This is a genomic window from Enterococcus sp. C53, from assembly GCF_040887425.1.
In the GTDB taxonomy this organism is placed as follows: Bacteria; Bacillota; Bacilli; order Lactobacillales; family Enterococcaceae; genus Enterococcus_B; species Enterococcus_B hirae.
Genome location: NZ_JBFOFT010000008.1, coordinates 115344 through 158895, shown reverse-complemented (window position 1 = coordinate 158895; position 43552 = coordinate 115344). Strand labels below are relative to the sequence as shown.

35 protein-coding genes and 2 tRNA genes are annotated in these 43552 nt (G+C 37.4%); 25 read left to right on the top strand and 12 right to left on the bottom strand.

The features are described from left to right. Positions 1–17 precede the first annotated feature (17 nt). The 7 genes from AB3I42_RS11015 (at position 18) to gor (ending at position 7206) form a co-directional block, all read left to right on the top strand. Positions 18–91: transfer RNA gene (locus AB3I42_RS11015), tRNA-Pro, on the top strand. A gap of 59 nt (positions 92–150) precedes the next feature. Continuing rightward, a tRNA-Arg gene (locus AB3I42_RS11010) sits at positions 151–224 on the top strand. 130 nt (positions 225–354) lie between these two features. After that, positions 355–825, top strand: coding sequence for a CtsR family transcriptional regulator (locus tag AB3I42_RS11005; RefSeq protein WP_010737205.1), 471 nt, complete (start codon positions 355–357; stop codon positions 823–825). 6 nt (positions 826–831) lie between these two features. Then, complete coding sequence (locus AB3I42_RS11000; RefSeq protein WP_368022494.1) at positions 832–3312, top strand: ATP-dependent Clp protease ATP-binding subunit; 2481 nt, start codon at positions 832–834, stop codon at positions 3310–3312. A gap of 192 nt (positions 3313–3504) precedes the next feature. Next, a complete protein-coding gene (locus AB3I42_RS10995; RefSeq protein ID WP_104325190.1) occupies positions 3505–4428 on the top strand; it encodes a peptidase U32 family protein in 924 nt (307 codons plus the stop codon). Positions 4429–4446: 18 nt separating this feature from the next. Beyond that, positions 4447–5688, top strand: coding sequence for a U32 family peptidase (locus AB3I42_RS10990; protein WP_010720714.1), 1242 nt, complete (start codon positions 4447–4449; stop codon positions 5686–5688). Positions 5689–5859: 171 nt separating this feature from the next. Then, entirely contained in the window at positions 5860–7206 is a 1347-nt protein-coding gene (gene gor / locus AB3I42_RS10985) for a glutathione-disulfide reductase (protein WP_368022493.1), read from the top strand. Positions 7207–7315: 109 nt separating this feature from the next. On the opposite strand, the gene AB3I42_RS10980 is transcribed toward gor, so the two are convergent. Further along, positions 7316–8764 carry a helix-turn-helix domain-containing protein gene (locus AB3I42_RS10980; protein WP_223603382.1) on the bottom strand — a complete coding sequence of 483 codons (1449 nt, stop codon included), beginning with the start codon at positions 8762–8764 and terminating at the stop codon, positions 7316–7318. Between the two features lie 356 nt (positions 8765–9120). Between AB3I42_RS10980 and AB3I42_RS10975 the strand changes: the two genes are divergently transcribed. From AB3I42_RS10975 to AB3I42_RS10955, 5 genes are all read left to right on the top strand, one after another. Next, positions 9121–10164 (top strand): helix-turn-helix domain-containing protein, encoded by a 1044-nt coding sequence (locus AB3I42_RS10975; RefSeq protein ID WP_258924788.1) that lies wholly within the window; start codon positions 9121–9123, stop codon positions 10162–10164. A 29-nt stretch (positions 10165–10193) separates the two neighbouring features. Continuing rightward, a complete protein-coding gene (locus AB3I42_RS10970; RefSeq protein ID WP_368022492.1) occupies positions 10194–12908 on the top strand; it encodes a lysozyme family protein in 2715 nt (904 codons plus the stop codon). Positions 12909–13010: 102 nt separating this feature from the next. Next, positions 13011–13895: a hypothetical protein gene (locus AB3I42_RS10965; RefSeq protein WP_181914239.1), complete on the top strand. Its 885-nt coding sequence runs from the start codon at positions 13011–13013 to the stop codon at positions 13893–13895. A gap of 33 nt (positions 13896–13928) precedes the next feature. Beyond that, positions 13929–14282: a hypothetical protein gene (locus AB3I42_RS10960; protein ID WP_236592719.1), complete on the top strand. Its 354-nt coding sequence runs from the start codon at positions 13929–13931 to the stop codon at positions 14280–14282. A gap of 90 nt (positions 14283–14372) precedes the next feature. Continuing rightward, the gene (locus AB3I42_RS10955; protein WP_236592720.1) at positions 14373–14981 is read left to right on the top strand and encodes a hypothetical protein; all 609 of its coding nucleotides are present in this window, start codon (positions 14373–14375) and stop codon (positions 14979–14981) included. 98 nt (positions 14982–15079) lie between these two features. Here AB3I42_RS10955 and menA read toward each other — a convergent pair whose 3' ends face one another. The 3 genes from menA to pplA all read right to left on the bottom strand — a co-directional run bounded on the left by menA (position 15080) and on the right by pplA (position 18251). Then, entirely contained in the window at positions 15080–16033 is a 954-nt protein-coding gene (menA, locus tag AB3I42_RS10950) for a 1,4-dihydroxy-2-naphthoate polyprenyltransferase (RefSeq protein WP_181914238.1), read from the bottom strand. A 12-nt stretch (positions 16034–16045) separates the two neighbouring features. Further along, entirely contained in the window at positions 16046–17146 is a 1101-nt protein-coding gene (locus tag AB3I42_RS10945; RefSeq protein ID WP_081123408.1) for an FAD:protein FMN transferase, read from the bottom strand. Between the two features lie 175 nt (positions 17147–17321). Then, complete coding sequence (gene pplA / locus AB3I42_RS10940) at positions 17322–18251, bottom strand: extracellular electron transfer flavoprotein PplA (protein ID WP_010720695.1); 930 nt, start codon at positions 18249–18251, stop codon at positions 17322–17324. Between the two features lie 301 nt (positions 18252–18552). On the opposite strand from pplA, the gene AB3I42_RS10935 reads away from it, so the two are divergent. From AB3I42_RS10935 to AB3I42_RS10915, 5 genes are all read left to right on the top strand, one after another. Then, positions 18553–20490: an NAD(P)/FAD-dependent oxidoreductase gene (locus AB3I42_RS10935; protein WP_181914237.1), complete on the top strand. Its 1938-nt coding sequence runs from the start codon at positions 18553–18555 to the stop codon at positions 20488–20490. Between the two features lie 135 nt (positions 20491–20625). After that, positions 20626–21036, top strand: a complete 411-nt coding sequence (locus AB3I42_RS10930) for a NusG domain II-containing protein (RefSeq protein WP_010737224.1) — start codon at positions 20626–20628, stop codon at positions 21034–21036. A gap of 12 nt (positions 21037–21048) precedes the next feature. Beyond that, complete coding sequence (locus tag AB3I42_RS10925) at positions 21049–21615, top strand: Gx transporter family protein (protein WP_010720692.1); 567 nt, start codon at positions 21049–21051, stop codon at positions 21613–21615. A gap of 22 nt (positions 21616–21637) precedes the next feature. Then, positions 21638–22627: a polyprenyl synthetase family protein gene (locus AB3I42_RS10920; protein WP_010737225.1), complete on the top strand. Its 990-nt coding sequence runs from the start codon at positions 21638–21640 to the stop codon at positions 22625–22627. Positions 22628–23376: 749 nt separating this feature from the next. Further along, complete coding sequence (locus AB3I42_RS10915; RefSeq protein WP_010737226.1) at positions 23377–23619, top strand: hypothetical protein; 243 nt, start codon at positions 23377–23379, stop codon at positions 23617–23619. A gap of 537 nt (positions 23620–24156) precedes the next feature. Here AB3I42_RS10915 and birA read toward each other — a convergent pair. The 4 genes from birA to AB3I42_RS10895 all read right to left on the bottom strand — a co-directional run bounded on the left by birA (position 24157) and on the right by AB3I42_RS10895 (position 27913). Further along, positions 24157–25119: a bifunctional biotin--[acetyl-CoA-carboxylase] ligase/biotin operon repressor BirA gene (birA, locus tag AB3I42_RS10910; protein WP_010737228.1), complete on the bottom strand. Its 963-nt coding sequence runs from the start codon at positions 25117–25119 to the stop codon at positions 24157–24159. A 96-nt stretch (positions 25120–25215) separates the two neighbouring features. Beyond that, on the bottom strand, positions 25216–26019 hold the full coding sequence (locus tag AB3I42_RS10905) for an ABC transporter ATP-binding protein (RefSeq protein ID WP_010720688.1): 804 nt from the start codon (positions 26017–26019) through the stop codon (positions 25216–25218). Then, positions 26012–26926, bottom strand: a complete 915-nt coding sequence (locus AB3I42_RS10900) for an ABC transporter permease (RefSeq protein WP_131773308.1) — start codon at positions 26924–26926, stop codon at positions 26012–26014. The genes AB3I42_RS10905 and AB3I42_RS10900 overlap by 8 nt, the downstream gene beginning before the upstream one ends. Before the next feature lie 18 nt (positions 26927–26944). Then, on the bottom strand, positions 26945–27913 hold the full coding sequence (locus AB3I42_RS10895) for an ABC transporter substrate-binding protein (RefSeq protein ID WP_010737230.1): 969 nt from the start codon (positions 27911–27913) through the stop codon (positions 26945–26947). A 497-nt stretch (positions 27914–28410) separates the two neighbouring features. On the opposite strand from AB3I42_RS10895, the gene AB3I42_RS10890 reads away from it, so the two are divergent. From AB3I42_RS10890 to rpoC, 3 genes are all read left to right on the top strand, one after another. Further along, positions 28411–28653 carry a hypothetical protein gene (locus AB3I42_RS10890; RefSeq protein ID WP_010720685.1) on the top strand — a complete coding sequence of 81 codons (243 nt, stop codon included), beginning with the start codon at positions 28411–28413 and terminating at the stop codon, positions 28651–28653. Between the two features lie 5 nt (positions 28654–28658). After that, positions 28659–32276 (top strand): DNA-directed RNA polymerase subunit beta, encoded by a 3618-nt coding sequence (gene rpoB, locus AB3I42_RS10885; protein ID WP_010720684.1) that lies wholly within the window; start codon positions 28659–28661, stop codon positions 32274–32276. 79 nt (positions 32277–32355) lie between these two features. Further along, positions 32356–36009 (top strand): DNA-directed RNA polymerase subunit beta', encoded by a 3654-nt coding sequence (rpoC, locus tag AB3I42_RS10880; protein WP_010720683.1) that lies wholly within the window; start codon positions 32356–32358, stop codon positions 36007–36009. A gap of 212 nt (positions 36010–36221) precedes the next feature. Here rpoC and AB3I42_RS10875 read toward each other — a convergent pair whose 3' ends face one another. Further along, entirely contained in the window at positions 36222–36485 is a 264-nt protein-coding gene (locus AB3I42_RS10875; RefSeq protein ID WP_014834392.1) for a hypothetical protein, read from the bottom strand. A gap of 471 nt (positions 36486–36956) precedes the next feature. On the opposite strand from AB3I42_RS10875, the gene msrA reads away from it, so the two are divergent. Next, entirely contained in the window at positions 36957–37481 is a 525-nt protein-coding gene (msrA, locus tag AB3I42_RS10870) for a peptide-methionine (S)-S-oxide reductase MsrA (RefSeq protein WP_010737231.1), read from the top strand. A gap of 298 nt (positions 37482–37779) precedes the next feature. Here the strand turns inward: msrA and AB3I42_RS10865 are convergent, their stop codons facing one another. Beyond that, the gene (locus AB3I42_RS10865; RefSeq protein WP_034866466.1) at positions 37780–38457 is read right to left on the bottom strand and encodes a prepilin peptidase; all 678 of its coding nucleotides are present in this window, start codon (positions 38455–38457) and stop codon (positions 37780–37782) included. 72 nt (positions 38458–38529) lie between these two features. Here AB3I42_RS10865 and AB3I42_RS10860 point away from each other — a divergent pair, with 72 nt between their 5' ends. The 4 genes from AB3I42_RS10860 to rpsI all read left to right on the top strand — a co-directional run bounded on the left by AB3I42_RS10860 (position 38530) and on the right by rpsI (position 41870). Further along, positions 38530–40071: a gluconokinase gene (locus AB3I42_RS10860; protein ID WP_181914236.1), complete on the top strand. Its 1542-nt coding sequence runs from the start codon at positions 38530–38532 to the stop codon at positions 40069–40071. A gap of 190 nt (positions 40072–40261) precedes the next feature. Beyond that, the gene (locus tag AB3I42_RS10855; RefSeq protein ID WP_010720679.1) at positions 40262–40729 is read left to right on the top strand and encodes a DNA starvation/stationary phase protection protein; all 468 of its coding nucleotides are present in this window, start codon (positions 40262–40264) and stop codon (positions 40727–40729) included. A 304-nt stretch (positions 40730–41033) separates the two neighbouring features. Continuing rightward, a complete protein-coding gene (gene rplM, locus AB3I42_RS10850; RefSeq protein WP_034686358.1) occupies positions 41034–41462 on the top strand; it encodes a 50S ribosomal protein L13 in 429 nt (142 codons plus the stop codon). Positions 41463–41477: 15 nt separating this feature from the next. Beyond that, complete coding sequence (gene rpsI, locus AB3I42_RS10845) at positions 41478–41870, top strand: 30S ribosomal protein S9 (RefSeq protein ID WP_002287505.1); 393 nt, start codon at positions 41478–41480, stop codon at positions 41868–41870. Between the two features lie 438 nt (positions 41871–42308). Here rpsI and AB3I42_RS10840 read toward each other — a convergent pair whose 3' ends face one another. Further along, a complete protein-coding gene (locus AB3I42_RS10840) occupies positions 42309–42404 on the bottom strand; it encodes a type I toxin-antitoxin system Fst family toxin (protein ID WP_113803832.1) in 96 nt (31 codons plus the stop codon). Positions 42405–43023: 619 nt separating this feature from the next. Continuing rightward, positions 43024–43119, bottom strand: a complete 96-nt coding sequence (locus tag AB3I42_RS10835; RefSeq protein WP_014834397.1) for a type I toxin-antitoxin system Fst family toxin — start codon at positions 43117–43119, stop codon at positions 43024–43026. Positions 43120–43552 lie beyond the last annotated feature (433 nt).

Here is a 43552-nt window from a genome sequence, read left to right as displayed (position 1 = left end):
AGTCTTTTTTATATTTTCGGGAAGTAGCTCAGCTTGGTAGAGCACTTGGTTTGGGACCAAGGGGTCGCAGGTTCGAATCCTGTCTTCCCGATTTTTTATTTTTATTGATTTTTATAGAAATGTATTTTATAATTTAAATGAACTGAATATGCGTCCATAGCTCAACTGGATAGAGTGTTTGACTACGGATCAAAAGGTTAGGGGTTCGACTCCTCTTGGGCGCGTTAATACGGAATCCTGCATTCCGTATTTTTTTATATTTTTAATGATTTCTAAGGGAAAAGTCTTTCTTCTTTCTTTCTGATATTAAATTCGCTATAATTAAGGTCAATATTAGTCAAAGGAATGAGTAAGATGGCGCATCAGAATACCTCGGATTTAATTGAATCATATATAAAAAAGTTTTTAGAAAAAAATGAAATGATTGAGATTCGCAGGATTGAACTGGCCGACCTCTTTAATTGTGTACCTTCTCAAATTAATTATGTGATTAATACTCGTTTTACGATTCAGCGAGGTTATTTGGTTGAGAGTAAACGTGGCGGTGGTGGCTACATACGGATTGCCAAAGTAAGAATTTCTGATAAAAGGCATATGTTGGAACAAGTGAATCAGCTATTCAATGAAACGATTAGTGAAAAAAATGCTTTTGCAATCATCCAAAAATTATATGAGGACCAAATTGTTACTAAAAAAGAAGGCAATTTAATGCTGAGCGCAATTGCCAAAAATACACTGAATGTAGAGGGGGGGCTAGAAGATTATGTTCGTGCTCGAATTCTTCGAGCATTTCTTGAACGATTAAGCTATGAAGATGGGAAGTGAAGATGAATGGAAGAACTTTTTACGCAAAGAGCACAATTAGTATTAGAAATTGCACAAGATGAAGCAAAAAAGTTTAAGCATCAGTCTGTTAGTTCTGAGCATATTTTGTTGTCATTGGTTATTGAACCGAATGGAATTGCTGGGAAAGTACTACGTGAAGTTGGATTAACTGAAACAGACATCTACGAAGAGATTGAGCATTTGATTGGCTACGGTACAATGACTTCATATCCTCAAGGAACCTTTTTACCTTATTCGCCACGCATGAAACAAATTTTTGCATTGGCAAATAGTGAAGTAAGAAAAATGGGTGCTCAAAAAGTGGGAACGGAACATATCTTGTTGAGTATGCTAAGAGATGAAAGTATCATGGCTACTCGGATGATGATCAATTTGGGAATCAGTTTAACGAAAGTCCGACAATCTTTGAAACAAAAAATGGGCATAAAAAATGATAGCCGTAATAATAGTATCCGTCGTAAAAACCCACAAGAAAAGCGTCAAATGGTAAAAGGTACTCCAACGTTAGATTCTTTAGCAAGAGATTTGACGAAGTTAGCGAGAGACGGAAAACTTGACCCAGTTGTTGGGCGTTCAAGAGAAGTAAAACGCTTGATTCAAATACTTAGTCGCCGAACTAAAAACAATCCTGTATTAGTAGGGGAACCTGGTGTTGGTAAGACAGCGATTGCTGAAGGTTTAGCCCAAAAAATCGTGATGGGTGAAGTTCCTGAAGAGATGCAAGAAAAACGCTTGATGATGTTAGACATGGGGTCTTTAGTAGCGGGAACAAAATACCGTGGAGAATTTGAAGACCGTATGAAAAAGGTGATTGACGAAATCTATAACGACGGTCAAGTCATTTTATTTATTGATGAGTTGCATACCTTGATTGGTGCCGGTGGTGCAGAAGGGGCAATTGATGCATCTAATATTTTGAAACCTGCTTTAGCTCGTGGAGAATTACAGACGATTGGTGCTACAACGTTAGATGAATATCAAAAGTACATTGAAAAAGATTCTGCCCTTGAACGACGCTTTGCTCGAATTCAAGTAGATGAACCGACACCTGAAGAAGCAGAAGAGATTTTACGTGGTCTTCGTTCAAGATATGAAGAGCATCATGGTGTAGAAATCACTGATGATGCGATAAGAGCTGCGGTTCATCTTTCTGTACGCTATATCACTTCTCGTCAATTACCTGACAAAACAATCGATTTGATTGATGAGTCAGCTGCTAAGGTACGCTTAGATAAAACAGATGATCTTTCGGAATCTACAGTAATTAAGTTGGAAATCGAACAATTAGTCAAAGAAAAAGAACGAGCAATCCAAAAACAAGACTTTGAAATAGCAGCACAATTGCGAAGACAAGAAAAAGCATTACACAAAAAATTAGTAAAACTATTGATACTAGAAGAAAAGCAGGAAAATGGTTATGCTGATCGTGTGACTGAAGAAGATGTAGCCACAGTCGTTTCTGAATGGACAGGTGTTCCATTACAACAACTGGAAAAGAAAGAAAGTCAGCGTTTATTGGAATTAGAAGCACTTTTACATGAACGTGTTGTTGGACAAGATGAAGCAGTCAAAGCAGTATCAAGAGCAATTCGTCGGGCTCGTAGTGGGTTAAAAGATCCAAATCGACCAATTGGCTCCTTTATGTTCTTAGGACCTACAGGAGTTGGTAAAACGGAACTTGCCAAAGCTTTATCGGAAGTGATGTTTGGGGACGAGAATTCCTTGATTCGGGTTGATATGTCTGAATTTATGGAAAAATACAGCACGAGTCGGTTGATTGGGTCACCTCCGGGCTATGTTGGGTATGATGAAGGTGGACAATTAACAGAAAAAATTCGACAAAAGCCCTACTCTGTCATCTTATTAGATGAAGTAGAAAAAGCCCATCCAGATGTATTTAATCTGTTATTACAAGTACTAGACGATGGCCATTTAACAGACTCTAAAGGTCGGAAAGTTGATTTTAGAAATACGATCATGATTATGACTTCCAATATTGGTGCAACCCAAATTCGAGAAGAAAAAAACGTTGGCTTCAATGTCCAAGACATTACCAAAGATCATAAAGCCATGCAAAAGCGTATTTTAGAAGAATTAAAGAAAACATTCCGTCCAGAGTTCTTGAACCGGATAGATGAAACAGTTGTCTTCCATTCATTAAGCAAGGATGAAATCCATTCCATTGTTCAAATTATGAGTCGAGCAATCGTCAAACGTTTGAAAGAACAGGATATCCAAGTGAAGATCACTCCGGCAGCAATAGATGTGATCGGAAAAGCTGGTTTTGATCCTGAATATGGCGCTCGTCCAATACGAAGAGCGTTGCAAAAAGAAATAGAAGATCGTTTAAGTGAAGCATTATTAGGTGGAGAAATCCATTTGGGCGATCAAGTGACAGTGGGAGCCTCCAAAGGAAAAATCACTTTGAATGTACGTCTTCCAAAAAAGTATGTAGTTGAATCATAGGAGTTAAAAAAGAAGTGAGAGAATTTTGTTCCACATAACGATTGAAGGTTATGGGCAAAAGGCTCTCACTTTTTTATTTTTTTTACTTTTTTTCTTGTGAATTTAAATTCAAAAATCCACCAATAAATGTAAGAAGTGTTGGCAACTTTTTTAAGCTATGCTACTATTATGGAGTTGTAGGAGGAGGAAATGATGATCGAAATCATAACTACGGTAGAAACTTTTGAACAAGCAAAAGAATTACTTGAAGCAGGAACAGATACTTTGTATTTTGGCGAGGAACTATTTGGTTTGCGATTACCTGCGTCGTTTACAAGAGAAGAACAACGTCAATTAGTTGAATTGGCGCACACATATGGTAAAAAAGTAAATATTGCGATGAATGGGATTATTCATCCTGAAAAAATGAAAAAAGTACCTGAATATCTACAATTCCTGAAAGAAATTGGGGTAGATCAACTGATAGTAGGTGATACAGGTATCATATATACCATGAAGAAACATCCAGAATGGCGTATTCCCTACATTTTTGATGCAGAAACGTTAGTTACTAGTGCTAGACAAATCAATTTTTGGGCGAAAAGAGGAGCTGTTGGAGCTGTTTTAGCTAGAGAAGTTCCTTTTGAAGAAATGAAAGCCATGGAAGAAAAACTAAATGTTCCGGTAGAAATTCTAGTGTATGGTGCTACTTGCATTCATCAATCAAAACGTCCTTTATTGCAAAATTATTATCATTTTACCAAACAAGAAGAGCGAGTAGATCGTGATCGGGGATTGTTTATTTCAGAACCTAAGAAAGACGACACACATTATTCCATCTATGAAGACACTCATGGGACCCATATTTTTGCCAGCAATGACATCAACCTGTCAAAAGAATTAGGGTTATTGTATCAACATCAGTTCCGTACATGGAAACTTGATGGTTTATTTACCCCAGGAGAAAATTTTGTAAAAATTACCAAAGCATTTGTGGAAGCGAAAGAACAAATCCTTGCAGGTACTTGGAATGAGGAAAGTGCTGAAATATTAAGCAAAAAGATAAGTGAATTACATCCTCAAAATCGTGAATTAGATACTGGCTTCTTCTATATTGATCCTGAAGCCATCAAGTAAGGAGTATGACGAGAAAAAATGACAACAAAAAGAAAATTGAAACGACCCGAAGTCTTAGCTCCAGCTGGGACACTTGAAAAATTAAAGACAGCGATTCATTATGGCGCAGATGCAGTCTATATTGGCGGAAATGCTTATGGACTAAGAAGTCGCGCAGGTAACTTTACCTATGAAGAGATGGCTGAAGGCGTAGCTTTTGCAAAAGCACATAACGCAAAAGTATATGTTGCTGCAAATATGGTGACACATGAAGGAAATGAAGAAGGTGCTGGAGAATTTTTCCGTCAATTACGTGATGTCGGAATTTCTGCCGTAATTGTTTCAGATCCAGCGCTGATTGAAATATGTGCGACAGAAGCACCGGGCTTACCGATCCATTTATCGACACAAGCATCTGCCACTAACTTTGAAACTCTTGAATTTTGGAAAGAAGAAGGATTAGAGCGTGTCGTTTTAGCTCGTGAAGTTTCTATGGAAGAAGTGGCTGAGATTCGTAAAAATACGGATGTGGAAATTGAAGCCTTTATCCATGGTGCGATGTGTATTTCTTATTCTGGCCGTTGTACCTTATCTAATCACATGTCAATGCGTGATGCTAATCGTGGGGGCTGTTCACAATCTTGTCGTTGGAAATATGGATTATTTGATATGCCTTTTGGCCAAGAAAGAAATCATCTGACAGAAAACGGCGAAATAGAAGAAGAATTTTCAATGAGTGCAGTAGATATGTCGATGATCGAGCATATCCCGGAATTGATTGAAAATGGGGTAGATAGCTTTAAGATTGAAGGAAGAATGAAATCAATCCACTATGTCTCTACAGTTTCTAATGTTTATAAAGCTGCAGTCGACAGTTATATGGAAGACCCTGAAAATTATGTCTGCAAGCAAGAGTGGATTGATGAGTTATGGAAAGTGGCACAACGGGAACTTGCTACAGGATTTTATTACAATACACCAACAGAAAATGAACAATTATTTGGGGAACGTCGTAAGATCCCTGTTTATAAATTTGTAGGTGAAGTAATGTCTTATGATGAAAAAACCAAAATTGCAACGATCCGTCAACGAAATCTATTTTCTGTGGGAGATGAGATCGAATTTTATGGTCCAGGATTCACTCATTTTAGCCAAACGGTTGAGGTAATGTACAATGAAGAAGATGAATCCATTGACCGGGCACCAAATCCGATGATGATTTTAACTATGCCAGTGACACAACCTGTAAAACCAGGAGATATGATTCGGAAAAGAAAATAAAAGCATACGCTAATCAATCCAATAAAAATAAAGCATCAAAGTTATATTATCTGTTTAAACGTGTTAAACTTATTTTTTGTAAGGATAAAAACAGTAGAGAAGAAATTTTTCTTGAAAATTTATCCAAAGTAAGAAGAAAAGCAAGCATCTTCTTAAATTAGGAGGCATAGCATGAAAACGTATGATTATATAGTTATCGGTGGTGGTTCTGGAGGGATCGCCTCTGCGAATCGTGCCGGAATGCACGGTGTAAAAGTTTTATTAATTGAAGGAAATGAACTTGGTGGGACTTGTGTGAATGTTGGTTGTGTACCCAAAAAGGTAATGTGGCAAGCCAGCACGATCCTAGAAACAATGGAACGAGATGCTTCAAGTTATGGGATCCAAGCAGATGTAAAAAAAGTAGATTTTAGAGAGTTAGTTGAAAAGCGTGAGAAATATATTGACTTTTTACATGGTGCGTATCAACGTGGCTTGGATAGTAATCAAGTGGATGCAATTAAAGGATATGCTACCTTTATAGACAGTCAAACCGTGGAAGTAAATGGGGAAACCTATCAAGCAACAAAAATTCTGATTGCAACTGGTGGTAAGCCTAGCAAAATGACGATCCCTGGTGGCGAATATGCAATTGATTCAAATGGCTTCTTTGAGATGACAGAATTGCCAAAACGGACAATTGTTTTAGGAGCAGGTTATATTGCCGCAGAACTTTCTGGTGTTTTACACGGGCTAGGTAGTGAGGTAATGTGGGCGTATCGAAAAGAACGTCCATTACGAACTTTTGATAAAATGCTATCTGATAACTTAGTTGAGATGTATCAAGAAGCTGGGATCAAAACTTACGCTGGACATATAGCTAAAGAAATCATCAAAAACGACAATGAGTATACAGTTGTATTTGAAAATGGTGAACGACTCTCTGGTGATTGTGTATTGTTCGCAGGTGGTCGAGTGCCTAATACCGATCAATTAGGATTAGAAAATACCCAAGTAAAATTAGATGAACGTGGTTTTATAAAAGTTGATAAATATCAAAATACCACAGATCCACATATTTTTGCGGTGGGAGATGTGATCGGTAAAATTGATTTGACACCAGTGGCAATTGCTGCAGGTCGACGTTTATCTGAACGGCTATTCAATGGGAAAGAAAATTCTTATCTAGACTATCACTTAGTACCAACAGTTGTATTTACCCATCCACCGATTGCAACGATCGGTGTAACAGAAGATGAAGCATTGGCTACCTATGGAAGTGATCAGATCAAAGTTTATCGTTCACGATTTACACCTATGTATTTTGCATTGAATGACTATCGACAAAAATGTGAGATGAAATTGATTTGCGTAGGAGAAGAAGAAAAAATCATTGGCTTACATGCAATTGGTATTGGTGTCGATGAAATGTTACAAGGCTTTGCTGTTGCAATTAAAATGGGCGCGACAAAAGCAGATTTTGATGATACGGTCGCTATCCATCCAACTGGTGCAGAAGAGTTTGTTACTATGCGATAGAAAGTATAACTATAGTGCGAGTCCAAAGTTAGTTTTTAGACTAACTTTGGACTCGCACTATATTTTTATGCTGTGATACCGATGTTAAACGAGCAATGATGTAACTCCCTTATGCATAAAGAAGTTCTTTTAGGTTGCTCCAAAAAGCAGAAGTGGGAATTTTTGATATTTTTAACATATTAGTCGAGATCTTTGTTTGATTTAGCTCGATATCAGTTAAAATTAGGTCATATTGATTGATTTTCACATAATCAACAGAGAAAATATTTTCTTGATACATATCAATTTTATATAACGACGGAAATTTTTTTAACAGCAGTTGTTTATAGAAAGACAAAATCCGTTCTTCCTGATAAGAAACAATGACGATGGATAAATGTTTTTTATAAGGAAGGAGTGTTGATAATAATTGTGGAGATAATGTAATCAGTTCTAAAAATAATTCTTCATAAAGTAATTGGTTTTCTTTGATTTCAGTCAAACCGGCTTGTTCGATTGAATTTTCATAAGCTGATAATAGTTTTTCTGATTCTTTGATAAATGTTTGTGATAAAAGATCTATGTATGTCGTCTTAAAGGATTGCAATCGTTCATTAAAATGGATAAAGTCATTTAGTCTTTGTATGTCGTTAGGAGATAAGGTAATATCTATGCCCATATAACGATAAAAACTATGAACTAAATTTTGTAATTTCTTTTGCTCCATTAATTCATCATTTTTTGAATTAAAAAAATATAAATGACTATATGAACTTAATAGGTTATGGACATTTGACTTTGTAATACTAAAATTATATTTCTTTTCAATGATCGAACAAAGAACGGTACTTTTTGTCAATAAGTCAAAAAATAATCGTTCACTTTCGGTTTCTTTTTTTAAAGGGTAATCAATTATGTGTCGTTGTCCGATACGAATAATGGACGTATAAAAATAGTAACTATTTAAAATTAACTTATATGTACTTACTGAAGAAAACGTATGGTTTTTATTATGATAACGTTGTAACAAGTCAAATATATAGTCAAAATGTGGTAGTTGCTGCGGGGTATAAATTTCACGAAACATGCTACAAAAAAAATGCCGTATAAAACTTTCGTCACCTGTAATTTGTAACTGAGAAGCAACTTTGATCATGATTGGCCAGTTTCTTTCAGAAAAATATTCATTGATTTTAAAAATAATTCGCCGAATACTGGTTTCACTTAAAAATAATGTTTCAGCGAGTTTTGACAAAACAGGTTCATTAATAAAAATCGTTTTTAAGATTTGAACGTTCGTAGAATGATTTAGTATTTTTTTGATTAAGTCTTCCAGATTCATATCATTAGGCATTTTTAATGTTATGATTTGATACTGATCAATTTTAACGACAACAGGTGAATAGGTGTGGTTAAAAAAAACAATGTCACTTAATAATGTTTTTTTTGTCACATTTAATTGCTTTGTTAGCGTGTTGCACTCAATTGATGACATACCCAGAAGTAATGCTAACTTGACTTGTCTTTCTGAAGTTTTTTCCAGTATATTAAGTTCTTTCATCATCATTTTGGATTTCAAAATCTTAGAAATCGCTTCCTCCCACCTTTCTCTTATGGTATATAAATTATTTTATCATATATTTTTGTTATGTTAGTGTTTTTTTTATAAATTTCTATACTTGTTTTTTATTAACTTTATAGTAAATCGTTAATGGTTATTTGTTACATTGGTTATTATTGTATTTAGTTATTGTTATTTAAAAAATGGAATAGATATATTCTATATGATTGGATTTTTAAATTTTATATTTTAACACAATTCAAATATTTTTGAGAACTTAAATTTCTAAAACTAGAAAAAAACATACGGGAAATTAAAGGAATTGACTGTACGATACTCTTACATGATGTTTAATAGAAGGGAGTTTTGTACTTATGGGGTTACTTGAAAAGCAATTAGAAAGGCAAGTTACCTTACTTTATTTGTTAAATACTAGGTCTTCCAATCTTAACAAACTAGCAAGGAAGCTGACAATTACCGATAAAACACTAATTGCTGATATTGAACACTTCAATGATTCCTATTTTCCTGTTCATATTGAGGTAAATAATCACAAAGAAGTGAGTTTGACGATACCGAACAATGTCAATTTAGATGATATTTTTGTAAAAATACTGAATAATTCAATTAATGTCAAAATACTAAAATACATAGTCATATACGAACCAACACTAACTGAAATTTCTCAATCTTTATTTTTGAGTAAAACAAGTATTCGCAGGATTGTGTCAAAAATAAACAATTATTTTTATACAGAGACCATAAATATTCAGATCGATTTACAAGCAAAATTAATGGTAGTTGGCAATGAAACGGAAATTAGACGTTTATTTGCATGCATGTTTAAAGAGATGTATCGAATACAAGAGTTTGCTTATTTTGATTCTATCTATCAATTAATACGTAGGTGTCTCAAAGCACAAAATAAAACGGCTAGTGCTCCTAAAATTATTTATTCGGTGTATTACATTTTTCTTTCGATCATTCGTATAGGTCACAAACACTTTGTACCGGAAGATGAGTTGGAGAATAAAGAAATGGTTGTCACTGAGCTTTTAACAGTAATTCAAAAAGATACGGTCTTTACAACGTTGATGAGTCAAAAATATAAGTTTAATGTAACTAGAAATAATGTAGCAAATGTCTTAAGTTCCTATTTCGGCTTGCTCTTTACAATAGATACTAATCGCCAGACAATCATGCCTAAGAAAATTGAAACTTTTCTTACTCATTTTTATTATTTACTTAATATTGAAGGATCGGTCAGTAAAAGAACCATCGACTACTTATCTGACTTTATCAATTTTTATAAAGAATTAATGATCTTTAAAGTCAGTTATGCGGATATATTTTATCAAAAAGTGATGCAAAACAATCCTAAGATTTGGCAAGCGTATCATCATTCCGTAAAGTTTTAGGCCTAAAACGCAAAAATGATCAAAAAAAAGTGCGACAGGAATTACGATCTGATTCAAAAAGTCAGAATAACATCCAGGGAACAAAACAGTCGACAGATCAACCAAAAGTGAATATGCAAAAGAAACAGCTAAAAAAAGAACAGTTAAAAAAAGTAGCAGAAGAAACAAAAAAAGGCAATTTGGTTGCTCGTTCTTCTAAGGATAGTACCCCTTACAGCTACACTGCTTACAAAGATCAAAAAGGATTTGCACCTCAAGATTCAGTGAAATCCACCAAAAAAAAATGGTACAATATTTTTGGTAAGGGTAAAAAGACGAAAGTTGTCTATGTAAATCCTACAAAAGGCGTCGGCAAAAAGGGTGGGTTCTTCAAGAAATTTCTAGGTAAAAAAAAATCAGCGTCAAAATTTTTAGATATGGCTCAAAAGCTGTCACCAAAAGGGCAAGCAAAAGAAGCGGCTATGAAAATGCTTGGTGGGCGAGATGAAAAGGGAGATTTAACGATTATCGGGATCCTCATTACGCTGATTTTTTTAGTGATTACAATCAAGGCGCTATTGATCATCGCGATAGTTATCGTTATACTGGCGATCATTCTCGTGGTAATCTCGGTTGTTTTAGCGATTTGGACTTTTATTGTCGCCTTGTTCACATTGAAAACAGAAGATATGGCGATCGCTGAAGCATTTGAGTATATTTCCTATTTGGATGCCTCTAAAAATAGAGATGTTTATAATCGTTACAATCAATTAGTTGAAGAACATGATGAAGTTTATTTTGAAGTGAATGGAATGGTTGCCGATCCGGAACAATTTTCGTTTGCTTCAAATGGGGATAACTATATCTATTACTTAAATGCCAAATATGAAAATTATAATATTAAAAATAGTGCGCTTCCTAATTATCTGAAACGACTAAAAGACCAAACATCCATGAGTCCTCCATTATATATGTCTTTTTATGCCCAGTTTAAAGATAAGTATTCACCAATGGAGGAAGAGCCAGTTAAGATTGCAAAAGTAGAAGATGAACTTCGCGCAATCCATGATGGCACTTTTACATACAAAGTCGAATTTGAAGAAGATAAAGATACAGAAGAAAAAGTTAAAGACAAAGACAAAGAAGAAAAAGACAAAGAAGAAAAAGACAAAGAAGAAAAAGACAAAGAAGAAAAAGACAAAGACAGCGTCACGCTGAATGTCAAAGTACAAACGATTGCTGAATTTCTTGATTTAGATCCTCAAATCGAACTCTATTCAAACAATAAAGTGATAGGAACGATCTCAGCATTCTCACAAGATGAAATCGATAAATATTATCCTGTGTTAGAAATCGATCGTTTTCAGGATAAGATTTTTATGGATAATCCTTTAGGGAAAGTTTCGTATGCTTCTGTTATTGGTAATTATGGTTATCGCGGTCGGGACGATGCCAATATGAATGATGAAATAATCATTGATGCGAAACCACAAACGCCTGTCTATGCCACATCAAACGAGAAGGTAACAGAGATCAGTACGCGTACGGCTCGAGATCTAAATGGGAAAAAGCAAACGACAACAAGTATCAAAACGGAAACAGAGAAATACCAAGCTTATTATATTAATGTGACGCCGATCATACGTGAAGGAGCTTCTTTAGAAAGCGGAGATTTGATTGGTTACACAAGTGACAAATTTGACGGTAATTTATTGATGATCATGAAAGAAAAACGAATCTTCCTCTACCGCAATCCAGAAATCAATCCGACAATTTTTATTGAAAATTTGGTTTATGGAAATCGTACGAAATTAAGTCAGTATGATCGAGAACAATCGCAAGGTGAGCTTATTTATCCACCTGAAAAAGTGGTTCAATGGCGAGAAAAAGTAGTAACAGAAGCAAAAAAACAGAACATTGAATCATTTACCAATGTCATACTATCTATAATCTGGGTAGAAAGTGGTGGGGATGGTGAAACCGTTCCGGATATTATGGGAATTGCTAAAGCACAAAATTTGAATCAAACGATCAACCCAGAAAAGTCAATTGAATTAGGTGTAGCTTATTTTGCAAATTTAATAAGAAAAGCACAAATGTATCAATTAGGTAACTTAGCAGCGATCCAAGTTTACAATTATGGGGAAGACTATTTGGACGAGTTGATCCGTACAGATAGTAAATATACATTTGAGCATAGCAAAGCTTATGCGCAAGAAAGAAGTAATGGGGAAGTTGTTTCTTATAATAAGGGCGTGGCTTTAGATCTTGGCTATAACTGGCGTTACGCATTTGGTGATATGTTCTATGCACGCTTAATTTCTTACAACCTCTCAAACTCTACTGGCAAGTTGGTAGAGGTGGCAACTAAAGAAATCGGTACGTTAAATGGCAATAAATATTGGGAGTGGGCTGGCTATGAGAGCCGAATGGAGTGGTCTGCGATCTTTGTTACTTGGGTAGCAGAACAAGCAGGATATCTCAGTCAAGGTCGTGTACCGAATACTGTAAGACCGTTAGATATGTTCAATTGGTACAAAAAGAATAATAAATTCAAAGCCACTGATATAGGCTATATCCCGCAACCAGGGGATTTGATTTTCTTTGATTGGAAAGGTAATAAAACGGGGAAAGACCAAGTGGGGATCGTCGAATTTACAGGTGGAAATACGATTCAAGTAATTGAAGGTAATTCAGAAAATATGGTTCGAAGAAGAACCTATACACTCGATCATTCAGCAATCTCTGGATATGGGGTGCCTTAATCTTTCGACTAGCTAGTTAATGATTCATTAGTCAATTCGTGAAAAGTAAAGGTGGTGAGTAATTCCTAAAAATAACGAAAAGCTTTATTTTTAGGAAAAAATATGATCAAAAATTTTTTAGAAACCAAAACAGGTAGAAATTTTTTAATAGGGGTAACAGTTTTTTTCGTTGTGGTCTTGGGTTTGACAAGCTATTCATTGTTCTCAAACACAGCCAATCGGGAAGAGACGACTAAAAAAGGTCAGACAGAAGAAACAGCGGAAAGTAAGGAACGATTAGGAGAATACAGTGCCACTACTTATAGTGGTAAATGGTACTCCAATCGAAGTGACGAAATGGTACTAGAATTAAAAACCGACGGGACCTATCGTGCTTCTTCTTGGCTAGCAGCTGGTAAATATTACTTAGTCGATAACGGGTATTTAGTGCTAGAAGATAAAGAAGGAACCATGAAAAAACTCAAATTACAATCACGTATGGGAAGTACAATCTTTTATTTAAAAGAAGATAAAGAAGAAATCTACTTCTATCCAAATGAAGAAGTTAAAGTCAAAATGGAAGAAGAAATCACCGAACAAGCAGAAGCAGCACAACAAGTGATTTCACAAGCTTGGTTAGACGTCTTACAACAAGGCGCATGGGAAAATACGAATACCGATCGAACATTTACATTAGAATTTAAAGACGGTAAGTTAATCCAGAAAAAAACCGAAGAAGACAAAACGGTTAATGAGCTCACTTATGATTATCGTGTTGTCACCGTCAACCCAGATCAAGACGGTGCAGTATTTGTCATCACGAAAATCGACGATAACGGTAGAAAAGAAGAAGTTTCTTTCTCTATTGGAGAAAAAGGCTCGAAATATGCCCTAAGAGGCGACCCTGGTTCATTTAATTGGATTACGATATACGAGAAAGAATACGAAGCGGTATCTCCCACTCAAGATGGGACCACACGTGAAGAAGCAACGAAAAAGAATGTCTGATTCAGATGAAAAATAAGAAGGAGGTGAAAATATATGATGGAACCGGGAACGGAAAGAGAACTAGATTATACCGAAAGACTCTTTAAAAAGATGCCAGGATGGGCTGTTACTGCGACACTTTTTATTGGAAGAATGCTAATACGCGTAGGTCGAGCTGGGAAAAAATTATGGAATAAACGGAAAGAGAATCAACAACGAGCTTTTCTTACTCAACTATGTGAAGGAAAAAACGGTAGTGAAATAGAAAAAATAATAAAAGCAGATCCTAAACTAGCTAAATTAATCGAACCGAAAAAGAGAGGGTTGATTGGGCGAATAATTGATAAAGTGAGAGGTATTACGCCAGAAGCTAGGCAAGATAAATGGAAAGATAAACTACTTCAATAACCACTTCATAAATTTGATAAGAACCTATTAAAACCACTCATGAATGAGAATGAGGTCATTCGCGATAAAGTCCTAAGTGAGAACAGATTCTTGGGTTCGATTGATCCAAATGCAAGAAAAGTTTATCAAGCCACTCTAAAAGATACAACTAATCAGAGAGCTTTCGTTACGCAACTATGTGCAGGGAATCCAGAGGTAGTAAAGGCACTAGAAAAACAAAACTCTCCATTACTTAAATTAAACGGTCCGAAAAAAAGAGGCTGGCTTGGGCGAAAGATTGATGAAGTGAGAGGTATTACGCCAGAAGCTAGGCAAAGAGAATTGCTCCAACAACCACTAAAAAAATTTAATAAGTTAGCATTAGAAGACCTCATAACTAGAGATGATACTAAGGTAATTGAAGATCGAGTCAATAGTCATATCAAATTCAAGAGTTCGATTGATCCAGTTGCAAGAGCAGAGTATAAAACTCATTTAATAGATGCAAAGATACAGGCTCAAAATGCTAAAAAGGGAGTGAGCGCACTTGACGTCGGTAATACCATGTCTCGTAAAGGAGAACTAAGTAAGCTTACTGATCTTACGAAACATGCAATACCACAGGCTAAAAGACTAACTGCACAAAACCAACGAATAATCGGCGGCAATACACTAACGAAAGGTTTACAGGGACAGCTTTTGCAAGCACCTGTAAGGTAAAAGATTAGCATTCTAAGATAACTTAAAATTAACCCATGAAGTCACAGCTTTTCATTGACTTCATGGGTCTTATTTTTATTTGAAAAATCAATGGATCTCTAAACATAAGACAACAGAATACTGCAAAGTAAGCCCAATGCATAACTACTGTTGAACAAGATCATATTTTTGATGGCATAGCTAAAACTGATGGGGTGAGGCAAGGATTGTTTGAATTGTTGCAAGTTACGATAGATCGTTGGTAATGTGAGAAAAGTCAACAAGATTGGCCACTGGTAGACATGGCTCAATAGTCCAATCAAGACGACCAGATAACAAGCATACATCAATAACTGGAACAACAATTGTCCAATGGGACGCCCAATATAAAAAATTAAAGTATAGCGATGATTTTCGATATCTCTTTCTAAGTCCCGTAGGTTATTAGCTAACATGATATTGGCAATCGTAAAAACCAAGGGGAGTGAAGCTAGGATGATCGTTAGGATACTCCAAATGTTTCCTTCTAAACGGAAGGTTCCTGTCTGAAAAGAAAGAATCAGATCAAATACTTTCGTACTGTAAGTATTGATGTAAATGACCATGGCAAAAATTCCCAACCCCATTGTTACACCGCTGAAAATTTCCCCTAAAGGCATTCGTGATAAGGGAATGGGCCCAAAGGTATAAAAAATGCCAATGAAGCAACAAGTAGCGCCCATCAATAATAATAAAATCCCAGTTCTAGCGGTTAGGATTACACCAATCAGTAAGACAAAGAAAATCATTCCTAGGATCATTTTTTGGATCAGTTTTGGTGAGATGCCAGTTCGTCCAATTACGTTTTCTTGGTATTTATAAGTTTTCGAATGGGCTTTTTGGTAGTCCATATAGTTGTTGATTGCTGTAGTTGCTAAATCAAAAACCAACATACCAATAAAAAACAACCCTGTATTAAGCCAATGTATTTCATGAAAAAAAGCGATAGAGAATAAAACCCCTATCGCAAAAGGAAATACACTAGCCACCTTTGTTCGTAGTTCTACTACTTCTAAAAAGATCTTTAGTGTCATAGTTCATACTCCTTATTTCAATTCAGAACGATTGCCCATCGTATATTTAGAATCTTTGTCCAAAACGAAAGTATCTTTGATCGGATCGGTCACGTATACTTTGTTTTCTTTGGTAACAAAAATGGCTTCCGTTCCATCATTCAGTTCACTTTCGACGTATTCCAATCCTTTTTTCACACCCATTGAAAAGACAGCTGTCGACAAGCCATCACCATCAATTGATTTATCTGTGATGATTGTAACACTAGCAATATCATTATCAAAAGGATAACCAGTATCTGGATCAAATAGATGATGATATTTTTTACCATCTACTTCTAAATAACGCTCATAGATGCCAGAAGTCACTAATGTTTTGTTCCGTTCTTTGATCGTCCCTAAAACAGAACCACGTGCTAGATTCGGATCTTGGATACCAACTGTCCAGTCTTGATCTTCACCACGTGGGCTATGACCTAAAACATAGACATTTCCACCTAAGTCAACGATAGCAGTCGTTACACCTTGCTGTTTTAACACTTTGACAACTTCATCTGTGATATAGCCTTTAGCAATGGCTCCAAGATCGATGATCATGCCTTTTTCTTTCAGATAAACAGTTTTGTCTTTATCGTTCAGCTCAATTTTATGGTAATCAACCAGCTTTAATGCTTGATCGATTTCTTCTTGGGCCGGTTTTCTCGCATCGTCAAACCCAATACGCCATAATTGAGTAACAGCACCGATTGCCATGTCAAAACCACCTTGTGAATCTTGACTATATTCATAAGCACGTTTTAGTAACGTGTAGATATCATCAGAAACCTTTACTGGCTTGATACCCGCTTGTTGGTTCACTGCGTCGATTTCGGAACCCTCCTGATTGATCGTGATTTTATCACCTAGTTCTTTGACCCGAGCAAAGGCAGGTTTTAATGCTGCTTCTTTGCCTTCATCATAGATTCGAATCCGAACATAAGTCCCTAATAAGAACTGTTCATCAGAATAAGGTTCTTGTAAAATTTTGGTGGTCGTTTTGCTCTCAGAGGTCGTTTGTTTCGTCGCTGTGCTGCAAGCTGCTAACGTGAACAAACTTAAAAAGGCTACGAGAGAGAGTAATCGTTTCTTTAACATGTGTTTCCTCATTTCATTAGTGGAAGGGACGGTTGCTGAGAAATCAAAAAGTGTACTTTGAGAAATAAGCCGAAACATCACAAAAATTTTTCAAAGAAAAATTTTGGACATCTCGGCTTGGATCTCAAAGAAACAACTTGTGCAATCGTCTCTTCCACGGATAATTATAGAAAATTTATTTTGTTACGATATTGTCAACTTGAATTGTTTGAGTGTCGCCTTTTTCAGCAGCATTCACTAATTGTTGTGCATACATTACAAATGAATGTGAGCTGTGAGTCGCACCAGTAACAACTTCAACATCTGCAGGTGAGCCATCTTCTTCGCCCATTGCTTTGACAAGTTCATCGTTCAATTCAGGGATGTAAGTCTCTGGAGACGTACCACTTTTTGCTTTCATATTTTTGTTGTAGTCAGCATCGTCTTGTTTTGAGTTGCCGTCTTTGTCGACATAGTCAAATTTAGATTCAGATACTTTACCATCAGCGACTGTCATTTCAAATTGTACACGGTAACCATTAGAATAGTTTTTCTCTTCTAATTTGTATGTGCCATCTTGAAGATCTGCACCGTTATTGATTTCAATTGTATCAGTATTACCAGCTTGAGCAGCTTGGATCAATTGTTGTGCATAGTTTTGGAAGCTTTCTGAAGAATGAGTTGCACCAGTAACAACTTCAACTCCACTTGCGCTTTGTGCTTCGACTAATTGTTCATTCAATTGTGGAATGAATTTTTCTGGGCTAGTACCAGCTTTTGCTTCCATGTTTTTGTTGTATTCTGTATCTTTGGTTTTAGACTCGCCATTTTCGTTGATGTTGTCATATTTAGATTCAGTGATTTTGCCGTCTTTGACAACCATTTCGAAGACTGCACGATAACCGTTAGAGTAATTTTTTTCTTCTAATTTATAAGTACCATCTTGTAACTCGCCGCCAGCAACGATTTGTGCTGAGCTTTCAGTTGTTTTTGTTTCTGATGTCTTAGCAGTTGAAGCTTCTGTTGAGCTGTTAGAGCTTCCGTTATCATCCGCACCACAAGCACCTAACATTAAAGCTGAAAAAGCTAATACAGCAAATCCAGTAATAAAACGTTTTTTCTTCATTTTACTCCCACCGTTTCCTTTTTTAGTACACAATATTCTTTGTGATTCATTATACATTCTAATGAAAATCAGCCATAAGTCAACCGTTTTCGTCAAATAACTAGTGTAATCTTTAAACCGTTTTCTTTCTGTAAATTTCGTGAAAAAGAGCTTAACCACAAATTTTTTAAAAATAATGAAAATGAGTTAGACAAAAGGGAATAACATCTATATAATGTATAAAGATTGTGTAATAGGTAGCAAACTAATACAAATGTTAATCATTTCAAATAAAGGATTACCAATAAGGAGCGGATGAACAATGACAAAGCAAAATATTGTCGTTGTGGGTGCAGGTTATGCCGGGGTATCAGCAACAAAATACTTGGCAAAAAAACTTAAAAAAGAAGATGTGACAATCACTTTGATTGATCGTCATTCGTACCACACGATGATGACAGAATTACACGAAGTTGCAGGTGGACGGGTTGAACCAGAAGCAATCCAATATGATCTACAGCACTTGTTTGCTCGACAAAAAAATGTTCAATTAGTGACAGATACGGTCACTGGTATCGATAAAGAACAAAAAGTTGTGAAAACAAAATTAGGCACTTACCCATTCGATCAGTTGATCTTGGGAATGGGGGGAGAACCAAATGACTTTGGGACTCCTGGAGTAAAAGAAAACGGCTTTACCTTATGGTCATTTGAAGATTCAGTTAAAATACGTGAACACATTGAACGTACCGTGGCAAAAGCAGCTTTAGAACCTAACGATGCGTTACGTAAAGCAATGCTGACGTTTGTGGTCTGTGGTTCAGGATTCACCGGAATCGAAATGATTGGTGAATTGATTGATTGGAAAAAACGTTTGGCTAAAGACTACAAATTAGACCCAAGTGAAATTACATTGATGGTTGTAGAAGCAATGCCGACGATTTTAAATATGCTGGATCGTAATGATGCAGCCAAAGCAGAGCGCTATTTAAAGAAACATCAAGTAGAACTACTATTGAATGCACCAATCGTGGAAGTAGCGAAAGACCATATCAAGTTAAAAGATGGTCGTCAGATTCCTACCCACACATTGATCTGGACAGCTGGTGTCAAAGGAACTTCTGATGCTGCTGATTTTGGCTTAGAGTCCGCTCGTGGTCAACGTTTGGTAGCGAATGAATATATGCAGGCAAAAGGATATGAAGATAAAAACATCTATATTATCGGAGACTTGGTTTTCTATGAAGAATTTCCTGGAATACCAACGCCACAAATCGTTCAAGCGGCTGAACAAACAGGTCATACAGCAGCAGCCAATATCGTAGCTGCCATCAAAGGCGGCGAAAAGCATAAGTTTAAAGGAAACTATCAAGGTTTCATGGTATCGATCGGTGCCAAATGGGGCGTTGCCAATTTATTTGATAAGATCCATTTAAGTGGTTTCTTAGCGATTGTGATGAAACACATCGTCAATTTGAAATATTTCTTTGATATTCGTTCTGGCTATTATATGTTCCAATACATGATGCACGAATTCTTCCATATCAAAGACGATCGTAATGTGACACGTGGCCATTCTTCCCGTTATGGAAATGTCTTATGGAGTGTGCCTTTACGAGTGTTCTATGGTCTGGTTTGGTTTATCGAAGCCTTCAAAAAAATTGTTGGTGATGGGCAAGTGTTGAAACCAAGTACTTGGTTTGGTGAAGGTTCATGGTTTACAGGTAACAGCGTGTTCCCTTGGACTTGGGAATACAATGTGACCGATGTAGCAAGTGGGGCTTCCGCTGCTGGCGATGCAACAACAGCAGCTACTGGTGCAGCAACCAGTGGTGCAGGAGAAGCTGCGACACAAGCTACTCACTTTGGTCTAAGTTATGCTTATGGTGAACAGCCTATGGCCGTGATTGAAAAATCACCAGACTGGTTCACGAAAATGATGCAAGTGATCATGCCAAATAATGATGTAGCAATGTTTTTCCAAAAATTCATGGTATTCTTTGAAATTGCTTTAGCACTCGCTTTGATTGCTGGTTTATTTACCTGGTTATGTAGTGCAACGACCATTGTTTTAGTGATTACTTTCTGTCTATCTGGAATGTTCTACTGGGTAAACATCTGGTTTATCTTTGTTGCTTTTGCATTGATGAACGGTTCAGGTCGTGCAATTGGTCTTGATCGCTGGGTGATTCCATGGTTACAAAAAACACTAGGCAATTGGTGGTATGGGAGACCTAAATCCCGATATGGATCAAAATAAAAAATTAGCCTAGAGCTTAAACTGAACAATTTGAGAATAATGGCTGATTGAAGAAAGTTCTGGGGAAACCTAGGACTTTCTTTTGTTTCATGCTAAAATTGGAGAACAGTTCAGCAAGAGGAGGCGTGCGAAAAGATGAAAGAATTTATCAAGAAAAGTTTGCTTAAACCTTGGGATATTTTCATTATCGTTCTTTTGATTGCTCTTTCTTTTTTACCCATCATCGTATTTAGTTATCAACAAGACAATGTAGCTCCTGATAAAGAAGCTGTACTACGCGTTGATGGTGATGAAATCAAAACCTTCCCATTAGTAGCTGGGAGTAAAAAATATACGTATACTTATGAAGATCCACATGGTGATTATAATTTAATCGAAGTTGATGGCGACAAGATACGCATAAAAGAAGCAGATTGTGGCGATCAGATTTGTGTGAGACGAGGGTGGGCTTCTAAGAATGGCGAAACGATTGTTTGCTTGCCTCATAAATTAGTGATCGAGGTTCGGTCAACAGATGGGAGTGACAAAGATGGTCTGATCTATTAGGCTATCCACACCATGACAAAATTACAAAAAATGATTTATATATCTTTACTAGTGGCGCAAGGAGTCATCATTGGATTAATTGAGAACATGATCCCATATCCTTTTTCATTTGCTCCTGGAGCAAAATTAGGACTTGCTAATTTGATTACCATTGTAGCGATTTTTACGATGAAAAAACGGGATAGTTTTTTATTGTTATGGCTTCGCCTATTTTTAACAACTTTGTTAGGTGGGACGATCTCTACCTTTCTTTATAGTATGAGTGGCGCGTTACTCAGCTATGTAGGAATGCTGTTAGTGAAACAGTTAGGTCCTAAGCGAGTCAGTATTATTGGAATCAGTGCAACAGGTGGCTTTATGCATAATGTCGGACAACTAGTGATGGCTTCGTTCATTGCTCAATCATGGACAGTCATGTTATATCTGCCGATTCTATCTTTCCTAGGTATTCTGTCTGGAATTGCGATCGGGATTGCAGCCAATTATTTGTTGCAACATGTACGTACATTACAACTTTTTCAAAGAGACTATGAGAAAGAACAAAAAGAGAAATGGCAACCGCTTTTTTTGAAAAAATAATGGTTATACAAGGAGTTTTTTTATGAAGCTACATCCAATGTGGAGTGAGTATCCAACTTTGAAAAACGAATTAAACGAGACGTTGAAAAAGATGGAAGATGTTGTCCGCTTAAAGAACAAGCCAGTCGAACAAGCAATCAAAGAGACGATTCATGCGGGAGGTAAACTGCTAAGACCTGCCTATCAATTGCTCTTTTCTCAATTTGGTCCAGAACAAGATCGTGAAAAGGCGATTGCGCTAGCTGCTTCGATCGAAATGCTTCATACCGCTACATTGATCCATGATGATATCGTTGATGAGGCAGATGTTCGACGTGGTCAGCCTAATTTACGTGGTCGATTTGGGAATACGGTAGCCGTTTATGCAGGAGACTATTTATTTGTTTGCTGTTTCAAATTACTTTCAAATTATTCTAATTCGCTAAAGAGCTTACAATCTAATTCTCGGAGTATGGAAAAAGTATTAGATGGTGAGCTTGGACAAATGGACGACCGTTACAATTATCATTTAACTGTGCCGGAGTATTTAGAAAACATCTCAGGGAAAACGGCCGAACTCTTTCAATTAAGTTGTTCAGTCGGAGCTTATGAAAGTGGAATGAATGAACGGTTTGCTCGAAAAGCAGGTTCAATCGGTTTAGCTGTCGGGATGGCGTTTCAGATCATTGACGATATCCTGGATTACACGAAAGATGCGGTCGATATCGGTAAACCAGTATTAGAAGATATGCGTCAAGGCGTGTATTCTCTACCATTGATTTACGCATTACAAACAGATAAAAAAGCAGAATTGATTGCATACTTGGATAAAAAAACTGAGTTGACACAAGAGGAAGCAGAAAGTGTTCGTCAGATTGTCAGGGAAGTCAATGGTGTGACAAAAGCCAAAAAATTAGCGGAAGATTACACAAAAAAAGCCTTAAAGGAAATTAGTAAGCTCCCTGATACAGCCTTTGATACACGTGAGATTCTTTTGTCAGTTACTGAGTTGATTTTAGATAGGGAAAATTAAAGAAAAATACCATAAATCAGCCGCTACAATGGCATATTCTATTTCAAGAATCAAGAAGTAAAAAGAGTAGGCATGTGATGGTTGAACTTGAGAACCTTATTGTTGAGGAATTGCTTCTTGAACGCCGTTTATTCGTTTTTAGATATACCAGAAGAGATTGAGGAAAGTTTTGGCTCAGTCTCTTTTTTATTTTAGAAAAATATTGGATCTATTTCAATCACGTTACTTCTTTATTTGGAAGATCGGTCTAAAGTTTATTCTTTAATTTTACCAATTTTTTTTATTTTTAGAAAAAATAGTTGTCAAAGAGTATTGAGAAGAAAGTATGCTAATAATAGATGCCAGTGAAATCAGAGGACTTTGCTGTTGCAGTCTGAAATTTACTTAACTTTAGGCATGTACTTATAAGTGAGACTTTGTATACACAGAAAGTCGCTATCTGTATAAAAGGAGGGATCAGACTATAGGTTACAATCTTTAACTGACTATTCGTAGTTTTGGGGGAAACGACGAATAGAATTTTGAATAACATTCAGCCGGTTTTCTATTTGGGAAATCGGTTTTTTTATAACTGGATGACAAATCCAAAAGATAAGAGTGAAAAAAAGAAATTTTAACGTGTATTATTCATTAAAACAACTATTTTGCGAAACAATCTTTCCTAATTTTGAAAATAATTGTTCTGGACCAAGACTAAAAATATGTTATATTCACTAGTGAAGAAATACAATTAGAAAGGAAGATGTTGAGTGAAAAAACGATTAACAACGGATTTAACCAGAGTAGATGTAAATAAGATTTTAACCCGAATGATCAGTAAAAAAAATCATTTCTCATTTGAAGATATTGAAAAAGAATGTCAAAAACCGTTAACCACGGCGGATAAATTTCTAATTAGGACACTTGTTGTCAAAAAATTTAAGCTGAATGTAGAATATCTTTCATCTAATCAGTTAAAATTTTATCGTGTAAACAAAGAAGCGTGTTTGTAAGTCCTTTTTGTACATAATAAAATTAAAAATGTTGCAATACCATACAAAATAACACAGACCTTAAAGAATAAGGTAAGATAGAACCAGAAAGAGAAAAGGAGGAGAGCTAGGAAAGAAAAAGTGTTGTTGTGTATGGATCAAGAAGCAGCATGTTTGATTGAACAAGATTTTGGGGAAATCCGTTTAATGAAACATTATATATTGGGGAAGCGACAAATAGTAAGTAGAAGTCATACTTATATGACAGAATAGCATCAGAAAAACAAACCTTTTATAGGTGGAAGTTTGTCTGTGGCTTTTGATTGAAACATTCGATACATCAGATCAATGATATTGCAGTTGTATAAAAAAGCACATAGAGGTTTAAAAATTGTGTAGCATTTTTGTTATGAACAGCAATAGCACATAGAATAACAACTTCATTTTACAACTCGCTAAATGAAGGGGCTATGAAGTATTCTGCGAGATCACATAAAAAAGGAACCACCATTGATGAAGAAAGGGATGGGCATTTTTGCCCATCCCTTTCTTTTTGACTTACTCAATGGAGGTTAAACTAATTTCGCCAGAAAAAAGAGTGAGAAATTGGTCTTCTATTTGTACGATCAACTCTCCATGTTCTCCGATTTCTTTAGCAATCCCAGTATAATGCTGCCCTTTTTGGGTAAATTGTACTTTTTTTCCAAGAACGAAAGACTTTTCACGATAAAGTGTTAAGTATTCGTCTGTGGGTTCTGAAAGATAGTGAAAGAAATTTTTCCAAATTTGACTAATCAATTGATTCCGTGTGATGGATTTCTGACCATCAGGGAAAAGAGACGTTGCTTTCTTTTGAATTGCTTCAGGAAACTGTTTTTGCGGGATGGAAAAATTTAGACCAATGCCAATAATGATCGAACTGATCCCGCCAGTTTCCATGTCACTGATTGCTTCAGATAAAATCCCGCTAATTTTTTTTCCATTTAAATAAAGATCATTGACCCATTTGATCGAAGGGTCTTTTTTAGTCAATTCTTGAATGGCTTTCACGCATGCACTTGCTGCAATAACTGTATACTGGGGCAATTCATCAAATCGTTGATTGGGATGGATCAATAAGCTCATATAAATACCTTGTCCAGGGGCTGCAAAAAAAGGACGTCCAAATCGGCCGTGTGCCTGTTCTTGGGTATCGGCGATAAAAAGAGCGGGTCCGATTTCTTTGGTTGCCGCAAGTTTAGCATCTTTCATCGTAGATTCTGATCGTTCTTGTACCGACACCGTCAAATCTGGTATCCAAGGTTCTAATGCTTGGCGAATTTCTTGGGCATCTAACACATCAGAAGGAAGATAACGGTACCCCTTAGCTTGATGCTCAAAATGATAACCTGTTTTTTCTAATTCTTTGATTGCTTTCCAAATACTGGTACGTGACACTTGTAATTGCTGTGCCATTTTTTCACCTGATAAAAAATCAGGAGATTCTTTTAATAGTTGGAGTACTTTATCTTTTGTCGTCATCCATTGCAACTCCTTTCATGTAGTATTGTATCAATAAGAAAGCAGAAAACAAATGAGAAATTTGTCAGTTGTTATGGAAGCGACAGCAGATGATTGCTAACTTAAAAGTACTTGGTCGTCTTTCAATGCAGCGCCACTATTTTGTTTGAACATTTCTAGTAGCTGAGGGACAGTCAAATGTTGTTTTTCTGCCTGTTGAATATCCACGACGATTTGCCCTTGGTGTAGCATGATCAATCGATTTCCGTAGCGGATGGCATCTTCCATATCATGGGTGACCATGAAAGCCGTCAAGTGCTGTTCGCTAATTAATTTGTCCGTTAGTTCCATCACTGTTTTTGAAGTTGCCGGGTCGAGGGCTGCAGTATGTTCATCTAATAAAATCAATTCAGGACGTTGTAAAGTAGCCATTAATAACGTGATCGCTTGACGCTGTCCTCCAGAAAGCAAGCCGATTTCAGTGGTCAAACGATTTTCTAACCCAAGATTCAAGCGTGCGAGATGTTCCTTGAAGAAGGAACGATCTTGCGGCTTGACTCCTCGGAAAAAGCCTCGTTTTTTGCCACGTTTCATTGCTAGTGCTAAATTTTCTTCCACCGTCAATCGGACAGCAGTGCCTAATTTAGGGTCTTGAAAGACACGACTGATTTCTTTGGAGCGAGCAACCACTGACTTTTTGGTGATATCTTTGCCATTCAATAAAATCTTCCCTTGATCCACTGGAAAAGAACCAGCAATACTGTTCAATAGTGTCGATTTACCTGCACCATTTCCGCCAATAATTGTTACGAAATCACCTTGTTTCAATGAGAGATTAACTCCTTTTAGCACATGGTTTTCATTGATGGTTCCTTTTTCAAACGTATGGTGGATAGATTGAAGTGTTAAAACATCAGTCATTGATAGATCCTCCTTTTGCTTTCGTACGCTTAGGTAACTTTAATTTTTGTTGGATTTGTGGAAAAGATAAACAGATAACCAGAACAAGTGCAGAAGCTAATTTTGAATCGCTTGGTTGAACGTCCAACTCAAAAACTAACGCTAAGATAAAACGATAGATCACGGCGCCTAAAATAATTGTCAATAATCGAAGAAGCAATGGTTGGTTTCGAAAGAGGACTTCAGCGATGATGATTGAAGCCAAGCCAATCACGATCGTACCGATCCCAGAGTTTAAATCAGCAAAGCCATTGTTTTGTGCAAGCAATGAACCAGATAGAGCAATACAGCCATTTGAAATCATATACCCAATGATTTTCATCGTATCGGTGTTGATGCCATTTGCTTCACTCATTGCTAAATTATCGCCAGTCGCTCGAATCGCCAACCCCGTTTCTGTCCGTAAAAATAAAACAAGCAACGTGACAACAATCAATGCGACAAGTAAGCCAGCAATCAATACAGCATTTTCTTTTGAAACACCGAGTGATTCTGCCCATGTAAAGACGTTTTTTTGTCCTAACAAAGAAAGATTAGGTGCGCCCATGATCCGTGAGGTAACGGAATATAAGCCAGTCATCGTGATGATTCCAGCTAGAAGTGCCGGAATTTTAAGTTTGGTATGGAGCAGTCCTGAAACTAAGCCAGCTGCTGCGCCTCCTAAAAATCCTAAGAGGCAAGCAACGATTGGGGAAAGTCCATTAGTGATACTGACAGCAGCAATCCCAGCACCTAAAGGGAAACTGCCTTCAGCTGTTAAATCAGCAATATCCAGAATACGAAAAGTAAGGAAGACACCGATTGCCAGTAGTGCCCAAAGCACGCCTTGTGAAGCAGAAGATAAAAAGATACTTATTAAATTAGTCATGATTGTCCTCCTGTAAAATTATTCAGTCTCTTTGATTGTTGTTGGATCGATCCCAAGGGCTTTTGCCATGTCTTTATTGACATATAAGGAAAGATCATCTGCTGATTCAACCGGTAATTCACTCGGTTTTTTGCCAGCTAAGATCTTGGCAGCCATTTCACCTGTTTGTCGTCCTAATTCTTCATAATCAATCCCAACAGTCGCTAAGCCACCTTCTTTGACTTGATCCACGGAACCAGCAACGATCGGTGTTTTTGTTTCTTTGGCTACTTCACCGATAACGCTAGCAGCACTGGCGAATGTATTATCCGTTGGGATGTAGATACCGTCGACATCTTTGGCTAAACTTTTTGTCACTTGTTGAACATCATTGGTGGAGTTTGCCGTCAATACTTTGACTTTCACTCCGGCTTTTTTCAATGTTTTCTCGGCTAAGTCTCCTTGGATTTTGGAATTTGCTTCCCCGTTGTTGTACATGATCCCGATCGTTTTTGCTTTTGGCACGATCTGTAATAATAGTTCGATTTGTTTTTCGATCGGTACCATATCCGTTGTACCAGTCACATTTCCACCAGGTTTGTCATTAGAAGAAACTAAGTGTGCTTTTTCTAAGTCGGTAACTGCTGTCACTGTAATAGGAATCGTAGTTGTTTCATTAAGGAGTGATTGCGCAGCTGGAGTTGCAATCCCTAATAATAAGTCGGGTTGGTCTTTCACTAATTTTTCACTCATACTTTTTAGATTGTCTTGATTGTTTTGCGCATTTTGATAGTTGATTGTTAAATTGTCGCCTTCTTTATAGCCATTTTCTGCTAACCCTTCTTTGAACCCTTTATATGTAGCATCTAATGAATTGTGTTGAACCAGTTGTAAAACACCGATTGTTTTCGAGTCATCCGATTTTGCTGAGGAACTATTTGCAGTTCCACATCCACCAAGTGCTAGTAATAATGTTGCGCCTAATCCGATCAATAAATTTTTTTTCATTTCTTTTTCCTCCTTCAATTTTGAAAACAAAAAATCCATTTAGACAAAACGTCTAAATGGATTGAGTATCGAAAGAGTATGTAAGTAAGAAATCGTGATTACTTTGTACTTTTCGCTTAGCCACTTAACGTAATGTCTACGTGGCTTTTGCGTAATACAAAGTTCTTTAGCCATCATAGATACAAACCAGTTGTTTGGTGTTTGTATCCATAATTCATGAATACAAACCTATCTAAAGTAGCTAAAGTAAAAGTTATTCAATTGTGTCGGGATAAGTTGTATATTCGGTTTTTGCATAAATAAATCCTCCACAAATAATAAATTTTCCTAAGTATAGTGGAGATGTAAGGGGGTTGTCAAGACGAACATTCAGAAAATTCTCAAAATCCATGAATGTTTATTCGATATATTATAGTAAGAAAAGTTTAAGAAAAAATGATGAAAAGAGGAGGGAAACGCCAGGAAGTGTTGACTTTTATGAAAAAAGAGTGTAATATATGAAGTTGCAAAAACTATCTGATGAAGTAAAGGCAGAAACGAAATATTGTCCGTTTCGGCTTTATAATAAGGAAACAAAAATAGAAGCGCATGAAGAAATGGTTTCAAAAGAATGCTCTATTTTTGGTTTTTTTTTGCCTAAAAGCCGCAAAAAATGTCTATTGTTATCTAAATATAATATTTTTAATATTATTGTAACAATTGATCGGGTAGTCTTTTTGAATGACATTTTAGAGGGGTGAAGAGCTTGGCTGGACACGTAGTAAAGTACGGAAAACATCGCGAACGTAGAAGTTTCGCACGAATCAGTGAAGTGTTGGAATTACCAAATTTGATCGAAATTCAAACAGACTCTTACCAATGGTTCCTAGATGAAGGACTAAGAGAAATGTTTGAAGACATTTTGCCAATTGATGACTTCAATGGCAATCTATCTTTGGAATTTGTGGATTATGAATTGAAAGAACCTAAGTATACGGTAGCAGAAGCACGCGCACATGATGCAAATTACTCTGCACCATTACATGTAACGTTACGTCTAACAAACCGTGAGACAGGTGAAATCAAAGCGCAAGAAGTCTTCTTCGGTGATTTCCCATTAATGACTGAACAAGGAACATTCATTATCAACGGAGCAGAACGAGTAATCGTTTCTCAGTTAGTGCGTTCACCTGGTGTGTACTTCCATGGAAAAGTAGACAAAAACGGAAAAGAAGGTTTCGGTTCAACTGTGATCCCGAACCGTGGTGCATGGTTAGAAATGGAAACTGATGCAAAAGATATTTCTTACGTACGTATTGATCGTACCCGTAAGATTCCTTTGACTGTGTTAGTTCGTGCCCTAGGGTTTGGATCGGATGATACGATCTTTGAAATCTTTGGTGACAGTGAAACGTTACGTAATACAGTTGAAAAAGACTTGCACAAAAATGCAAGTGATTCAAGAACAGAAGAAGGATTAAAAGACGTTTACGAACGTCTACGTCCAGGCGAGCCTAAGACAGCCGATAGTTCTCGGAACTTATTGAATGCTCGTTTCTTCGATCCAAAACGCTACGACTTAGCCAACGTTGGTCGTTATAAAGTAAATAAAAAATTAGACTTGAAAACACGTCTATTGAACTTAACATTAGCAGAAACATTGGTTGATCCAGAAACTGGTGAAATCATCGTTGAAAAAGGAACTGTGTTGACTCACCAAGTGATGGAAACATTAGCACCTTTCATTGATAATGGATTGAATTCAGTGACTTACTATCCATCAGAAGATGGTGTTGTGACTGATCCAATGACTGTTCAAGTAATCAAAGTCTTTTCACCAAAAGACCCAGAACGTGAAGTGAATGTGATTGGTAATGGTTATCCAGAATCAGCTGTGAAAACTGTTCGTCCGGCAGACATCATCGCATCAATGAGTTATTTCTTAAACTTGATGGAAGGGATCGGCAACGTGGACGATATCGACCACTTAGGAAACCGTCGTATCCGTTCAGTCGGTGAATTACTGCAAAACCAATTCCGTATCGGTTTAGCTCGGATGGAACGTGTTGTACGTGAAAGAATGTCGATCCAAGATACAGAAACATTGACACCACAACAATTGATCAACATCCGTCCAGTGGTTGCAAGTATCAAAGAATTCTTCGGTTCTTCTCAGTTGTCTCAGTTCATGGATCAAACGAACCCACTTGGGGAATTGACACACAAACGTCGTCTTTCAGCCTTAGGACCTGGTGGTTTGACTCGTGACCGAGCTGGTTATGAAGTTCGTGACGTTCACTATTCTCACTATGGCCGTATGTGTCCGATTGAAACGCCTGAAGGACCAAATATCGGGTTGATCAATAGTTTATCTAGCTATGCGAAAGTTAATAAATTTGGATTTATCGAAACTCCTTACCGTCGTGTTGATCGTGAAACTGGTCGTGTAACGGATCAAATCGACTATCTAACAGCTGACATCGAAGACCACTACATCGTTGCCCAAGCAAATAGCCCATTAAATGAAGATGGTACTTTTGCACAAGACGTTGTTATGGCTCGTGCGCAAAGTGAAAACTTAGAAGTTTCAATCGATAAAGTCGATTATATGGACGTATCACCTAAACAAGTAGTTGCGGTAGCGACAGCATGTATTCCTTTCTTGGAAAACGATGACTCCAACCGTGCCTTGATGGGTGCCAACATGCAGCGTCAAGCAGTGCCATTGATCAATCCACAAGCACCATGGGTTGGTACGGGTATGGAATATAAATCAGCTCATGACTCAGGAGCTGCTTTGCTATGTAAACATGATGGTGTCGTTGAATTTGTGGATGCCTCTGAGATTCGTGTTCGTCGTGACAACGGTGCATTAGATAAATACGCTGTAACAAAATTCCGTCGTTCAAACTCAGGAACAAGCTACAACCAACGCCCAATCGTTCATTTAGGCGAAAAAGTTGAAAAAGGCGATACTTTAGCAGATGGACCTTCAATGGAACAAGGTGAAATGGCGCTAGGACAAAACGTTTTAGTTGGTTTCATGACTTGGGAAGGTTACAACTATGAAGATGCGATCATCATGAGCCGTCGTCTTGTAAAAGATGATGTCTATACTTCGATCCACATCGAAGAATATGAATCAGAAGCTCGTGATACAAAATTAGGACCTGAAGAAATTACTCGTGAAATCCCTAACGTTGGGGAAGATGCTTTGAAAGATCTAGACGAGATGGGTATTATCCGTATCGGTGCGGAAGTCCAAGATGGTGACTTGCTAGTTGGTAAAGTAACACCAAAAGGGGTAACCGAATTATCCGCTGAAGAACGTCTTTTACATGCGATCTTTGGTGAAAAAGCTCGTGAAGTCCGTGATACTTCATTACGTGTACCACATGGTGGTGGCGGGATCGTCCACGACGTAAAAATCTTTACTCGTGAAGCCGGCGATGAATTATCACCAGGCGTAAACATGCTTGTACGTGTGTATATCGTTCAAAAACGTAAAATCCATGAAGGAGATAAGATGGCCGGACGTCATGGTAATAAAGGGGTTGTATCCCGTATCATGCCGGAAGAAGATATGCCATTCTTACCAGATGGAACACCAATCGATATCATGTTGAATCCTTTAGGGGTGCCATCACGGATGAATATCGGACAAGTATTGGAATTGCATTTAGGGATGGCTGCTCGTCAGTTAGGTATCCATGTTGCAACACCAGTATTTGATGGTGCAAGTGATGAGGATGTTTGGGAAACGGTTCGTGAAGCTGGTATGGCTAGCGATGCGAAAACCATCCTTTATGACGGACGTACAGGTGAACCATTTGACGGCCGAGTGTCTGTCGGTGTCATGTACATGATCAAACTTGCTCACATGGTCGATGATAAATTGCATGCTCGTTCAATCGGACCTTACTCATTGGTTACACAACAACCATTGGGTGGTAAAGCACAATTTGGTGGACAACGTTTTGGTGAAATGGAAGTTTGGGCTTTGGAAGCTTACGGTGCCGCTTATACCTTACAAGAAATCTTGACATACAAATCAGATGATGTAGTTGGTCGTGTGAAAACTTATGAAGCGATCGTCAAAGGCGAACCAATTCCAAAACCAGGTGTACCAGAATCATTCCGAGTATTAGTAAAAGAATTACAATCACTAGGATTAGACATGCGTGTCTTGGATATCAAAGATTCTGAAATCGAACTCCGTGATATGGATGACGAAGATGATGATTTGATCACTGTAGATGCTTTGACAAAATTTGCTGAACAGCAAACAGCCAAAGAATTAGAAAAGAAAGCTGCTGAACAAGTGGAAGATGAAAGACAAGATATCATCCAAAACTTTGAAACCGCAGAAGATAACTTAGACTAATCCGGTCTATGAGCTGTAAGGCGGTCGATGATCAGCCGCCTTGCGGTTTTGCCATTAAACGAAATGGAGGGAACCCCTTTTGATCGATGTAAATAAATTCGAAAGTATGCAAATAGGTTTGGCTTCTCCCGAAAAAATCAGAAGCTGGTCTTATGGTGAAGTAAAAAAACCTGAGACGATTAACTATCGTACCTTAAAACCTGAACGCGAAGGGTTGTTCTGTGAGCGGATTTTTGGTCCTACGAAAGACTGGGAATGTGCCTGCGGAAAATACAAACGTATCCGTTATAAAGGAATCGTTTGTGACCGATGCGGTGTTGAAGTGACACGTTCAAAAGTTCGTCGTGAACGTATGGGTCACATTGAATTAGCAGCACCTGTTTCACATATCTGGTACTTTAAAGGAATTCCTTCTCGTATGGGACTTGTTTTAGACATGAGTCCTCGTGCCTTAGAAGAAATCATTTATTTTGCTTCATATGTGGTTATCGAACCAGGAAACACCAACTTAGAGAAAAAACAATTGTTGACAGAACGTGAATACCGCGAAAAACGTGAACAATATGGACAAGAATTCCAAGCAGCAATGGGTGCAGAAGCAATCAAACAATTACTAGACAGTGTTGATTTAGATGCTGAAGCAGCTGAATTGAAAGAAGAATTGAAATCTGCCCAAGGGCAAAAACGGACTCGTGCGATCCGCCGTTTGGACATTTTAGAAGCTTTCCGTGCTTCAGGAAATGAACCAAGTTGGATGGTTATGGACGTTATTCCAGTTATTCCACCAGATTTACGACCAATGGTGCAATTAGAAGGTGGACGTTTTGCAACAAGTGATTTGAATGATCTTTACCGTCGAGTAATCAACCGTAATAACCGTTTGAAACGCTTGTTAGATTTGAATGCTCCAGGAATCATCGTCCAAAACGAAAAACGGATGTTACAAGAAGCTGTTGATGCGTTGATCGATAATGGTCGTCGTGGCCGTCCAGTTACTGGACCAGGTAACCGTCCATTGAAATCTCTTTCTCACATGTTGAAAGGGAAACAAGGTCGTTTCCGTCAAAACTTACTTGGTAAACGTGTTGACTATTCAGGACGTTCCGTTATCGTTGTAGGACCTTTCTTGAAAATGTATCAATGTGGATTGCCAAAAGAAATGGCGATCGAACTATTTAAACCATTCGTGATGCGTGAATTGGTTCAACGTGAACTAGCTTCTAACATCAAAAATGCGAAACGTAAAATCGAACGTCAAGAAGACGAAGTTTGGGATGTCTTGGAAGACGTAATCAAAGAACACCCAGTATTACTTAACCGGGCACCTACGCTACACAGACTTGGTATCCAAGCATTTGAACCTGTTTTAGTGCAAGGCCGTGCGATTCGTTTGCACCCACTTGTATGTGAAGCTTATAATGCCGACTTTGATGGAGACCAAATGGCCGTTCACGTACCATTGAACGAAGAAGCACAAGCGGAAGCACGTATGTTGATGCTAGCTGCTCAAAACATCTTGAATCCAAAAGACGGTAAACCAGTTGTAACACCTTCCCAAGATATGGTTTTAGGTAACTACTACCTAACAATGGAAGAAGAAGGTCGTGAAGGCGAAGGAATGGTCTTCCGTGACCAAAACGAAGCTGTGATCGCATGGCGTAACGGCTACGTTCATTTACACTCACGTATCGGTGTGAACCCTAATTCATTAGGTGAAAAACCATTTACTGACTGGCAAAAAGAACGTACGATGATTACAACTGTTGGTAAGATCATCTTTAATGAGATCATGCCTCCAGAGTTCCCTTACTTGAATGAACCAACAGACTTCAACTTAACGGTACAAACACCGGATAAATATTTTGTTGAAGCAGGTACAGATATTCCTGCGCATATCAAAGAGCAAGAATTAGTCTTACCATTCAAGAAGAAAAATCTAGGAAATATCATTGCGGAAGTCTTCAAACGTTTCAAAGTAACTGAAACTTCTAAGATGCTTGACCGAATGAAAGACTTAGGGTATAAACATTCTACACATGCTGGTATCACAGTAGGTATCGCAGATATCAGTGTACTGAATGAAAAACAAGGAATCATTGAAAATGCCCATAAACAAGTTGAAACAATTACAAAACAATTCCGTCGTGGATTGATTACTGATGACGAACGTTATGAACGAGTAATCGCTGTTTGGAATGCTGCTAAAGATAGCATCCAACAAAAACTGATGGAAGGGTTAGAAGCGAAAAACCCAATCTTCATGATGTCTGACTCTGGGGCCCGTGGTAACATCTCCAACTTTACTCAGCTTGCTGGTATGCGTGGACTGATGGCTGCTCCGAATGGTCGAATCATGGAATTACCGATCATCTCAAACTTCCGTGAAGGACTTTCTGTCTTAGAAATGTTTATCTCTACTCACGGGGCTCGTAAAGGGATGACCGATACTGCCTTGAAGACAGCCGATTCAGGTTACTTGACTCGTCGTTTAGTTGACGTTGCCCAAGACGTTATTATTCGTGAAGAAGATTGCGGAACAGACCGCGGTCTTGAAATCCAAGCGATTCGTGAAGGAAACGAAATCATTGAATCATTAGAAGATCGTTTGATCGGTCGTTACACGCGTAAAGAAGTACGTGATCCAGAAACGAACGAATTGATCATCGCTGGTAACCAATTGATTTCAGAAGATATTGCAAAACAAATCGTGGATGCAGGTGTGGAAACTGTCACAATCCGTTCTGTCTTCACATGTAACACAAAACATGGTGTCTGCAAACACTGTTATGGACGTAACTTGGCAACTGGATCTGACGTTGAAGTTGGTGAAGCAGTTGGTACGATCGCAGCTCAATCAATCGGAGAACCAGGTACTCAGTTGACAATGCGTACCTTCCATACCGGTGGGGTAGCCGGAGACGATATCACTCAAGGTCTTCCTCGTGTCCAAGAAATTTTTGAAGCACGTAATCCTAAAGGGCAAGCAGTGATCACCGAAGTAACTGGTGACGTCATCGATATCTCAGAAGATGCTTCAACTCGTACAAAAGAAGTAACAATCAAAGGGAAAACCGACACACGTACGTATACTGTTCCTTATACAGCACGTATGAAAGTCGCTGAAGGCGATATGATCCACCGTGGTGCACCATTAACGGAAGGTTCAATCGATCCTAAACAATTGTTACAAGTTCGTGATGTATTATCAGTTGAAAACTACTTGCTGCGCGAAGTACAACGTGTATACCGTATGCAAGGGGTAGAAATCGGCGATAAACATATCGAAGTAATGGTTCGACAAATGTTACGTAAAGTCCGTGTAATGGATCCAGGGGATACTGATATCTTACCAGGTACATTGATGGATATTGCTGACTTCAAAGACCAAAACTACAATACATTGGTAGCTGGAGGCGTACCTGCAACATCTCGCCCAGTCCTACTAGGTATTACAAAAGCATCATTAGAAACAAACAGCTTCTTATCTGCTGCATCCTTCCAAGAAACAACTCGTGTCTTGACTGATGCTGCGATCCGAGGTAAAAAAGATCCACTTCTTGGTTTGAAAGAAAATGTTATCATCGGTAAAATCATCCCAGCTGGTACTGGTATGGCTCGTTACCGTAACATGGAACCAAAAGAAGTCGGTGTTGCAAGTGAAAATGTTTATAGTATTTCAGACATCGAAGCACAAATGGCTGCAGAAGATGCAATGAATGAACAAACAAAATAATGTGACACCAAACAGAGCTAAGATGAACATCTTAGCTCTGTTTTTTTGTCGTGCTAAAGTTGATAGAAACAAACGAAATTGAGAATTTGTTCATTACGGACGAGCATTTTTTCTTATTTTTGTACTTATATAAAAAATTAGTTCCGTGAATCATTGAATTGCTTAGTGAAACTTGCTAAAGGTTGCTGTGCTAGATCACTTTTGTTCATCGTTCAGGTAAAACTGCTATGTAGGGGCGGATGGGTTGAGATTTTTTCAGATAATAAGCGATACATGATCGAATGTGAACCAAATGTTTCAGTAAGTGATGTGAGTGCTTGTTGGGACGAAGGATGTGTGGTATTGAGAATCAATTTTTCAAGTAGATTTTTTGGGTTGTCTTGATCTACTAGCGTACCAGAATTCTTTACTGACTTACTTGGTAAAATTTGTTGAATTTTATCAGTGAAATTATTTTTTTTGGCATAACGTGCCATCCTGCAGTTAAAAATTTTAGCGGTTGTTAATTCAAAATCTGTGGAAAAGTATAATATAAAAGAACTATCCACAAGGAAAAAGAAAAACCGTTTATTCTCTATTGTGGAAAAAACAGTTGAGAGGGAAAAGAAAGTTATCCACAAAAGAGAAAGGAAATAGGAAAAATTGATAAAAATACCGGGAGGGGGTAAAATGATTATTTCTTTCAATAAATGTAAAAAATGTGAGAACAATAAATGGCGTTTAGGTTTAAGTCCTAGGAGTATTGTATATACTTTTAAATAGATGGATAAAAAAATCAAATCAATGAAAAGATTAGTAAAAAAGAAAATACTGCAATACTCTATCTTAATAAAGCAAGCAGGTAAGTATAGGAGTATCGATTCTTTGTTTATTCGTTTCGAAGGTAAGCAAAACAGTATCACCCTTTTATAAATCAAGGTATGATGAAAGACAAAGGGGGATTTTATATGACGAAAAAAGCAGTTTTTGCAGGTGGTTGTTTTTGGTGCATGGTCAAACCTTTTGAAACACAGCCAGGAATCATAGCAGTAACCTCTGGCTATACGGGAGGACATGTCCCAAATCCTACCTATGAACAAGTAACCACAGGAACGACAGGTCATACGGAAGCGGTAGAAATCGAGTATGATCCGTCTCTGGTTTCTTATGAACAGTTAGTCGAAATCTACTGGCAACAAACAGACCCAACGGATGCTTTCGGTCAATTTGCTGATCGCGGAGACTCTTATCGACCGGTCATTTATTATAGCGATGAAGAAGAACGTGAAATCGCTGAAGCATCAAAGAAACAACTACAAGAAAGTGGTCGATTCGATCGTCCGATTGTCACAAAAATCGAACCCCGAAGTGAGTTTTATCCCGCTGAGGAGTATCATCAAGACTATTATAAGAAGAACAAAGTCCACTATAATCTTTACCGAGAAGGGTCTGGACGAGGGAGTTTTTTACGAAAACATTGGTCTGGAAAATAAGACATATTGCATTTTGAAGAATTTCAGTTAGGGATAAAAGCTGGCTATGCTTTGGCTTGCTGTGAATTTAGTGGTTTTTATAATTTTTAGGTAAAGTTATCTAAGTGTCAATGGATCGGCCATCTGGTTGATCCATTTTTTTATAAATCAAGGTTCATTATCGTTTGTTGAATGACAGCAAGCAGAAAAGATACTAAGCTATCAAAAGCGTACGTAATGAGGCAAATAAGCGAAGTCCGTCAAATCATCATCAGTTAAAAGGATCGCATCGTTGATAACCAATAAATAGACAACTAAATTACCACACATGAAGGAGAAAAAGTGCGACACTCAAAAAAGGTACAAAAGGTACTCTTTTAGATTTTTTATCGTGAGAGAGAAAAATAAAGAAAAAAAGTAATCCCAATAAACTAGCAAGAAAGAGGAGTTGCATCAGTTGATTGAGAGTTAGACCGCCACTCCAGCTTAAAAGTAATAAAACATCACCTAAACCTAAACATTCACTCCCGTAACGAGTAAGGAAAAAACTGATCAAGAATAAAACAGCAAAACTAAGCCATTGAAATTCTCCTTTGATCAACCAAGTCATCCATAAGATAAACCAGATAAAATAAAGCGTTCTTCCCTCGATCATCAAATAAAAACTATCCATTAAAGAGAGTAAAAAGGCTGACAAAAACCAAAAAACAAGTAACCCGTCTGGGCGCTGTGAAAAATAAAATAGCCAAACAGATAAACAACCACCGATACATTCTGCTATAAAATAAATCGGTGAAAGCTTGCTGCGACAGTTTCGACAACGAAAACGTTGGTAACAGATGGAAAGCAATGGGACCAGTTCATACCAAGCCAATACATGCTGACAGTTGACACAATGAGACCGTGGGTAAATAATAGAGTGTCCTTGTGGCAGGCGTTGTGCCACTAAGCATAAGAACGAACCAATGCAACAACCAATGATAAAATAGAGAAACATAGCGAGGGCCTCCTTTTAAAGAAAGATACGCCAATAACAACCATTTTATTTATTTTTAGTAGAGGTGACAAAATGAAGATTTCGATCGGAGTCGATATCGGTACGACACAAACAAAAGCAGTGGCATTCAACGAGCAAGCTGAAGTCATCGCTTCAGCTTATTTTCTAAATCCGATGATCCAAGAAGCACCAGGAATGGCAGAACAAGACCCAGAATTGATCTTCCACGGTGTATGTACAGTAATCAAAGAAGTCGTCAAACAGTTACCGAAGTCGACAACTATAGAAGTGATTGCCTTTTCAACAGCGATGCACAGTTTGATTCTGTTAGATGATAATAAACACCCTTTGACCCGTATGATCACTTGGGCAGATAATCGTGCGAAAACACAAGCTGAAAAACTAAAAAACAGCCAACTAGGGTTTCACTTTTATCAACAAACAGGCACCCCAATCCATCCAATGACGCCACTAGTTAAAATCCATTGGTTGAACGAAACCCAACCAGAACTAACGAAGCAAGTGGCGTATTATGTGAGTATAAAAGAATATATCTTTTTCCGTTTGTTTGGACAATTAGTCTGCGACTACAGTACAGCCTCAGGCACAGGTTATTTTGATATCCATCAATTCAAATGGGCAGAAGAAGCGTTAAATTACTTATCAATCACTCAAGAACAACTACCTGAAGTGATGCCGTCAACCACGATACTCAATGGATTATCAAAAGAAAAACAAGAAATTTTAGGATTAGAAAATGATATATCATTTGTTTTAGGTGGTGCTGATGGTCCTTTATCTAATTTAGGACTGGGAGCATTTGGCGAAAAGATAGCTGCGTTAACAGTCGGTACCAGTGGGGCATTAAGATTTATTACAGACAAACCACAACTACATCCCGAGATGGAAACCTTCTGTTATGTACTGGATCGTACACACTGGGTGGTCGGTGGCGCAACAAGTAATGGTGCGGGAATTTTTGATTGGGCAAGTCAAACTTTGATGCAAGAAGTAACTCAAGCGGCTATTGATCAAGGCGAAAATCCTTACGATGCCCTTTTCTCAGCAATTACGTTTGTCCCACCAGGAGCGAACGGATTACTCTTTCAGCCCTATTTATTAGGAGAACGAGCTCCTCTATGGGAGGCAGAAGCTTCTGGGAGTTTTTTAGGTTTGCAAAGAGACCACACGGAAAAAGAAATGATGCGAGCTATTCTAGAAGGAATTTGTTTCAATTTAAAAAGGATTTTGACAGGAGTTTGTTCAGAAGATCAATTAACAGAAATCAGAGCTACAGGCGGATTCTCACAATCGCCTGTCTTTCGCCAATTAATGGCTGACGTTTTGGGGTATCCGCTCATTTTCCCGGCGGTGTCTGAAGCCTCCGCTTTAGGAGCCGTTTTCTTAGGGTGGCAAAGTATCGGGAAGATCACTGATTTAAGCGAAGCTATAGAAAAAGTACAGCTTGCTTCACAAGTACCAGTTCAACAAAAGGTCAAAGAGACATATCAAAAAATCTTTCCGATTTTTGTTGAAACACAAAAACAAGTAGCGGCAACTTATCAGCCTTTAGCACATTTACGTCAAACTTTAAGTACTATGGATGAAAAATAGGATGAAAAAGTAGAATGACGGAATAAGAGAGGAATAGTGTAAGAACTAGAAAAAACGACTAAAGCAATAGAAAGTCTTTTCTAAGAAATGATAGGATGAAAATCGTTCTCAACTAATTGGTTTTATTGTACTTTTGTCTCAAAGTTTACTATGCTTTTATTGTAGACAAAAGTTAGGAGGAGAAAAGAAAATGAAATTTCCACAAACAAAAGAAGTATTAAATCAATTAGTTGCAGACTTGAGTCAAATGTCTGTTGTTGTTCACCAAACACATTGGTATATGCGTGGACCAGGTTTCTTGACATTGCACCCAATGATGGATGAATTTATGGATGACTTGAATGAACAATTAGATGAAATCTCAGAGCGTTTGATCACACTAGATGGTTCTCCTTATTCAACCTTACGTGAATTTGCAGACAACACCAATATTCCTGACGAAGTAGGCAATTGGGATCGGACTATTCCAGAACGCTTGGAAATTCTTGTGAAAGGCTACCGCTATTTGGCAGACCTTTACCAAAAAGGAATTGAAGTAGCTGGTGAGGAAGGCGACGACCCAACACAAGATATTTTTATCGAATTTAAAACAGCGACTGAAAAACGAATCTGGATGATCCAAGCACATTTAGGAAAAGCACCAGAAATCGATGCGTAAAATGATCATCAACTGATGATATTATATAATAGTAAAAAAACTGCGAGGGAAGTTATTTTCCTTGCAGTTTTTATTTTAGAAGAGAAAGAAACGTTCTTCGTTCTAAAAAAGAATGAGTGCATCACAAGGATACGTGCAATAAAAACGAAAGTTTTGGATTGCTAAGAAAAAACGTTGACATTAAGGGGATTAGCAGGTAATATGTTAAATGGTATTGTTTGCCCCACAAAGAGCCCCGGAAACTCGAAGTGTATGTCAAACATCAGAACTTAAATTGGAGGAAACTAACGTGCGTACAACATATATGGCCAAACCAGGCGAAGTAGAACGTAAATGGTATGTAGTAGACGCAACTGATGTTCCATTGGGACGTCTTTCAACAGTTGTTGCATCTGTACTACGTGGTAAAAATAAACCAACTTTCACACCTCATTTGGACACTGGCGATTTCGTCATCGTAATCAATGCAGATAAAGTGAAATTAACAGGTAAAAAAGCGACTGATAAAATTTATTACCGTCACAGCAACTACCCAGGAGGATTGAAATCAATCACTGCTGGTGAATTGCGTGCTAAAAATTCTCGTCGTTTGATCGAAACTTCTGTAAAAGGAATGCTTCCTAAAAATACTTTAGGCCGCAAACAATTTACAAAATTGAATGTATACGCTGGAGCTGAGCATCCACATGCAGCACAACAACCAGAAGTTTTAGACATTACAAACTTAATCTAATAGGAGGGAATTTCATTGGCACAAGTTCAATATATCGGCACAGGCCGTCGTAAAAATGCAGTTGCTCGTGTACGTTTAGTACCAGGAACTGGTAAAATTACTGTAAACAAAAAAGATGTTGAAGAATACATTCCACATGCTGACTTGCGTGAAGTAATCAATCAACCTTTCGCTGTTACTGAAACAAAAGGCGCTTATGACGTATTTGTTAACGTAAACGGCGGAGGCTACGCTGGACAATCAGGAGCTATCCGTCATGGTATCGCTCGTGCATTGCTAGAAGTTGATCCTGACTTCCGTCTAGCTCTTAAACGTGCTGGCTTACTTACTCGTGACGCACGTATGGTTGAACGTAAAAAACCAGGTCTTAAGAAAGCTCGTAAAGCTTCACAGTTCTCAAAACGTTAATATATCTTATATATCAACGATTCTGGCACTTTCCAAATTTTGGAGAGTGTCTTTTTTTGTACTTTTGGGAACGACAATGATTTGCATTTATTGGATAAAACAATGTCTTCATTAGATCGTGTTTCCAAAGAGAGTATTCCTAATTTAGCGCCAGGACAAGTTATATTGACTGGTGTATTATTTGATCTTCCAATAATTATACAAGTTGATCCCTGTAAAAAAATTATCTATCTTTTGAGGCGTTAAAAGGTTACTACTTATGGGTACTGAATCCTTTAATATAGGCAATTTGATTTTTTACATTCTTTTTGATATGATAATTATGCGAAGCGATACTATTTTTATCAATAAAGCACAAAAACCACTCTACTGCGAATAGAGTGGTTTTCTTTTTCATCCGTTGCGACTACGAATGAGTGGGCTAGAAGCAACTTGCTTTTAGTCATTGTCTGTCTCATCTAACCAGTGAGAAAAAAGTTTGATAACGATACCTACAAAAATAGGCGCAATGACCAAGGATACTATTTTTTCCAATAAAGCACACCCCCTTTGAGGGCAAGTTGCCAAAGTGAGTATAGCATATTGTGTATTAGGAAGTGAATTTAAATTTTATGGGTGAGGAATTGTTATTAAAGGGTTATCCATCCCTTTCCAAATTTTGGAGAGTGTCTTTTTTGTATATTTAGGTATAGAAATGGGTATGATTTTTTTAAACCTGCCATTCATTTTCCGTTTTTTACTTCTGCTAATCGTTGTTCAAATTTTTTATAAGTGGATAGATCGATAATTTAGTAGTTATCTTAGGAATGTTTGGAGTATATAAGTAATGATAGATGTAATTACTTGTTTCTATAATTGTATACGCGGATCGTATTTTTAAAGTATCTATTTAATAAAATGAATATTATCATTGCAATAAATAGTGTTTAATTATTTTACAAATTATCTAACCACTGAAGAAAATCAGAAGAGTATATAAAATAAATAAGTTAGTAAGGACAATTTGATTTTTTGGATTATTCTTGATATGATGATGGTGCGAAGCGATATTAATTTTTACCAATGGAACACAAAAACCACTCTACGGCGAATAGAGTGGTTTTCTTTTACAATCGTTGCGACTTCGAATGTGTGGGTTAGAAGCAACTTGCTATTAGTCATTGTCTTTCTCATCTAACCAGTGAGAAATTAGTTGAATAACTAAACCTACAAAGATAGGTGCAATAACTAGCGATATTAATTTTTCCAATGGAATCACCCCCTTGGGGGCAAGTTGCCAAAATGAGTATAGCATATTGTGCATTAGGAAGTGAACTTAAATTTTATGGGTGAGAAATTGTTATAAAATAGTCTTTTTGATTCACGCATATTTTTTGGGTACGTCTTTAGGTACGAAGGTCTTAAAATGTGGTGAAATCCATTAAAACCGTACTTGTTGAAGAGTTGCTCAATCTATTGCTATCCATCCCCTTCAAAATCTCTGCCACAGAACTAGCTCTTAAGAAAGCTCGTAAAGCTTCACAGTTCTCAAAACATTAAGAATACTATTATATCAATGTTTTAGACACTTTCTATTTTTGGAGAGTGTCTTTTTTTTGTACTTTTGGGTACGGAAATGGGTATGAGATTTTTAAACCTGCTATTAATTTTACATTCTTTGCTTCTTCCAATCGTTGTTCAAA

Coding starts and splice junctions, on each gene's coding strand:
- AB3I42_RS11005 (WP_010737205.1), top strand. CDS start 355: ATGGCGCATCAGAATACCTCGGATTTAATTGAATCATATATAAAAAAG.
- AB3I42_RS11000 (WP_368022494.1), top strand. CDS start 832: ATGGAAGAACTTTTTACGCAAAGAGCACAATTAGTATTAGAAATTGCA.
- AB3I42_RS10995 (WP_104325190.1), top strand. CDS start 3,505: ATGATCGAAATCATAACTACGGTAGAAACTTTTGAACAAGCAAAAGAA.
- AB3I42_RS10990 (WP_010720714.1), top strand. CDS start 4,447: ATGACAACAAAAAGAAAATTGAAACGACCCGAAGTCTTAGCTCCAGCT.
- gor (WP_368022493.1), top strand. CDS start 5,860: ATGAAAACGTATGATTATATAGTTATCGGTGGTGGTTCTGGAGGGATC.
- AB3I42_RS10975 (WP_258924788.1), top strand. CDS start 9,121: ATGGGGTTACTTGAAAAGCAATTAGAAAGGCAAGTTACCTTACTTTAT.
- AB3I42_RS10965 (WP_181914239.1), top strand. CDS start 13,011: ATGATCAAAAATTTTTTAGAAACCAAAACAGGTAGAAATTTTTTAATA.
- AB3I42_RS10960 (WP_236592719.1), top strand. CDS start 13,929: ATGATGGAACCGGGAACGGAAAGAGAACTAGATTATACCGAAAGACTC.
- menA (WP_181914238.1), bottom strand. CDS start 16,033: ATGACACTAAAGATCTTTTTAGAAGTAGTAGAACTACGAACAAAGGTG.
- AB3I42_RS10945 (WP_081123408.1), bottom strand. CDS start 17,146: ATGTTAAAGAAACGATTACTCTCTCTCGTAGCCTTTTTAAGTTTGTTC.
- pplA (WP_010720695.1), bottom strand. CDS start 18,251: ATGAAGAAAAAACGTTTTATTACTGGATTTGCTGTATTAGCTTTTTCA.
- AB3I42_RS10935 (WP_181914237.1), top strand. CDS start 18,553: ATGACAAAGCAAAATATTGTCGTTGTGGGTGCAGGTTATGCCGGGGTA.
- AB3I42_RS10930 (WP_010737224.1), top strand. CDS start 20,626: ATGAAAGAATTTATCAAGAAAAGTTTGCTTAAACCTTGGGATATTTTC.
- AB3I42_RS10925 (WP_010720692.1), top strand. CDS start 21,049: ATGACAAAATTACAAAAAATGATTTATATATCTTTACTAGTGGCGCAA.
- AB3I42_RS10920 (WP_010737225.1), top strand. CDS start 21,638: ATGAAGCTACATCCAATGTGGAGTGAGTATCCAACTTTGAAAAACGAA.
- birA (WP_010737228.1), bottom strand. CDS start 25,119: ATGACGACAAAAGATAAAGTACTCCAACTATTAAAAGAATCTCCTGAT.
- AB3I42_RS10905 (WP_010720688.1), bottom strand. CDS start 26,019: ATGACTGATGTTTTAACACTTCAATCTATCCACCATACGTTTGAAAAA.
- AB3I42_RS10900 (WP_131773308.1), bottom strand. CDS start 26,926: ATGACTAATTTAATAAGTATCTTTTTATCTTCTGCTTCACAAGGCGTG.
- AB3I42_RS10895 (WP_010737230.1), bottom strand. CDS start 27,913: ATGAAAAAAAATTTATTGATCGGATTAGGCGCAACATTATTACTAGCA.
- AB3I42_RS10890 (WP_010720685.1), top strand. CDS start 28,411: ATGAAGTTGCAAAAACTATCTGATGAAGTAAAGGCAGAAACGAAATAT.
- AB3I42_RS10875 (WP_014834392.1), bottom strand. CDS start 36,485: ATGGCACGTTATGCCAAAAAAAATAATTTCACTGATAAAATTCAACAA.
- msrA (WP_010737231.1), top strand. CDS start 36,957: ATGACGAAAAAAGCAGTTTTTGCAGGTGGTTGTTTTTGGTGCATGGTC.
- AB3I42_RS10865 (WP_034866466.1), bottom strand. CDS start 38,457: ATGTTTCTCTATTTTATCATTGGTTGTTGCATTGGTTCGTTCTTATGC.
- AB3I42_RS10860 (WP_181914236.1), top strand. CDS start 38,530: ATGAAGATTTCGATCGGAGTCGATATCGGTACGACACAAACAAAAGCA.
- AB3I42_RS10855 (WP_010720679.1), top strand. CDS start 40,262: ATGAAATTTCCACAAACAAAAGAAGTATTAAATCAATTAGTTGCAGAC.
- rplM (WP_034686358.1), top strand. CDS start 41,034: ATGGCCAAACCAGGCGAAGTAGAACGTAAATGGTATGTAGTAGACGCA.